Source organism: Gilliamella sp. Pas-s27, assembly GCF_009795865.1.
Classification (GTDB): Bacteria; Pseudomonadota; Gammaproteobacteria; order Enterobacterales; family Orbaceae; genus Gilliamella.
The window spans coordinates 1-57,671 of record NZ_WTEW01000003.1 but is presented as its reverse complement, the minus strand read 5'-3'; the positions used below and the strand labels follow the sequence as shown (position 1 = coordinate 57,671).

The window sequence follows — 57,671 nt, the reverse complement described above, 5'->3', positions numbered from 1 at the left end:
CATATTTGTTGCGCCTAGTGCTTTTAATAAACCAATTTCGGTACTACGCTCTATAACGTTCGCAGTCACTAAATTGGAAATTGCTAACGCCGAACAAATCAATGACAAAACGGTTAGTAATAACATTAGTAATTGTGTTTTTTGTAAAATAGAACCTTCAGATTCAGCCACTTGCATAATGGCTTTAACTCTAACATCAGGCATTAATTCTTCAAGTTGATAAGCGATCGAGCTAATATAAGCTGTGCAATACCATGTATCCCACTCTGTTCTAGATAAACTATTCGGATCCTGTGCTGCTTTGCGCGCTAATTCATTTTCGGGAGTGGTTAATGCGCTCACCTCAACACGTTCAACTAGTCCATTTTTATCGGCAAGATCTTGTGCAACAGGTAAGGAAACATAAATTTGAGCATCTTCAACGCCCCCACTATGAAAAATATTATTTATTGTGAGCGTGAGTTTTTTATTTGTGTGCGTTGAAATAATATCTATTTTATCACCTAGTTTTAAATTCCACTGTTTTGCAACAGTTTCACCCACCATCGCACCTTGCACATTGTCATCTGTCATGGTCTTACCGTCAATGGTCCACCATGATTTCATAGCCAACATACCCGTATCAACCTGATCGCCTGTTGGAATATTAAGATGTTTATTAAACCAAGTACCCACCACAGTAATTGGTTTATCATGAAATGTCGCTTGAGTTGTTAGGAAAGGCGCAAAATCAACAATATTATAAGCCCAAAAGATCATCTTAATTTTGACAAGTTCATCTTCTTTAATATACTGCACAGCTTGCCCACTATCATTGTTATCAAGCTGGTACATTTCATTAATGACAGCACTACCACGAGGAACGATATTAAGATTAGCACCATAGGCTTTTAGCTCTTGATTAACTTTATCACCTACGTCAAACATTACATTTAGCATAGCAGTAGCAAGCGAAACACCTAAAGCAACGGTTAAAGCAATAAGAAAGAGTTTCTTTTTTTGGCGAACTAATACACTGAGTAACATTCTGCGAAACATAATCTATTCCTTTTAATTCGCTTTTATTTAAAACGGCTTTTTTCTGCTTCAAGATTTGCAGGACGGATCACCATATTACCATCAATAATTTCATACTTAAGTGGCACAGGATTACACCCACCAGAAAACCCAATAGTTGCAATATTCATTACCACATCACACAAAATACAAACCACTTGATCACCACGTTGATAGTAACCGCTTGCACCACAAATATCACAAGCATCAAAACCAACACCATAAGCATTTTCACTTTTTTTAATAACAATAAAACGAACCAATGTACCATCCGTGGCTTGATAGCCATAGCGGTGTAAATTGCCGTCGTTTACTTTATCAAGGGGAATAACAATTAAATTATCGGCATTGGGTGTTACTGGCTCAGCAGGTGTGAGCTCTACTCCTTTTTCAAAAATATAGCGAGCGCGAGTTACGGTATAAGCGGTTATCGCTGTACCAGCCATAATCATTAAAGCACATCGTCTATCGCTGCGTAATTGTGCTTTAAGTTTGCGAATTTGAGCAGGATTACTACCGACCAACGAGATTGTTTTCGATTTGACGTATAAAACAATAGCTAAAAAAAGCACAATAGCGATAAATATAAAAGTAAAAAAGTTAACATGACCAAGGATAAAAATAACCAGTTTCATCATCCATGGTTGCGATGAAATAAAACGCCTAACAATTAAAATTTGTAAAATATTAATACTATTTTGCAGGGTAAAAATAACAATCGACAGTGAAGTAATGACAAACACAAATTGAGCTGATAATCGACCACAAGTACGATAAACAAATAACCCCGTCAACAAAACTACCAGCAGAGCAATTCCATAGCCTACCCACTTAAACAAGTAATCATGATTAAAAATGGAATCCATACCAACTGCAAATTCGAATGGATAAAGCATTAAATTAGGTAAAAACTGGGCACTTATCAAACCAATACTAAGCACAAATAGCAGTATAAAAAAGAATTTAGCTGTTCGGCTATGAGTCGATTTTTGTAAGTAAATAACAATAATAAGCGGTATAGCAATAATAACCCAAGGTATAATTACGCCTAAATCATAAAATTCACGAACAGCAAAACCTGTATTACGTTTTAAAACGGCATAGATCAATGCTGCAATAAATCCCACAATAAAACCGAATAAAATAATTTTTTTACTGTAATTAGGTATTGATTTGACAATCGTTGCACTAAGTAGTGCCATTATCATGGCTGGAACGAAAGTGTTATCGGTAATATTGATAAGGTATTGAAGCATATTTATTGCCTAGTGATTACAAATGCTATTGGTGAGCACAATGCTCACCACAATTGACTATTAATTATTGAAATATAATTATATTTAGTATAAAAAACAATTACCATGCACGTGGAATATAATCAAAGTCCCAAGAAACTTCAATCGGTTTAGTCCAGAAACGACCTTCTACACCTGTTTCTTTATCAACGTGTAATAAATAACCTTGTTTTTCAGGATTTTCAATAATAAAAGTCACTTTATATTTACCCGCCCCTTCTAACTTAATATTGTTACCATAATGAGGACCATCTGATGCACTCATTGGCATAAAGTTACCTTCAAGAACTTTATCACTACCTTCTTTTTTAATTTTGTATTTAACTGTTAAGTAAGGGATAAAATCACCCACGCCATAACCTAAGTTATTACCTTCGGCTGCCGAAATATCTGCTTCAATATGCATATCTGATTTAGATGCAGGTAAACCACCAATTCCAGCCGGTTCCATATCAACAGGTTGGAAATAAACAGCGCCAATATGTAATGGACCAACAGTAACTTCATCACCAATAGGGAACTCTTCGAAACCTTTTTGTTCACCTGGGGCTGGCGCTGCGGCATGAGCAAATGAAGATAATGCCAGTATTGAAGCAATACCTGTTGATAAGAATAATTTTTTCATTGAAAACTCCTTCACTTTGTTTTTAAAGACTTTTTTAATAATTATTTCTAATTATTTAATATTATGAATTTTTTATAATTTATAATTTTTATGACTACGTTTAAATGTGTAATACATAACCGAAAATACCACAACTAACACCATAATTATTTGTGGAATTAATGTTTCGAGCGTTGGATAAATACCTAAAATTTCAACAGAATGAACAAAATCAACTGGAGTAACTGAAATAATATCCGCCTCTTGTAACTCTTTCATTCCACCGCCTGCAAAAGCAATAGCCATAACATACATCAACACACTAGTACCGATAAAAAATGGCTTAATAGGTAATTTCATCGAACCAAAACGGATCACCATAAAAATTACCGCCAAAACAATTGTTCCAACAGCGAGACCATACCAAACCTTATCCATATGATCTTGAGCATCAGCTAACATGGCTTGATAAAACAAAATTGTTTCAGCTCCTTCTCTAAAAACAGCTAAAAAAGCGGCAAAACCTAATGCAAACCGGCTTCCTGATGAAATTGCTGTTTGCACTTTGTCTTGAACATAATTTTTCCATGTTTCGGCCTCGGCTTTAGAAAACATCCAGTTACTAATAAAAAACAACACTATTGTCGCAAGTAACATTGCCGAACCTTCGATAATTTCTTGATTAGCACCACTGATTTTAATTGCAGAACGCAAAGCTATTGCAGCAAGCACACTGGCAAAAACGGCAGCAAGCGAGCTCATGTAAACCACTTTCACCATTGCTATATTTCCAGAACGGACAAGATAAGCCGAAATTGCCGCAATCACTAAAATCGCTTCTAAGCCCTCCCGAAATATAATAATAAATGAAGCAAAGAAAACACTCCAACCACTCTCTTTTTTACCATCTAATTCATTCGCATCTTCGTGTAACATTTTTAAAATTGTATCGATTTCAACACGAACAGCTTTATTCGGAGCTCCACTGCTCATCAAACGTTTGATTTTAGCAAATTGGTATTCGGTATCGGTTCCTCGTTTTCCTGAAATATAAGACATCACCGCACGCTCTACCCCATGCTTTTCATAAAAGCCAAAATAAGCATTATTGACTCGAGCTTTAGCACGCTCAGCATCTTTCATAAAATAGATATCATAAGCATCATTTAAAATTACATCCATTTCATCAACAATGGCGTTCCAACTTTCATATTTTTTTTCCGCCGCATAAGACGATTGAGAAAAAGCCATTAAGCTTAGAACAAGGAAAAAAACAAGTGTCAAAAATCGTTTCATATTCTATTATTACCTGTTATTTTCCTAATAAGAGCATACCAAGTGGCTTACTGCCTTCGGGTAATTGTAGCTCTTGGCTTATGACTTCGGGTTTGATGGAGTGAATATAACGGGCACTTAATTTTAACGCTGCCGCTGCTAAATAAGCATTTTGGCTCATGGCACCAACAGCAGTGTAACTAAAGTTAGTAATCTGTTCTGGATTGATACCAGTAAATGCACTAGCGTCTGACACAAAAATCAACGAATAAGCGGCTCGTCTAGTAAAATTTTGTAAACCAATATCGGCACGTATATCTTTATTATTAATTTCTTTTAGATAATGACCTTCCCATTCATATAAAAAAGTTCCCTTTTCGCTAGCGACATAAATCCGCACATAAGGAGAATTTCCATTAGCCATGGGCACTGTCCAACCGCTTTTGCCTCGGTTTAAACCACTTGCCGCCCAAAGTACAGTTGACAGTTCATTATCAGAAACCTGACCAGCAGGAAAACCGCCTCCAGATGTTGAAGATCGTTTTTTTAAACTTTCAAATAAACTCATACCATCTTTAGTTTGCGGTGTTGGTAATGTGATATCGGCATAACAAAAAGAAAAGCAAAATAAAGATAAAATAATAATGACTTTCCGTACAAAACACGGCATAACAATTCCTAACATTATAAGAATGGGATAGGGATATATTATTGCGAATGACATTAATTATCAATATCAAATAATAACAGTTATCATTTTAAATGTTAGTATCACATATTTTATGTTGTAATTTGTTAAACAAATTAGCCGATATTTTTATTTTTTTATGATTAAGTATATACTTAGGCAAAATTGATTATTGAATAGATTGAGCAACATATTTTATGCCATTATCGACACTGGTTGTTTTACCACTTTTTATTATTACCATTGTTTTTGCTTCGCTTTTTAAACAAAAAAAGTGGCAGCTTTTAAGTATAACGTTATTCACGATATTTATCGTCATGGAGCTCACCTCCATCTACTTTAGTGGTGGATTTATTGATTATCAGTTTTATGTCAATTTAAATATCAATGACATTATAGAAGGCCTATTTATTTTTAAATTACAAGCGCTCTTAGTTATTGTCGTCTTTTTTACACTTATTTTTTTGCTATCAAAACTAGCAAATTGGTGCAAACGTAAATGTCATTTCATTGTTCGTTTATTATTAGCCGTTGTAGCAATCATCTCAATTAGTTATCACAATGGACCATTAAGCCGTTTATACGAAATATATCAAGTCACTAGTGCCCCACGAGAACCATTTGAGCAAGCACTAAAATCACTCAACATGACTAACTACACTAATAAAAATCAGCTTGTTAGTCATCAAGGTAAAAATATTATTGTGTTATCGTTAGAATCGTTTGAACAAGGATTTTTAGATTTTAAAGATATAACGCCCAATTTACAAACGCTTAGCCAAGACTATACTTTTTTCGCTAATATGCCAATGAGCCCTGGTAGTAGCTGGACTACCGCATCAATGTACACCTATATGACTGGCATGCCTTTTTTAATTGGAGGCTACACAACATCACCATTAATGCGTGCAAACGAAACAAACCTCGTTAGTTTGGGGGATGTACTAAAAAAAGCCGGCTACCAAACCCGTTATGTAATAGCAGGACCTGATTTTGCAGGCATTGGGCATACAGTGGATATGCTAGGTATACAAGTCATTTCAGAAAAAAACTACGTTGGGCAATATCCATCTGCACCATTTGGATTATATGACAAAGATATTTTTGACATAGCGAAAAAACAAATTACGCAAATGCGTCAAAACAACCAACCTTTTGCCTTATTTGTGTCAACAATTTCAACCCATGCACCAAATGGATTTGATGATGAAAGAATGAAAACAATTATTTCGCCTAAATCTGATAATATGTCGTTTGTTGCTGCGTCTTTGGATCATAATTTAGGAATTTTTATCAAAAGTTTAAAAGATGAAGGATTATTGGAAAACACCGTATTTTATATTTTTCCAGATCATTTAATGATGGGGTCAGGCACACCGACGATCAATCGCCTGTCACAAAAAGAGCGCAAACTCTACTTATTAACGAATGCTAATACTCAAGATCTACAAAAAACACCTGATCAAACTATTTACCAAATTGATTTGCCTCGTTTGATTTTAAATGGTGCAAAAGTGCAAAGTAATGCCAAGTTTTTGACAGACTATTTAACCGAGCCTAATTTTGATAAAAAACACTTTATTGAGCAAAACAAAGCCAATATTGCAACAATCAATAATTCAGCACAAATATACAAATAGGTCAACAAAATGACGTTTGATACATTAATTTTAATCACTACAATTAACTTTTTGGGTATGATTTCGCCTGGGCCTGATTTCTTTTTAGTATTAAAAAATAGTTTGAGTTATAACCGAAAAGTAGCTTTATTCACTGGTTTAGGTGTAATCACCGCCATCTTAGTTCATATGAGCTATTGTGTTGCGGGTGTTGCTGTGCTTATTACCACAACACCAATACTTTATAACGCTTTACGTTATGCTGGTGCTGCTTACTTAATATGGCTTGGTATAAAAGCATTACTGGCTAAAAAAGCAAATATTACCTATATTGGTAACCAACAGATTTTACAGTCAATTCCTAGTAAATCAGCCTTTATGCAAGGCTTTTTATGTAATTTACTTAACCCAAAAGCAACATTATTCTTTTTAGCTACCTTTACTCAAGTACTCAATACAGAATCATCAATATTTGATAAGCTCATTGTCGCATCTATCATTTTGATTGAAGCTATTTTTTGGTGGCCTTTTGTGGTATTTATTTTTCAAACGCAAAGCGTACAACGCCGTTACTTTAAACTTCAATTTATCATTGATAAATTACTGGGTATCATTTTAATTACACTAGGAATCAAAGTTGCTTTAGGTTTTTAGATTATTAAAAGTTAACAAATAGATATTGATATGATACTTTTTTGAATATTCAACCGTTAATTGTTAAACTAACACCAATTTAGCTTTTATAATCGTTTTGCCTCTATTCACCGATTATATTCTCCATTCATTTATTTTTATTCGATAGGCTAATTAAAATGGATAAAATATTACAATATGGTCGAGAGCTTCTAGAACTAGAGTTACAAGAAGCCCAAAAATTACCCAATCGACTTGGCAAAGATTTTATTAATGCTTGTCAGCTTATTTTAAGTACCAAAGGTAAAGTTGTTGTTTCAGGTATTGGAAAATCTGGGCACATAGGAAAAAAAATAGCCGCTTCACTAGCAAGTACAGGCAGCCCAGCTTTTTTTATGCATCCATCGGAAGCCTTGCATGGTGATTTAGGGATGGTTACTCCAAACGACGTAGCCATTTTAATTTCTTATTCTGGTCGAGCGAAAGAATTTAATTTTATTTTACCTATTCTTGCTGAAATGAATGTACCCGTTATTGCCATTACCGGAGGATTAGATTCACCACTAGCTAAATCAGCTCAAGCAATTCTTGATATTTCAATTGAAAAAGAAGCCTGCCCAATGGGACTTGCACCAACATCAAGTTCAACCAACACGTTATTAATGGGTGATGCGCTAGCAATTGCAGTAATGCGCACACGGGGCTTTAAGGAAGAAGACTTTGCACGATCTCACCCTGCTGGTAGTTTAGGCGCCAAATTACTCAACCATGTACGAGACGTAATGCGAACAGGAGATCGAATACCTAAAGTACCACAAACAGCAACAGTTCTTGATACAATGTTAGAATTAAGCCGAACAGGTGTAGGATTAGTTGCAATCTGTCAAGATAATAATAAAATAGTTGGTGTATTTACCGATGGTGATTTGCGTCGATTATTATTAAAAAAGGGAACATTACAAGATAATATTATAGACGTTATGACCTGCCCTGGGCATCGGATTCCAGAAAATTGGAAAGCAGTTGAAGCACTAAAATCATTTAATGATCATAACATTACTGCTGCACCAGTTGTTAATAGCAAAGACGAATTAGTGGGCGTATTAAACATCCATGATTTGCATCAAGCCGGTATTAGCTAAAACTATTGGTAAATACCTATTGCCAAAAGGTACTATCTATTGAGATAATTACCGACCTAAATTTTTGTCGTTAGACGGAGATCCAAGAAAGTTACACAGTAATAATGCAAATGACGCTATAAAGTCATAGCAGATTGATATTGTGTTGTATATTTTAACCAAAATTAATAGATGATGAAACTACAATGGCAGAAAAGCGAAATATCTTTCTAATTGGCCCTATGGGGGCAGGAAAAAGCACAATAGGCCGACAAATTGCACAACAGTTAGGCATGGATTTTTTTGACTCAGATCAAGAGATTGAAAAACGTACTGGTGCAGATATCGCATGGATTTTTGACCTAGAAGGGGAAGAAGGATTCCGTGCCAGAGAAGAAAAAGTCATTAACGAATTGACTGAAAAACAAGGCGTCGTACTTGCAACAGGTGGTGGTTCGGTCTTATCTAAAGAGACACGCAATCGATTATCTGCTCGGGGAATCGTAGTCTACCTTGAAACAACTATTGAAAAACAAATGGCAAGAACGCAAAAAGATAAGCGTCGTCCACTATTACAAGGCGGTAACACACCCCGTGAAATTTACGAAGAACTAGCCGATAAACGCGAACCACTTTACGAAGAGATTGCCGATATTACAATAAAAACAGATGAACAAAGTGCCAAAGGCGTTGCTAGTTATATTATTGATAAAATAGAGCAAATTTAAACCATCATTTTTACTGATGATGACAAGTTATAGCAAGGCAATAAACCTATTAGTAGGTTAAGGAGTAAAAATGCGTGTAGATAAAGAGGATCGTTATACAACTGAACAACCTAATAAAGGCGCTATACTCTCATCAAAATTACCAAAATTGCTACAAGACTGTTCTAAGAAAAAGCAGATTATTCTTGTTCTGGCAGTTGCCGCTATTTTGCTATTACTTGGCTTGGCTTTGTTTCATTCTTCAAATAAAAACAAACCAACACCATTAACACCACCTGAAATTAATGGTGTTGATGGTTCACAATTGCCTACGAATGATTCAACTATACATGGACAAAACGATATATCCATCAATACAAACCAAACTGGTTCAGAGCAAAATACAGTGTCCAATACGCAAGGTAACCAACCTAATAATCAACAACAACCAGACGTAACCTCTAATCAGGTTACACCATTAACGCCACCCAATATAAATAGCGTTACAGATTCAGTTAAAACTAGCACAAATAAAGACAACCTTGATAAAAATAGTATCAATAAAAAAACACCTTCTCATAAACCTAATGAAAATGTATCTTCAAGCAATAATTTAAAGCTAAGTAATAACAGCTATACTATACAACTTACTGCATCTAAATCATCTGATGGCCTAAAAAAATATGTTAACCAACATAAAATAACTAATTACCAAATTTATGAAACTAAACGTAATAATGAAAAATGGTACATTTTAATTAAAGGTAACTACTCATCATCTGAAGAAGCACATAAAGCAATCAAGTCTTTACCAAGTGCACTACAAAAAGACAAACCATGGGTTAAATCTGGTGCAACGATTAATAAAGAAAAAGCAGCAAAATAATCAAGGATATCGTTTATTTATCCGATCGACGACAAATAGGAGTTTCCGTTGAAGAAGCAACGAGCCTTTTTAAAATGGGCTGGAGGAAAATATGAGCTTGTGGACACAATTAAACGGTATCTACCAGAAGGCGAACAACTAATTGAACCTTTTGTCGGGGCTGGCTCCGTATTTTTAAATACTAACTACAAAAGTTATATTTTAGCGGATATTAATCACGATTTAATTTCGTTATTTAAATTGCTGCAATCAAGCCCTGATCAATTTATTGGTGATCTTCGATTGCTATTTGCTACTCAAAATAATAATCCCGATGCATTTTATCAGCTACGTGATTTATTTAACGGCAGTAAAGACCAATATTTTAGGTCACTTCTATTTGTCTATTTAAATCGTCACTGTTATAACGGTTTATGCCGTTATAACAATAGTGGGCTATTTAATGTCCCATTTGGGCGTTATAAGACAATTTATTTTCCTGAAAAGGAACTCTATTTTTTTGCAGAAAAAGCACAAAAAGCGCAGTTTATTTGTGCGCCTTATCATGAAGTCATGAAACAAGCAAAAAAAAATTCAGTAATTTATTGTGATCCACCCTATATATCACCGAATGAATCAGCGGGGTTTACGGCTTATTATTCAAATATATTTGGATTTGAAGAACACAAAAAATTATCAAAATTAGCTGAAACCATGGCATATAAAAAAAATATACCCGTACTAGTTTCTAATCATTATACTGATTACACAATGACCCTTTACAGCAAAGCAAGTGAGCTTTATCGGGCAGAAATGCGACGCTCAATCAGCTGTGCTGGTGAAGGCCGTAAAAAAATTGACGAGATTTTAGCGTTATATAAAAAGTCATAAGCAGGCTTTACAGTAAAAGTTATTAGAGGTAGGTTATGAAAAAATACATTATTGCGCCATCAATATTATCAGCCGATTTTGCTCGTCTTGGTAAAGATACTCAAAAAGTGCTTGATGCGGGGGCTGATGTTATCCATTTTGACGTAATGGACAATCACTTTGTTCCCAATCTAACCATGGGTTCAATGTTTTGTAAAGCTTTACGCGACTATGGCGTTAGCGCACCTATTGATGTGCATTTAATGGTATCACCAGTTGAAGAGCTAATAACTACTTTTGCCAACGCTGGTGCAACCAACATATCAATCCACCCAGAAGCCACTATTCATTTAGATCGTTCATTACAATTAATAAAAGATCATGGTTGTACGGCAGGAATTGTATTTAATCCTGCAACCCCGTTAAGCTATTTAAATTATATCATGGATAAAGTTGATATTATTTTATTAATGGGCGTTAATCCCGGCTTTGGTGGACAATCATTTATTCCATCAACCTTAAAAAAATTACAACAAGTAAAAAAACGTATTATTGAATCTGGACGTGATATTCGATTAGAAATTGATGGTGGCGTAAAAGTAGAAAATATTGCTGAAATAGCAAAAGCTGGTGCAGATATGTTTGTGGCTGGCTCAGCCATATTTAGCCAACCCGATTATAAAACTGTTATTGATGCAATGCGAAAAGAGTTAGCAGGAGTTAAACATGAGTAAATTAAATGACATTCAGGCTGTAGCTTTTGATTTAGATGGTACGCTTGTCGATAGTGTCCCAGGGCTTGCGCTGGCCTCACAAAAAATGCTAGCAGATTTAAACCTACCAACAATCAACAATGAACAAATCAAAAACTTTGTAGGTAATGGTATTGATATTATGCTAGAAAGAGTGTTTAAAGCAATTGAAGTTGATCCATCAACAGAACGCTTTACCAAAGCTAAAGATCTATTTAATCAGCACTATGATAAAGTCATTGATGCAGAAACTAAACTATTTCCCAACGTTAAAGAGACCTTAAAAGCACTTTATGATAATAATTATCCACTCGCATTAGTAACCAATAAACCTGCACAATTTTTACCAGCTTTACTGACTTCTTTAGGTATAAAAGAGTACTTTTCATTAGTGCTTGGTGGTGGAGATGTGATTAAATTAAAACCACACCCAGCACCTTTATATCAAGTTATGGCAACATTTGGATTGTTTAGTGATCAGCTCCTATTTGTTGGTGATTCTAAAAACGATATTACAGCAGCACAAAATGCCAACTGCCCGACAGTGGCATTAAGCTATGGTTATAACTATGGCATCTCGATCGCCACGAGCAATCCTGATTTTTTATTGGATGATTTTAAAGACATATTAACATTATTGCCTCAGCCCAAAGCTGATGCAAAGAAATAATTAGCATAGATTAGGAATAAATTATGAGTAAACCGATTGTATTTAGTGGCGCTCAGCCATCAGGAGAACTAACACTTGGCAACTACTTAGGTGCATTAAAAAATTGGGTGGCTCTGCAAGGTGAATATGATTGCGTTTATTGTATCGTCAATCAACATGCGATCACAGTACGTCAAGATCCCAACAAATTACGCAAAGCCACATTAGATACACTTGCCCTTTATTTAGCTTGTGGAATTGACCCCAAACAGAGCACCATTTTTGTACAATCACACGTCCCTGCACATGCTGAACTTGGTTGGGCATTAAATTGTTATACCTATTTTGGCGAACTCAGCCGTATGACACAATTTAAAGACAAATCATCACGACACGCCGAAAATATTAACGCAGGTCTATTTGACTATCCTGTACTTATGGCTGCAGACATTTTGCTTTATCAAGCAAACTTAGTACCTGTGGGCGATGATCAAAAGCAACATCTTGAATTATCACGTGATATTGCTATGCGCTTTAATGCACTTTATGGGGATGTTTTTACCGTTCCAGAACCCTTTATTGCTAAAGTTGGGGCACGCGTTATGTCATTACAAGAACCAACTAAAAAAATGTCAAAATCAGACGAAAACCGCAATAACGTAATAGGATTACTCGAAACCCCAAAAGATATCGAAAAGAAAATAAAACGAGCAATGACTGATTCTGATGAACCACCAGTCGTTCGTTACGACATAAAAAATAAAGCTGGCGTATCAAACCTGCTTGATATTTTAACGGGTATCACAGGGAAACCAATTGCTGAACTTGAAAAAGAATTTGAAGGCAAAATGTATGGTCACTTAAAAACCGAAGTGGCAACCCAAGTTATTGACATGTTAAACATATTGCAAGCCAAATATCATGAGTATCGTGATGATGAAAGCTACCTATTTTCAATTATGCAAGAAGGTGCTGAAAAAGCACGCTCAAAAGCCGAACCAACATTGAAAAAGGTCTATGATGCGATCGGTTTTGTTTAATTCTTAAAACAATACCTCATTGTTACAAAATAAAATAGTATGTAATGGCTTTAATAAACTAGATAAACGAACAACCATTAAAGCCATTTAACGATACAGGTTAGTTATGAAGATTATTATTCTTGGTGCAGGACAGACAGGTAGTGCGCTTGCTGAATATCTCGTTACCGAAAAACAAAACGATGTTACAGTAGTTGATGAAGATCACGACAAATTGCAATCTTTGCAAGAACGCTTTGATTTACAAATAATTTATGGCAAACCATCTTATCCGCAAGTATTAAAAGACGCGGGTGCAGAATCAGCAGACATGCTTGTTGCCGTTACTAACTCAGACGAAATCAACATGATAGCTTGCCAAATTGGGCATGTAATGTTTCACATTCCCCAAAAAGTCGCGCGTATCAGAGAGCCTGAATACAATGACGAAGGTTACCCCTGCTTCAACAAAGACTGTATTAACATTGATCATATTATTGCTCCAGAAAACCTTATCACCAACTATATTAGCCAACTAGTACAATACCCAGGCTCACTGCAATTTGCCTCTTTTTGTGATAATCGTGTCTGCTTAGTAGCTGTAACTGCCTATTACGGTGGCGCTTTAGTGGGCAACGAACTATCCGAGCTCAAAGAGCATTTACCGCATGTTGAAGCTCGTGTCGTTGCTATTTATCGTAAAAATCGCTTTATTCGCCCACTCGCCTCAACCTTAATAGAAGCCGGTGATATGGTCTACTTCATCACACCGCCAGTCAATATCAAAGCTGTTACTAGCGAATTACAACGATTAGAAAAACCCTATAAACGAATTATTATCAGCGGTGGTGGCGGAGTGGCCGTTGCTTTAGCAAAACGTCTAGAAAATGACTATCAAGTCAAACTAATTGAGCGAAATGCAGAGCGTGCAGAATTAATTGCCGAGCAACTTGTTAACACCACTATATTGCATGGAGAATCATCTGACCAAGAATTATTATCTCAAGAGCAAATCGAGCTTACCGATCTATTTATTGCGGTAACTAGCGATGATGAATCCAATATTATGTCATCCATGCTTGCCAAAAGAATGGGCACTAAAAAAGTCATTGTATTAATTCAACGCCAAGCCTATCTTGAACTGATTAATGACAGTGTGATTGACATTGCCATTTCCCCACAACATGCCACCATTTCAGAACTATTAAGTCATGTAAGGCAAACAAGCGTAGTTAAAGTTGTCTCGTTAAGGCAGGGCGAGTCTGAAATTATCGAAGTCGTTGCTAATGGCGATAATGACACCTCAAAACTTGTTGGCAAAAATATTAATAGCCTAAAACTCCCTTCAGGGGCAACTATTGGCGCAGTAGTTCGTGGTGAAGATATCATTATTGTCAATACTGATCTAACCATTGAAGACAACGATCACCTGATTATCTTCTTACCGGATAGAAAGACAATTACTGATATAGAAAAATTACTACAATAGCTTGTTAAAAACAAATAGTCAGTTCATAATAACCAATAAATTTTGACTCGGGGTGTTTTTTGTTCTAACAAAAAACTGAGATCTTACCCGTTGCACCTGATCTGGATAATACCAGCGTAGGGAAGTCTCAGCCATACCCCCCCAACTTTAGTTTGGCACATTCTTCCCAGCATTTATTGATTAATAAATAAAAAGGAAGGAAAAATATGCCAATAGCCCAACCATTCCAAACTGCGCAAGCAATCACATTTATCAATCATATAAAGCAACAATGTCCACTAGTACATTGTATTACTAACGACGTAGTCCAAAACTTTACCGCTAATGTACTCCTTGCTATTGGTGCATCGCCAGCAATGATTATTGCCGAACAAGAAGTCGAATCATTTGTCACCATTGCCGATAGTTTACTGATTAATATTGGCACCATCCACAACAGCACAGCTAACAGTATGCGACTTGCAGCCAAAAAAGCCCAACAAACACAAACCCCATGGGTACTTGACCCTGTCGCAGTTGGACCAGCGCTTAGTTATCGAACCAATATTGCGCATCAATTATTATCATTTAATCCAACGGTAATACGCGGTAATGCTTCAGAAATACTTGCGTTAAATGGACAAAACGCCTCATCGAAAGGACCAGATAGCCAAGACTCAACCCAATCGGCTTTAAATACAGCCAAAGCACTTGCACAACAATACCAAACTATTGTTGCTATGACGGGTGATGTCGATTACATCACCGATGGCAACACCACCTATAGCATAACAGGTGGTGATATAGCGTTAACAAAAGTGACGGGAACGGGATGTTCATTATCTGCCATGGTAGCGGCTTTTATTGCAAACTCACCCGATCCATTACAAGCCACCGCATCAGCATGTTTAATGATGAAAAAGGCAGGCGAGCTTGCCAATAAACAGCAAGGACTAGGCACCTTTGCTGTTTCAATATTAGATCAGCTCTCTACATTTAACCCAACGCACGAATAAGGAAACAAATGAAAAAGCAACTCGATCTTACTCTTTATTTAGTTCTTGATCCCTTATTATGCGAAGGAATTAATGGCATGGTAAACACCACCAAAATTGCCATTGCCAACGGTGTAACTGCAATTCAATTAAGATCAGAACAAACATTTTCAGGTAAAGATTGGTATTACGCCGCATTAGCATTAAAAGAAACACTAGAAGGCACGCCTGTACCACTATTTATAAACGATCATGTTGATATCGCACTTGCTGTTGATGCTGATGGTGTACACATAGGGCAAAGCGATCTTCCTGTCGATGTTACACGACAACTTATTGGCAATAAAAAATGGTTAGGATTTTCAATCTCAAACCACCAACAGCTTAATGCTGTGCCTTGGCAAAAAGTGGATTATTTAGGAATTGGTCCAATCTATCCAACTGCAACCAAAAAAGATGCCGCCAAAGCGCTTGGTACTGAGCAATTAGCCGAATTAGTAAAACTAAAACAGTGCCCAGCAGTTGCCATAGGAGGCATTGATGACAGCAATATCACTAACGTCATTCACACGGGTATTGACGGAGTTGCCGTCGTTTCGGCAATTTGTGGGAAGAAAGATATTCAACAAGCAACGTTATCACTTATTAACAAAATCAAACAAGCTAAATAGGAAAGACTATCATGACAACAATTGCACTCACCATTGCAGGATCAGACCCTAGCGGTGGTGCAGGTATTCAAGCCGATTTAAAAACCTTCTCGGCACTTGGTGCTTATGGCATGTCAGTTATCACGGCACTAACGGCACAAAGCACACAAGGCGTTGATGCAGTACTTGCGATATCGCCCGAATTTATCGAAGCCCAGTTTAATACGCTTTATCAAGATATCAAAATTGATAGCCTAAAAATAGGCATGCTGATGAATAAAGAAATAGTCACAACAGTTCACTACCTTCTTAAAACAAACCCGATTCCAACTATCGTACTAGATACTGTAATGGTCGCCAAAGGTGGACACCCCCTTTTAAAATCCGATGCCGTAACAGCCATTCGTGAGCTCTTATTACCCCAAGCAACCATCATCACTCCCAATCTACCCGAAGCTGCGGCATTACTTGATTGTGATGAGGCAAAAAACGAAGATGAAATGCAAAACCAAGGGCAAAAATTACTCAAACTAGGTTGCAAAGCAGTATTAATGAAAGGCGGACACTTACCAAGCAAGGAAAGCCCCGATTATTTGATAACACACAATAATATAATAAGAATGACCTTTCCACGCATTCAAACTAAAAATACTCACGGAACGGGGTGCACATTATCAGCAGCGATTGCAGCATTATTACCCAAAAATAACCTAAAAGACGCAATCGCCCAAGCAAAAAATTACCTACAAGGCGCAATTAGCCATGCCGATGATTTAAATATAGGGAAAGGAATTGGACCAACGCACCATTTTTACCGCTGGTGGTAATTGTTCAAAACGTTAATGGGATTTATGTTATCAACGATTACATATAACAACAAATCCCATACCACAACTAATGCAGATCTTTTGCTTCACTTGTACTACAGCTGAGTGATCCACTTTTTCCTTGATCGTCTTCAAAATAATCAGCCCAACAACTTTTCATTGATAAATCAATTTGTTTTATCAGCTCAACCCTGCTTCCACTGTAAGAACAACTAACATAATAAGGTTCAACATCTGTATTATAATTAACTTCCCATATTAACTCATGTTTCTTACCATCAACCGTCCCTTTTGCCGGTACTAAAGCTGCCATTTTAGAAGGCTTATCATGATAAACCATCATACTACTAAACGATACATTCAAATTATTTATATCATTAGAAACCTGCCACCCATCAGGCATATTTTCAACTTCTTCTTTAACATTGAACTGCTTAGGGCAATCAATCTGATAAGTATGAGCCCCAAATACCCCACCAAACCAAGCGACAACAGCCACTGTCATGTTCAACATTTTTCCTTTCATATTCGATATCCTACTAATAACTACATATAAACAAACAGATATACCTTGCTAAGATGTCACAACCTTAACAGACGTATAGCCAGCTCTGCTAACCGCATCAATAACGGCAGCTTGCGATATAGTGCTATTTGTAATATCAACCTCGTGCTTAGTTAAATCAACAGACACCTTTACCGCTGGATCAATCTCATTGATCGCTTTTGTTATTGCTTTCACACAATGCTGACAACTCATCTCATCAATGATTAATTTCATAAAACCTCGCTATTTTTGCTAATGAATAACTAGAATAATAAAGCGTTACATAAAAAAGCTAAAATTGCTACTTTTTCGCCCAAAATATGATAATATCATACTTCTTTTAACATTAATAAAAACGCTTATGATGAAAAAAATAAAATACAGTTTACTATTAACCTTTAGCCTAACACTTATTGGCTGTTCTAAGCCTAGCTCTATTGAACGTTGGATTGACAACCCCACCAATAATGAAATCAAAGTCACTATTGACGGAAACGAACTAACCATCCCAGCAAAATCAGGGGTTAATTATACCTTTGAATATGGCAAGCACACCTTATCGTATAATAATGACGATTTCACTTTTGTTGTAAAACCAGCTCAATTCAGTGAATCAGGTTTTATTAACCCAACACAAAGCAACTATTTTATACACACCATCATTTATTCAACATCTGATATGAATGATGAACAATATGATAAAATCCTAAAAGAAGATAGAGAACTTCATAACATTCCCATCACTGTTAACGGTGAAGAAACTGAAATTGAGCTTCCTACAAAATTAGTCAACGATGTATTGATTGAAAAGAGTGATAATCGTTGGACTTATTTTTATGATCAACCTTTTCCTGAAGAAATAACCCAAGATCTAAAATTAGGAAAAAATCAAACTTATCATGAAACATTTAAAAAATTATATCGTGAAAGCGATTTTATTGAATACTTAAAAAAAGATTTTGATCAGGTAGAAATTAGCTTTGCTCATCATCCTAAAAAATTCAGCGAAATAAATCAATATGTTATTCCTAATGTTGATTTAAATAGCATAAAGTGTAAAGAAGGTCGCCAATATATGGAAGGTCTTTTAAATGATTGGAATCATCTTATTACCTTAAAAGGTAGTGATTTTACAAAATCATACGATAATTTAGCATCAAGTGATGCAATTCATAAAAACTACGAAACAAAAAGTTTATGTACAAAAGAAAACGATCCAGAGCAAACTTATAGTGAAGCATTAAGACAATTTGTTGATGCTATCCGAAATACTCGTGATATTAACTTTTATGTAATTAAATAGTATTGGGTATTATTTCGATAAATAGAGGCTGCTAAGCAGCCTTTTTTGTTTTTGGTTAAGGATTTATAAATAAAAAATTAAATAAAATCAATACTTTTTCTGACGGATTTTTTGCAGTTAAGTGCTGTTATCCAAAGCGTACTTTTATTGGTTTGTAAGGTTGCTAGTTGTTGGTGTTCAACGCTAATTATGCAAGTGGTTGATTTTGTTTGAAAAGAGTTAAATAAAAAATCCAATAAAATCAATACCTTTCCTGACTGATTTTTTAGGTTAAAAACTGTTATTTAGACGTGCTATTTTTGGTTTTGCTGATTTGTTAGCTGTCGGTATTTTGCTTGGGTGTGTAATTTTTTTTAGGCTATTAAATATTCTTAATTAGTGATGTGTAGTTTATATTTAATGAGTAACAAAAAGCGGACTAACAATTAGCCATCTGCTATAATCGCCTTTTATTTTTATCGTTATATCTATCTCGGTTTTAATTAAACAATTTGTTTATTAAAGGATATTTTTCTTTATGCTACTTAATAACAATCAAAAATTAGGTCTATTTTGTTTGGCGCTGTTTTCCGTTAGTTTCATTATTTTAATGCAAGTACATTTAATGCCAGCAGTGATAGCGGCGTTGTTGACCTATACGTTAACACAAAAATTAGATGATTTTTTGTCACGAAAAATGGTACGGTTTAGTCATCAGTCAAAATTAATTTCGGTATTAGTACTGACGACAGTGATTATTGGTATTTTTATTGGTGGTTTTTGGTATTTGTTTGCTTGGTTTGTTGATATGGTCAAGCATCCAACCGAAACGTTAACCAATATAAGATTAATCGTAAACAATGTAATAAACAGTTTACCAACAAACGTTACCCATTATTTGCCTGATAATATTGATGAAATTGAATCAACTATTATGGTTTATCTTAAAGAGCATGTTTTTTATTTACAATCGATTATCAAAAAAGTATTCCATGATTTCGTCATATTAATTGTGGGAATGATTATTGGATTAATTTTAGGCTATAAAGAAAACCAACGTAATACAGTTCATAATTCAGTGACACAAAGGCCATTAACTAAAGCGTTAAAGGCTAGTTTAAACCGATTAGTTGTGGTATTCCAATATGTCGCTATGTCTCAAGTTGTGATTGCTTTATTTAATGCGATAATGACTGCCATTTTGCTATTTATTATTTTGCCTATGTTTGGCATTCATTTACCGTTTAGTAAAAGTTTAGTGCTAGCCACATTTGTTTTTGGGCTTATTCCTATTATTGGAAATTTGATCGTCAATGTATTAATCTTTTTTGTTGCATTTACGGTATCGTTTACCGTTGCAATGGTAATTATTGTGTATTTAATTTTAATTCATAAAATGGAATATGTGCTTAATGCAAAAATAGTTGGGACTAAAATTCATGCGGGTATCTGTGAATTGTTAATTGCGATGCTTTTTTTAGAGACGCTTTTTGGCGTGATTGGTTTAATTTTTGCACCTATTTTTTATGCATTTATAAAATTGTCATTAAAAGAACTAAGAATTCTTTAAATTTATTCAAATTAAGATTTGTATAAATTAATATTTACCTAATTTTTATAAAATAAATTATCTAATTCATTTTATGGGCATTATCTAGTTTGTTATGAAACTAGATAATGTGACCATCAAGTAGTTTATCTCTACTTTCCAATACAAAATGAACTAAATATACGACCTAACAAATCATCAGAAGTAAATTGCCCTGTAATTTCACTTAAGGCTTCTTGCGCTAGTCTTAATTCTTCGGCAAGTAATTCACCAGCATGGAATGTGATAAGTTGGTGCTTACCATTGTTTAAATGCCCTGCTGCCTTTTCAAGTGCTTGCAGGTGGCGGCGTCGGGCTAAGAATCCACCTTCAGTACTACTAGTAAAGCCCATGGCCTGTTTTAGGTGTTCACGTAATAAGGTAATCCCTTCGCCTGTTCGTGCCGAAAGTTGAATGAGTGAGTAGCCGTTTACTTTGCTATATCCTAGTGCTTCACCCGTTAAATCGGCTTTATTACGAATTACAGTTACTGGCATATTTTTAGGTAAACGTTCAATAAATTCTGGCCATAGCTTTTCGGGGTTGGTTTCTGTTGTGGTTGTGCTGTCTACCATGAACAGTACCCTATCGGCTTGTTCAATTTCTTGCCAAGCACGTTCAATACCAATTCGTTCCACTTCATCACTTGCCTCGCGTAGTCCTGCGGTGTCAATAATATGCAGTGGCATGCCATCGATGTGGATATGTTCACGCAGTACATCGCGCGTGGTGCCGGCGATGTCGGTAACAATGGCTGCGTCACGCCCAGCTAGCGCATTAAGTAAGCTTGATTTACCTGCATTTGGTCGACCTGCGATGACAACTTTCATACCTTCACGAAGTAGCGATCCTTGTTTAGCTTCTTGTCTAACTTCGTTTAAGTGTGTAATCACTTCATTAAGCTGAGCTTCAATTTTACCATCAGATAAGAAATCGATTTCTTCTTCAGGAAAGTCAATCGCCGCTTCGGTAAAAATTCTTAGATGAATCAACGATTCAACAAGTGCATCTATTTTCTTTGAAAAGACGCCTTGTAGTGACGAAATAGCCGATTTTGCTGCTTGCTCAGAACTGGCATCAATTAAATCAGCAATTGCTTCGGCTTGAGCAAGATCTAATTTATCATTTAAAAATGCACGCTCTGAAAACTCCCCCGGCCGAGCAATGCGGACACTTGGGATTTCAAGAATGCGTTTTAAAAGTAAATCTAAAATAATCGGCCCACCATGACCTTGTAATTCAAGCACGTCTTCGCCCGTAAATGAGTGGGGATTAGGAAAAAATAAGGCAATGCCTTCATCTAACGTGCTGCCATCTGATGCTAAAAAAGGTAAATAATTGGCATAACGAGGTTTAGGCAATTTGCCCAATACGGCTTGAGCGACAGTTTGAGCCTGAGGCCCTGAAACACGCAAAATACCAACCCCGCCACGCCCTGGCGGGGTTGCTTGTGCAACAATCGTATCTAAGTTCATTCTTTTCATTTTTAAATTAAACAGCAATGTTGCCATAATATCATGGACAACAAGTAAAAACAGCTGTTGCTTATGGTGATGCTACGATTAGCTGATTGAATTAAAAAAATCGTAAAAAATTTGATTTAATCACAAGCATTAGCTTTTTTTAGCTTTAGGATGATCAAATACCCAAGAATTTGCTAATGCAAGTGGTTCTCTTATCATTGCAATATATTTATCAAAATTAGTCCAACTTAACGGTGCCGATAATCCTGATACTTCATTAAAACCCGAGCGTTTAGCTAACATAATTGAGCGCAATAGATGAAAATCATTCGTTACAATAACCGTGTTTCCTAATGATAATACGTCATTTGCATATATAAATTGTTGAGCAGTTCGGGTTGATTTATCTTCAATATGAACTCTTGAAGATTCAATGCCTTTGTTGATTAAGTAATCAGCCATTACACTAGCTTCGCTTGCTGACTCATCTTTACCTTGCCCGCCACAAACAATAACTTTTGTATTGGGATTATTTTGCAAATAGCTAATTGCAACATCTAAACGAGCTTGTAATGTCAAAGGCGCCTGCGCAGGTGTTCCCACTACTTGTGATCCTAAAATCACCATGGTGTCGGCATTGTCTTGTGGTTTTTGCTCGGCATAAATAAAAATAACCACATTACAGACAATAAAATAACTTAATATGGCAATAATGGCATATTTTACTAGTTGTATCATTTTCATTAACTTAAATTCCTTTTTTAAAGCAATCTTCAAAATGGTCATTGACTAATCCCATAGATTGCATAAATGCATAACAAATGGTAGAGCCAACAAAACTAAAGCCCTTCTTTTTAAGTGCTTTTGACATTTTGTCAGATGTTTCAGTGCTAACTGGTAATTCGCTTTTGTCTTTGTAATGATGAGTGATCGGTTTACCATCAACAAAAGACCAAATAAATTGAGAAAAATCTTCATTATTTTTTTGCATCAATAAATAAGCTTGGGCATTTTTGATTATGCTATTGAGCTTTAAGCGATTGCGTATTAACCCTTTGTTCTCCATAAATAATTCAATATCTTGTGCAGTTAGTTGAACAATTTTTTCAGGATTAAAATCAAAAAAACAACGGCGATACTCGTCTCGTTTTTTCAGTACTGTGATCCAAGATAACCCCGCTTGTTGCCCTTCCAAGCAGATTTTTTCAAATAACTTAAGGCTATCATATTGGGGAATGCCCCATTCGTTGTCATGATAAGCAATATAGAGCGGATCGTTTGTAACCCAACTGCAACGTTTTACTTTTTGATTTGTCATTAAATGATCCTTTTAGATTAACCACATGATAAATAATGAGATCGGTTATCCAATAAAATATAAATAATTTAAGATTATAAACCAAATATGCAGTTTAATGTCATTCATTAAATTTTTTTATGATGGAAAAAAAGACTTTTTTTTGTGGCAAAATGAGGACTCTTTATAAGATTCAGTCAAAAAAAATACATTTTCTTGATTTTCTATCTCAATTTAACAATAAGAATAAGGTTAGTTCATGAATCAGTCTGAAATCAATGCACAATGGCAACCCAATGCGCGGCCATTAAATAGTAAGGATTTAAAAACATTATTTTTATCGTCTTTAGGCGGTACACTCGAGTTTTATGATTTTGTTATTTACGCACTTTATATTGATACCATCGTTAAACCACTATTTTTACCTCATACATTATCGCCTTTAACGTTAGATTTGTTTGCTTGGGGTATTTTTGCTGCTGGTTATTTAGTTCGTCCTGTTGGTGGTATTATTATGGCGCATTTTGGCGATAAGGTGGGACGTAAAAAGATGTTCACCCTTAGTGTCGCAATGATGGCGCTACCGACGTTTATCATCGGGGTTTTACCGACTTATGAAATGATCGGTATTTTTGCACCACTATTGCTTTTGATCATGAGAATGTTGCAAGGTGCCGCCATCGGTGGCGAAATGCCCGGAGCTTGGGTATTCATTGCCGAGCATGTACCAAAGCAACGTTATGGACTGGGTGTAGGTACATTAACATCAGGAATTACTGGCGGTATTTTACTTGGTTTTATTGTCACAATTATTATTGATTTGTGTTTTACTAAACAAAATATTTTAGATTATGCATGGCGTATTCCGTTTATTATTGGTGGTGTTTTTGGTGTGATTTCAGTGTATTTGCGCCGCTTTTTGTCTGAAACCCCCATTTTCAAGGAATTAACCGCACGCAAGGCGATTGAAAAAAACATTCCTGTTGTTACTGTACTACAAAAACACAAAACGGCTTGCCTGATTGTTGCATTGTTAACATGGTCATTGTCCACAGCAATTATGGTGGGGATTTTAATTACGCCGGGACGTATAGTTGGCAATATGTATCATTTTGCTAACCTTGATTGGCGGATCGGTGGCTGTATTGCCGCTTTAACCTTGACATTAGGTTGTATCGTTTTTGGTTGGTTAGATGATAAGCTCGGTTCAACAAAAACTGTAATCATTTGTTGGGGTGGACTTGCTATTTCTAGTTTGTGTTTTTATAGTTCTTTATCGCCTGATATGTCAATCGCCAAACTTTATGTAATTTGGGCAGTGTTTGGGCTTTTTATCGGATCTGTCGCTATGACACCAATTATTGGAACAAGAACGTTTCCCCCTGCAATCCGTTATTCTGGTTTGTCGTTTTCTTATAATTTAGCTTATGCGTTATTTAGTGCTATTACACCAACATTAACACTTTATCTATTAAGTCCTGAACATTTATTAGGAGAGTATAGTTATTTGGGAGCAGGCATTTATATTTCTTTTGTGGCATTAATTGCAGTAGCTGTCGGTTTTTATCCATTAGCCAAAAATGGTTGGCGTGATCAATCGACCAATTAGTTAATAAAAAATAAAAAAAGCAGGACAATTGCCTGCTTTTTTATTTTTACAATCATAATTAAATTAGCGCATAGTCACAAATTCTTCAGCTGCAGTTGGATGAATAGCAACGGTATTATCAAAGTCTTTTTTCGTTGCACCCATTTTTAGTGCTACCGCAAAGCCTTGTAACATTTCGTCCATGCCATAACCAATACCATGAATGCCAACAATTTTTTCATTATCCCCGACACAGACTAATTTCATTCTACATGGTTGACGGTGCGTTGTTACTGCGGTGTACATAGCAGTAAAAGTGGAGGTATAAACTTTGACATTTTGTTTACCAAATTGCTGTACAGCTTCTGGTTCAGTTAAGCCCACAGTTCCAATAGCTGGGTGAGTAAATACCACTGTTGGAATATTATTATAGTCTAAATGTTCATCAGGTTTATTGTTAAAAAGTCTTTCTGATAAGCGGCGACCAGCTGCAACAGCAACAGGTGTTAGTGCTAGAGCCCCTGTGTCATCACCAACAGAATAAATACCTGACACATTGGTGTTTTGGTATTTATCTACGATAACAAAGCCTTTATTATCAACATGAATACCTGCTGCATTTAAGTTCATATCCTCTGTTGCTGGCTGACGACCTATCGCCCAAATAAGGCAATCTACAGTGTAAGTTTCACCATTTTCTAGCGTTAGAGTTAATGATTCATCACTATTTTTAGTAACAGATTTTGGAATGGCAAAAGTGTGAAGTTGTTGCCCTTCTGTTTTAATGACTTCCATTAAGGTTTCAATAATTAATGGATCAAAAGTGCGCAATGGTGTGGCATGGCGAATAAATTGGTGCGTTTGCGCGCCAAGTGCATGCAGTACGCTGGCAATTTCACAAGCAATATAGCCAGCCCCAACAACAGCAACCCGTTTAGGTAATGCGTTTAGCGCAAAAAAACCATCCGATGTAATACCATATTCCGCGCCAGGAATATTAGGAATGGTTGGTTTTCCACCAACAGCGATCAATATGTGATCGGCACTATACTGCTGACCATTGACTTCAACAGTATGAGCATCAACAAATTTAGCATAGCCTCGAATCACATCAACGTTATTATTCGTCAGCACACGCTCATAAGATTGGTGAATTCGATCAATATAAGCGCTTCGACTGGCAATTAATTTATCCCAGCTAAATTGATTAATAGTCGTATCAAAACCATAATCAGGTCCATAATGATTAATAGCTTCAGCTATTTGCGCCCCATACCACATCACTTTTTTTGGAACACAGCCAACGTTAACACATGTGCCACCTAATAATTTTGCTTCAATAATCGCACACTTTTTGCCATAAGACGCAGCTCGGTTAACTGATGCTATCCCCCCACTACCACCACCAATGGCGATATAATCATAATGTTTGGTCATTAAATATCCTCTGTACTGATTTTTCTATATTGTGTAATAGCTTTGCATAAAGTGAATAATAAAAAAAGTGTTAATTTTTAAATTTAATGATAGTTATTAACGATTGATTATACAATAACTGATATCGCTTCTTTTATTAAAGATGTGATTAACGTTGTGCGTGTTTTTTGATGACTTTCTAATTTGCTTTAAAGTGCTATTAAAATAAGAAGATAAACAACTGAGTTTTGCGGTTTTAAAACAGATCGGTTACTTGTTATCGGTTACTTATTGAAGTAACCGATTTGCTTGATAGTCGTATTTAGCGATTTTTGATTGCATTAATAATATTGGTCGTTGAGCAACCATCTTCAAAATTAAGCACTTTAACGCTTCCGCCAGCCGCAATAACTTCTTTACCCCCAGCAATATCTTCGGGTTTATAGTCGCCACCTTTGACTAAGACATCAGGTAAGATATTAGCAATGAGTCGTTGTGGGGTTTCTTCTTCAAATGGAACAACCCAATCAACCGAATCAAGTGCACCTAGTACAATCATTCGTTGCATGAGTGGGTTAATTGGTCTTGATTCGCCTTTTAGTTTTTTAACCGAGGCATCGCTATTTACTGCAACAATTAGTCGATCACCAAGTTTTCGAGCATTTGCTAAATAAGAGACATGTCCGGCATGTAAAATATCAAAACAACCATTAGTCATGACAATTTTTTCGCCACGCATTCGTGCTTTTTTGACTTCTTCTTTTAGCTCGTCTTCGCTCATAACGCCAAAACCATCATCAGCTCGAGCGCGGATGGCATTTTCTAGTTCGACTTGTGAAACGGTCGATGTACCAAGTTTGCCCACAACCACACCCGCTGCGGCATTGGCTAAAAAGCAGCTTTCTTCTAAAGACTGCCCAGCAGCTAAGGCTGCGGCTAATGTCGCAATGACGGTATCGCCTGCACCAGTGACATCAAAGACTTCTTTGGCTTGAGTTGGCAGGTGGTAAATCGGTTTGTTTAATTGGAGTAGTGTCATGCCCTTTTCACTACGCGTGACAAGCAAGGCTTTGAGATCATACTTTTTGATAAGTTGATAACCTTTTTCGATAATCTCTTCTTCATCTTGGCAATGCCCAACTACCGCTTCAAATTCAGTCATGTTTGGTGTTAATAATGTTGCACCACGGTAACGCTCAAAATCGGTACCTTTTGGGTCAACTAAAATTGGCACATTGGCTTGATTTGCCAGCTTAATCATTGCTTGAACTGCTGATAATGCACCTTTGGCATAATCCGACAGAACTAATACTTTATTGGTCTTCAAGGCTGTTTGAATACGTTCAAGAATAGGCGCAGGCTCGACATTGCCAAAACCTTCTTCAAAATCAATTCGGATCAGTTGTTGATTGCGTGATAAGACCCGCAGTTTGGTAATGGTTGGGTGCGTTGAAACAGAAACAAAATCACATTGTACTTTGTGTTTACTTAACTGTTCATCAAGAATTTTAGCTGGTTCATCAATCCCAGTTAATCCAATCAATCGTGCGTTACCACAAAGTGAAGTAATATTCATTGCAACATTGGCTGCACCACCGGGTCTTTCTTCTAGAGAGTCTATTTTAACTACAGGTACTGGGGCTTCGGGTGATATGCGGTTAGTTCCCCCATACCAATAGCGATCTAACATAATATCGCCGACAACTAATACATTGGCACAATTAAAATCTGGTAATGATGTTTTCATTATCAATACTTATCCTTTACTTATCATTTTAATCACTATTCCCTTATTTATTGTTCATTGTTTGAGTCATGATAATACTCATCTTCATTGTCCTTTTTGCGTGGTTGATAGAACCTTGCAAAAAAAGTACCAATTTCAAACAGTAAACAGATAGGTACAGCTAATAATATTTGTGAAAATACATCGGGTGGTGTAACAAACATGGCAATAGCAAATACACCAACAATAATATATGGGCGTTTTTTACGTAAACTTTTAGGTGTAGTGATACCTGTCCAGCAGATTAAAATAATCGCAACAGGTACTTCAAAAGCAAAACCAAATACCACAAAAAGAGTCATAACAAAATCAAGGTATTTGGTAATGTCGGTGTTGATTGCTACGTCAATCGGTGCGGTATGAATAAAAAAGTAAAATGCTAGTGGAAACACCACAAAGTAAGCAAACGCTATACCCATATAAAAAAGGATCGTGCTTGATACAATTAAAGGCATAACCAAGCGTCTTTCGTGTTGGTAAAGTGCTGGTGCAATAAAGCCCCAAATTTGGTATAACACATACGGTATAGAGATGAATATTGCCACCACTGCAGTCAGTTTAATCGGTGTAAAAAATGGCGCAGCAATATCGGTTGCGATCATACTACTACCTTGAGGTAACTGGCTAATGAGCGGATTTGCCACAATATGATAAATATCATTAGAAAAATAGAGCAAACAGGCTAAGACCAGCAAAATACAGATGATTGAGCGTAGAAGCCGTGTTCTAAGTTCAACAAGATGCCCAATTAATGGTTGAGTAGCGTCGTCTGTCATGATTTTTTATCTGAATGTGTTTGTGAATCAACTTGTGTTTGTGGTTCGATTTGCGTTGCCGAGCTGATTTCATTTTTTAATGATTCTGTTACACGTTTCAAGTCATCAATAGATTCTTGAATTTCTGGCGTAAGCGTAGTTAACCCACTTTGTTCAGCTTTTTTTAGGCTATCTTGTAATTCTTGTAATTTTAGTTCTTTATTTAATTCTAACTGTACCGTGGCTGACATTCGGCGTAATACTTTTATCCACCCTGCCACTGTTTTTATTGCAATAGGCAATCGTTCTGGCCCTAATACCACCAGACCAATAATTAATACTAATAATAATTGCCCAAAGCTGATATCAAACACGGGTTACTCTTCTTTGTTATTATTGGTATTAGTATCAGATGATTCGGTATTTTCGATTTTTTGTGAATTACCACTATTTTTTTTACCGTCATCATCACTCATCGCTTTTTTAAAACCTTTAATTGACTCACCAAGATCTGAGCCTAATGAACGTAATTTTTTTGTTCCGAATAATAATACGACTACAGCTATTAATATGAGTAGTTGCGGTAAGCTTGGCATCATGATGATTGTCTCCAATGGTGGTATTAAACCAAATTATACACGTAAATTATAATATTCCAAATATGTCCAACTTAATGTGTATTGTTAGTGTCCCGTTTTAATTGGCTATCAGTATAGTAATACATAAAACACAAACTAATCCAAGTATTCCATATAAGTTTCGTTCACGTTTTTTGCTTCGCTGTAATTGTTGTTCAATTTGCTTTAGCTGTACATTCATCTGTTTGGTGATGCGTTCGTAATTGTTTAATTTATCTGGTAATTGAGGCAATATATTGCGCCATTTAGGTAGTGATCCCCAAGCTTGTTGTAGTATCTTTTTTGCGCTGTATTTATCTTGATACCACTCTTCTAAAAATGGTTTTGCCGTTTGCCATAAATCAAGTTCAGGATAAAGCTGACGACCAAGTCCTTCAATATAAAAGAGCGTTTTTTCAAGAAGGGTAAGTTGGGGTTGAATATCCATTTCAAATTGCCCTGCTACTTGAAATAATTGCAGTAAAATTTGTGAAAATGAGATTTCAGCCAGTGGTTTGGCAAATATAGGTTCACAAACATTGCGCATTGCTATTTCGAGAGCAATGACATCAGTATTTGCAGGAACCCAACCTGATGCAATATAAGTTTCAGCTATTTTTTGATAATCTCGATTAAAAAATGCTAAGAAATTTTCAGCAAGGTAGTGCTGGTCGTCATTGCTCAATATACCAACAATGGCACAATCAATGCCAATATAGCGTGGATTTTGTGGATCGGTAATATCAACAAAAATATTACCAGGATGCATATCAGCGTGGAAAAAGTTATCACGAAAAACTTGAGTAAAAAAGGCTTGAACACCTCGTTCAGCAAGTAATTTCATATTAACATTATGTTGTTTAAGTAAGTCAATATCGGCAATTGGTACACCTTTAATACGTTCTTCAACTATAATAGTTTTTCGACATAAATCTTGGTATACATAAGGAATATATAAAACATCGCTATTGATAAAATTGTTACGCAATCTAGCTGTGTTATAAGCTTCTTTGCGTAGATCTAACTCTTTTAATAGCGTTATTTCATAATCATGCACGATTTCAACCGCGCGTAATCTTTCGCCTGATTTTATTCGTTTTGTAAATTGGTTGGCAACCCAATACATTAAACCAATATCGGCTTGGATAACAGATAAAATATTAGGCCGCAAAACTTTGATAACAACCTCGGCCTGACTAGACTTTAATATCGCAGTGTGAACTTGTGCAATTGATGCTGATGCGAGTGGTTTCTCGTCAAAATCACTGAAATAATAATCAATTGGTTTTTCTAATGCTTGTTCAATCAGGTGTTTGGCAATTTTTCCATCAAAAGGATCAACTTGATCTTGTAATTTAGCTAAAGCATTTGCTATGTCTTTCGGTAAAACATCGCGCCGAGTTGAGATCATTTGCCCAAATTTGATCCAAACTGGTCCTAACTCTTGCAATGCTTGCCGTAAACGCTCACCAATTTCTTGATGTTTTGCTTTAGGTCTAATCCAAAAAAGACAGAATAACAAAGTGCGGAGCCATTTTGATGAACGGTGTTTAGGTAACAGTTCATTTAATTGATAAGCTCGAAATACGGTTAATATTTTAAAAATTCGAAAGAATGTCATTATGTTTCATCGCATCAAAATTTAAAGCCAGTATGTAATGCTACAATGCCACCAGTCATATTGTGATATTTCACATCAACAAATCCAGCATCTTCCATCATTTTTTTCAATGTATTTTGATCTGGATGCATACGAATCGATTCGGCTAAATAGCGATAACTTTCAGAATCATTTGCTACAATTTTACCCATTAGCGGTAACATGGTAAATGAATAAAGATCATAGGCTTTATTTAAAATTTGATATTGTGGTTTAGAAAATTCAAGAATTAATAAACGCCCACCCGGCTTCAATACACGCCACATAGAGCGTAAGGCTTTTTCTTTATCGGTCACATTGCGTAAACCAAATGAAATAGTAATACAATCAAAATAGTTATCAGCAAAAGGAAGTTCTTCAGCATTTGCTTGTACATATTCAATATTTTTAATTAAGCCTTTGTCGCGTAATTTATCTCGCCCAACTTTTAACATTGATTCGTTAATATCGGCTAAAATAACTAATCCATCATCGCCAACAAGTTGTGAAAATTTTGCAGTTAAATCACCTGTGCCACCAGCAAGGTCTAAAACTTTTTGACCTTTGCGCACACTACTATATTCAATGGTGATTTTTTTCCAAATTCGATGGATACCAAATGACATGAGATCATTCATGACATCATATTTATCAGCAACTGAGTGAAATACTTCAGCCACACGTTTTACTTTTTCTTGTTTGGGTACTTGTGTGTAACCAAAATCAATGTTTTCTTGGTCTGTGTTGTCTGGTTTATCAGAAGATTGAGACATAAAATTTACCTAGCACAAATATTTAGCTTATTTTAACACAAGCCATCATAAATGTGATGAACTAAATCAATAATGCTTCAACCTTCTTGGAAATTGTTTCAAAATATTCCAGTTGGGAGCATTGCTGTTTTAAGTCTTTTTCGTGAATAACCAAATCAAAATGATAACTGTCTTTAAGAGCTTTTAAAACTTCATTTTCTTTTTCAAAGATTTGGTTGTAATACTGCGCTAATGTTTCAAAATCAATTGAGGTAAAAACAAGTTTATTCGCAGTTTCAACTGCTTTTGATAGTCGTTCAACATGTAGCATTGCAATTTTAATATAATCGGATTCACTCAAATAACGCTTGTTATGAAAAATTGAGATTTCTCGCTCAATATAATTAATATAACCATTTGACACATAATTAGTATTATAAATATTAGCAAGTTGAATAGGTAAGTCACAAAATCTATTTTGACCAATAATAGCCACTTTTTTAACAAAAAAAGGCTTTGCCGATTGCGCAATAAATAACCAGTTTTTATAGGGGTTTTCACGGATTTGTGTGGCACTGATATTCATAAAGTGCCGATCAGCATCAACAATAGAAACTGAACAACCAAAATAGTGTTCATGGTTTTTGACATCTTGAGGTTCACTAGTAAAAATAACATCGGGAGTTATTTTATGCTCAGCAAGGATGTGCTTAACACGATCACTCCAATCTTGCCATCCATTAGGGTAAAACTCAATGCCAGCTTCATCAAGAACATGAATATGAATATTGTGGCGATCTTTAAATGTTTCTTTTAACCACGAAAAGCGATCACTAACTTGAGGTTGTTTAGAAAGTCGGCTTTTATTAAATAGTTGTTTATCTCGTGATGCTTCACAACCAAGTAAAATATGCAACTCATCAACTTGGCTTGCAGCTTTTTCAATTAAATAAATATGACCACAATGTAAAGGATAAAACTTACCAAAAATTAAACCAACTTTATATTTAGACAACATAACTGCTACCGACATATTTAAATACTTGCTTACACACTCTACAGAAAAAAAATCCTATTTCTAATCAAATGATGCTATTGATATTCATCATCGATGAAAAATAACGTTATTATCTTTCTCATTAGTTAATCTAATGAGAAAGATAAAATGTACGAATATTTACTTTTGCAAATTTGATAATAAAATACCCGTTGCTACTGAAATATTAAGTGCCGGCATATTTTCATTACCTTGTAAATGCAAGATGACATCAGCATGATTAACCAACTTCATATTGATTTGCTGAAAAATAACCAAAGCTACTTTTTGGTTAAATCGGGTTTTATGCAATTCGGTAGATGCAATGGATTTTATCTGACAAGGCAATAGCACAACAACTTGGTAACCATGTTGTTTAAGCATATCAATTGAGGCAATAAAATCGTCACTTTTAATTGCTGCAACGGCTTCTATTCCACCTTCGGCTACTCGCATAGCTGAGCCACTATCAAGTAAATTGGTTTGGCGTAACATAACACCATTAACACCATAAAAAGCTGCACTTCGCATTAATCCACCTAGATTATGAGGATTGTTAACATCGTCAATCGCTAAAATACAATCATGATCTTTATCACGATTGCTTTCTAAATAATCCAATAATATAAGTGGCGCGCGCTTTTTAACAATTAAACAGACACCACCATGGTGCGGCGTTTCGGTTATTTTATTCAATTGTTCATTTGTAACAACGTCATAGCCTAAACGTTGCTGAACTAACCAGTTGATTAATTCCTTAAACTGATAAGTCATTTCTTGAACAATAAATAATTTAATAATGGCTGTGCGTCGATGTTTGAAAACCGCTTTACAGCTATTTTCACTATAGACTAATGTCTCTTCTTTGCGTTGACGATAGCCATCATAACCAAATGTGGGGGTTTGGTCATTTGCACGCACTTTTTTCTGCCATGGTGAACCATTGTCAATAGCTGGTTGAGATTGATTAAGTTCAACTGTAAAACGTTTTTTGACAAACTTTGTTTCGTCATTCTTAGGTTTAAACGTTTCAATACGGTCATTACGATCACGTTTAGACTTAAACTGAGATGAATTATCCTTACGCTTACCTTTCCACGCTATGGGCTTTTCTTGAGCTGAGTGAGAATGCTTTTTAGGTTCACTATTTTTAGCATAAAAAATAGTTGGTTTGCTTTTTTCGGTATTGTCGTTCATATCAATCTCACTATTAATCGATTATCGCGTACGAATAGTTGGGGCGATTTTATCTAATACACCATTAACAAATTTATGGCTGTCAGCTGCACCAAACGTTTTTGTGAGATCGATAGCTTCGTTAATCACAACTTTATAAGGTACATCTTGACGTTTCATTAATTCGTACAGCGCAATTCTAAGTATCGCTAATTCAATTTGACCTAATTCGTCAACAGTACGTTCTGTAAGGTATGGTGTCATTTTGACATCTAATTCGGCGGTATTTTTTGCCACACCGTTTAATAATTCACGAAAGTACTTGGCATCAACGCCTTTCATATCTTGTTCTGCAATAAAGCTGGACTCAACATCAGCAAGATCGTTTTTAGAAACTTGCCAAGAGTAAATTGCTTGTACCGCGCACTCTCTTGCTCGACGACGAGGATTAATTAATGCCACTAAATTACTCCTTAATTGCTTTAATAATATTTAGCATTTCCAGTGCAGTTAATGCCGCTTCCGCACCTTTATTACCCGCTTTAGTGCCTGCACGTTCAATGGCCTGTTCGATACTTTCAGTAGTTAAAATACCAAATCCAACAGGAATTGTGTTATCTAAGCTTGCACTTAATAAACCTGAACTTGATTCACCAGCAACAAAATCAAAATGTGCAGTGCTTCCACGGATAACCGTACCTAATGCCACAATTGCATCATATTTTTTTGACTGTGCAGCTACTTTTGCGGCAAGTGGAATTTCATAAGCACCAGGAACCCAGATAACCGTAATATTTTTATCATCGACCTGCCCAATACGTGTTAATGCATCAATTGCACCACTGACTAGGCTATCATTAATAAAATGATTAAAACGTGCCACCACAATTGCAATTTTAGCTTTCGGCGCAGCTACTTTACCTTCAATTGTTTGCATATCAATTCCTTATTGATTCTATTTTAAATGCTATTTCACTTTTTTTATAAGTGAAAAATACTCATTAAATTGTATCACGAATTAAAGACTTATCCTATTGGCAAATAGCGTTACGACCAAGTTATATACAAGATATTATTTAAAAAAAATGCAAAGAATTTCACTATTGTAAAAACAACGCTTGTTAACATTAAAATTAATTTAAATTTTGTTGTCATTTTGTTTTTTATTAATAGTAACAATTTTAGTTTATTTTTATTTCGATATTCTTTTTTATACTTAAACACATGCTTTTTTGAAAATATTGTTCAAAATTGGGAATTTTATTTTATTACTTGCAAGCTATTTGGAACGAATTAAAATGGTATATAAATTTATTGAGGAGAATAGTAGTGTACATTAACAATATTCGTAATGAGTTAAACCAAGCTATTGATGTGTTAACTCAATTTGTTTCGGATGATAAAAACCTTGAACAGATTCAACAAGCAGCAATTTTAATTGCAGATTCATTTAAACAAGGCGGCAAAGTTCTTTCATGTGGCAATGGTGGTTCTCATTGTGATGCAATGCATTTTGCTGAAGAATTAACAGGACGTTATCGTGATAACCGTCCAGCTTACCCAGCGATAGCAATATCTGATGTAAGTCATATTACTTGTGTTGGTAATGATTATGGGTTTGATAGTATTTTTTCTCGTTATGTTGAAGGAGTTGGGCAAAAAGGCGATGTGCTTTTGGGTATTTCAACTTCTGGTAATTCAACCAATGTCCTTAAAGCAATTGAAATAGCAAAACAAAAAGGAATGAAAATAATTACATTAACAGGTAAAGATGGTGGTAAGATGAATGGGCTTGCCGATGTTGATATTCGTGTTCCACACTTTGGTTATGCTGATCGTGTACAAGAGATTCACATCAAAGTTATTCATATTCTTATTATGCTTATTGAAAAAGAGATGGCTAAATAATATGTGCGAATTATTGGGTATGAGCGCCAATGTGCCAACCGATATTTGTTTTAGTTTTACAAGCCTAATAAAACGTGGTGGGGACAAAGGTCCTCACAAAGATGGCTGGGGAATTACTTTTTATGAAGGTAAAGGCTGCCGAACATTTAAAGATCCAGAGCCTTGTTGCCATTCGACAATTGCGAAAATGGTTAAAGATTACCCAATAAAGTCTAAAGCGGTGATTGCTCATATTCGACAAGCAAACCGTGGCGGTGTTGCACTTGAAAATACCCATCCATTCACCCGCGAGCTTTGGGGAAGAAACTGGACTTTTGCGCACAATGGACAACTAACCAATTACCAAGATTTAGATACAGGTCTATTTCAACCAGTTGGAGAAACCGATAGCGAATATGCTTTTTGTTATTTAATTAATCAATTACAACAAAAATATTCGCAAAAACCTAGCGATGATCTTGAATTGTTTAATTTTATCAAACAATGCGCTAATCAACTAGGTCAACTAGGTATTTTTAATATGCTACTGTCCGATGGGCAATATGTTTTTGCCTACTGCACAACAAATTTACACTGGATCACCCGTAAAGCACCATTTGGTAAAGCAAAATTACTGGATGAAGATGTTGAAATTGATTTTCAACAACATACTACTCCTAATGATATCGTGACTATTATTTCTACGCTACCATTAACATCCAATGAAACATGGCATAAACTCAATACTAGTGAAGCGATTCTATTTAAAGATGGTGAAATTAGCCAATCTTTTTCATTTTAGAGTATCGTATTGGAGGCTCATTTTTAAATTGATATTGCAAATAACTTAATGTTAATAATCCAATTATAGTCAGTACTATCCAAGGAATATGTGGAAACCCTATTTTTATTGCTACATCATATAACCAGCCCGCACCTGTATAACCAATAAATCCACCTAAGGCGAGCCCTAAACGGCTAAACCCCATATAGCTACCTTTTGCTTTTGGGTTACTGAGCATTGTTGATAAGGTTTCTCGTGCTGGTTCAGCTATAATAGCGCCAAAATAAAAGAGCGCAATAAGCGATAATAATATTGATAATTGTGTGGTAAAACCAATAATAATAAAGGCCATTGACATCAAAAATAGACCAAATTTGAGACGCTGATCTAACCTGAAACGTTTTTCACTCCAACGAGCAAGAGGATAAAGAAGTAAAAGTGAAATCCCAGCTTGAATTGCATACATCCATTTTACATAACTAGGACTACCTGATACGCTTGTAATTGTTAAAGGCAACATTAACATAATTTGTACCCACAACACATAATACCCCGTTAACGTAAGAACATAACGTGTAAACTTCTTATCTTTTATAACCATTTTCATACCGCTAATAATAGGCGTTTTGCCAATAGCAATATGATAAGCAGGCAGAAAAAAGATATTAAAAATACCACATAAGAAAAAAATAAAAGCGCCACACCAACAGACTAAATGGAAGTCATAATCAATTAAAATACCACCAATAAGGGCACCAATAACAGCACCAGCGTTATCTTGTATCATCAATAACGATATAAATTTACCACGCTCGTGAGGGCGCGTAAATTTAATCGTCAACCCCATTCTAGGCGGATCAAACAGTAATCCTCCTAACGCTGAAAATAAACAAGAAAGTAATAATAACCAAGGATTGCTAGCAATTGCCATAAAAATAAAACCAACACAACGTAAAAACAGGCCAGCAACAATCATAGGTTTTGCACCAAAACGATCAGCAATAGCGCCACCAATAATACCAAAACCTTGTTGTACAAATTGCCTAAATCCTAAGGCAAAACCAACAAATAAAGCACTCCAACCCACTTGGCTAACAAAATGAGTGGATACAAGTGGGAAAACAACATAAAAACCTAAAATAATAAACAGATTATCAAGCAGCAATATTTGTCTGCCTGCTTTACGTATTTGGGATGGTATTGGCATTTATTTGACTCTTTCAGCTAAATATCTTTGATAATCAGGTATCTCAATGTCAACTTCCTGCGTAAAAATAGAAGATTGAATTAATGCGTTAGCTGTAGCTTGATTAGTAGCAACAGGAATATTCCAAACCGTTGATAACCGTAAAAGTGCTTTGACATCGGGATCATGAGGCACCGCATTAAGTGGATCCCAAAAGAAGATTAAAATATCAATTTTACCTTCAGCAATTAAAGCACCTATTTGCTGATCGCCTCCCATAGGACCACTAAGCATTGGCGTGATATTTAGCCCTATTTCTTGCTTTATTAATGTTCCGGTGGTACCCGTGCCACATAAATTATGACGAGAAAGTTCCTCACGATTTTTTCTGCACCAATTAAGTAAAGAGTCTTTCAAATGATCGTGAGCAACTAAAGCAATATTCTTTTTAGCTGGCAATTTGCGTGTGGTATAAAGCATTATTATTATCCTGATTTATTATTATTTTCATAATTTTTTAACAGAGTATTAGTTAAAGTGCAAGAAATATTTAATTTGTAAAAGATAATAAAAAAGGCACCGAAGTGCCTTTGTAATATACCAAAATTTAATCAATTAAAATTGATAAATTAAACCAAGTGCCACTGTATCTTTGGTTGTGCCGTTGATTTGTGATTTTGTAAATGAACCGTCTTCATATAAAGCACGACGTGCACCAATGTCATTTTTATCTAACAAGTTGATTTTATAATCGATAATAGCTTGTAGATTTTTGTTAAAGTTGTAGGTTAAACCAACATCAACATATTTAGCTAAATCATTACCTTTAAGTCCTGCATCACTTGAATAACTAGATGCATCCTTAACTTTATGTTGGATATAAGCAACTGATGGCGTTAAACGTCCTACTTCAAAGTCAATGCCATATTGTGCAACAAGTTCATAACCTTTGGTTTTTAAGTCATTAGCACGGTGAATAGATGATGCATTATCCCAACCATATTTTTGCTTGCCTTGAATATATAATGCCGCTAAATAAAGGTTGGCGTTATTATATTTTGCACCAGCAGACCATGCTTTAGCATCTTTATGACCACCAGTTTGTGCATAACCCGCACCAACTGATAACCCCGTATCAAGCACATCCCAATCAACAACTGAACCCCATGCTTCAGCACTATCATTTTTATCATCATCACGCGTATGGTTATTTAAATGACTAGTTGAGCTATTATCGCCATTATCCGCATATTGAACAGCAAAACGTAAGCCATTTGCTAAACCAAAGAAATCTGAATTACGATAAGTAGCAACGGCTTTTGTTCGAGCGGTTAACGCATAAAGATCATTATTTGAAGCATCACCACCAAATTCTGGTAAAACATCAGTATAAGACGTTAATGTTTTTAACACACCATCATTGCGGCCATAGTCGAATAAACCAAAATCACCAAGGTTCAAACCCGCAAATGCATAACGCACTTCATTATCGGAATTAGTACCTGTTTTAGCTTCGTATTCCCAACGACCGTAACCCGTTATGCCGTCAGTTACTTGAGTTTGACCTGACATACCTAAACGTGCTGTAGTGTTATCACCTTCACCAGTTTGATTATTACGATCAGTGATATAATTTAATGCATAAACTCGACCATAAAAGTCGACTTTATTACCATCTTTATTCCACACTTCGATAGAAGCGTTTGCAGCACCTGCAACTAAAAGCGCAGGAATAGCGATTGCTAATAGATTACGTTTCATTTTTACCCTCATAGGTGTTTTATTTTATTAGAGATGCAAATTACTTTGCTTTGGTTTAATAAATAATTGTTAATAAATAACAATTATATTATTACTGTGACATCTATTTTTATTAGATTAAATAGATCTTATTGTACATATTGCCTATTTAACAATAATAATTAGATTAATTCTGCGAATTTACGATTATTTTAATACTTAATGTAATTTTATTTAAGAACAAAATGTGCTTTTAGATTGGAAGGAGTTTAAGAAATAAAAAAGGCACTTAGGTGCCTTTTTTATCAGTATAAAACAATATTAGAATTGGTAAATTAAACCAACACCTAACACGTCTTTAGTACCTGGTTTAGTATCGTGACCACGTGAATTTTCAGTATTTGAAGCTGCACCAAAATCTTTACGATCAAGAAGATTGAATTTATATTCAACAATCGTACTAAAGTTTTTGTTTAAATCGTAAGTTGCACCTACAGATACATACTTAGCTTCTGGTGAATTGAAACCTCTATACTTCCAACGGTAACCATATTTTGAAAAATTATCATAATCAGAAGATTTAACTTTGTGTTGAACATAAGCTAGAGAAGGAGTTAAACGACCAACCTCAAGATCGATACCATATTGAGCAACTAATTCAAATCCTCTGACTTTTAAATCTGTATCTCTTAAACGATAGTAGCTACCATCAGCTATTCCATAAGTACCAACCGCATTCTTATGTTTGCTTTGGAAATAGTTAGCGCCTAAATATAAATTATAGTTATTATATTTAAGACCTGTTGCCCAAGTACTTTGACGGCTATCACTTTTTGAAGTTTGAGCATAACCTGCACCAGCGGTTAAACCAGTGTCAAAAATATTCCATTGAATATTCGCACCCCAAGCTTCTTTCGATCTACCGTTAATACTATCTTTAGTAGTACCAAATACAGGGTCTAACCATTTTTTATTCTTAATATCTTTAACTGCATCACCATTATCGGCATATTGTAATGCAAAGCTGATATCATTAGTTAAACCAAAGAAGTTATTGTTACGGTAAGTTGCAACAGCTTTAGTACGTTCTGAAAGAACATGCCATTCATTGTTTGCAGCATCTCCACCAAATTCTGGCAATACGTCAGTATAAGCAGTAATTGCTTTTAACACACCGTCATTACGACCATAATCGAATGAACCAACATCACCAAAATTTAAACCAGCAAATGCATAACGCACTTCATTATCATCAGAATTTTTACCAGCTTTCGCTTCGTATTCCCAACGACCATAGCCACTTACGCTATCAGTGATTTGAGTTTCACCTGACATACCTAAACGAGCTGAAGTATCATCACCTTCGCCTTTTTGACCACGATCAGTGATATGGTTAGCTGCTTTTACTCGACCGTAAAAATCAACTTTATTACCGTCTTTGTTCCAAACTTCGATAGATGCATTTGCACCAGCTGCAACTAAAAGTGCAGGGATAGCGATTGCTAATAGATTACGTTTCATTTTTTACCCTCATGGTTATTTTTTTAAAAAGACACATCCCATAAGTTTAGTGTCATTTTTGTTTAAAAATTCTTCATCCGAAAGATAATTATATTTAGATTATCTTTATTCACTTTTTACAGTATAGTAAATTATGTATAAATTTTTTTTAAAATCAAGCGAACTTTTAATTAAATGTGATGTCTAACCCCAAACTCAATCCTGTTAGATTATTTTTTAAGCAATTAAAGATTAAAATTTGTTAATTTTTAATTCTAATCAAACTTGGGAGGACTTTCGATTAAATTAAAAATTGGCATTACGTGGCGTTCTTGGGAACGGGATTACGTCGCGTACATTTTGCACACCAGTCACATAAACAATTAAACGTTCAAACCCAAGACCAAAGCCTGAATGTGGCACAGTGCCATAACGACGTAAATCACGATACCACCAGTAATCTTCTTTTTTGAGCCCTAATTCATCCATGCGTTTATCTAACATATCTAGACGCTCTTCACGTTGTGAGCCACCAATGATTTCACCAATTCCTGGGGCTAATACATCCATTGCTGCTACCGTTTTACCGTCATCATTCATTCGCATATAAAACGCTTTAATGTCTTTAGGGTAGTTTTTAACAACTACTGGTGCTTTAAAATGTTGTTCAGCTAAATAACGTTCGTGTTCTGATGCTAAATCAATTCCCCAACTGACTGGATTTTCAAACTTAGCATCACAGTTTTGTAATATTGTGATAGCGTCAGTGTAATCCACTTGCGCAAAATCAGCTTTAATAAAGTTTTCAAGCCGATTAATGGCTTCTTTATCGACATGCTGAGCAAAAAATTGCATATCATCAGCTCGTTTTTCAAGTACCGCTTTAAACACATATTTAAGCATGTCTTCAGCCAGCTTTGCATTATCATTTAGATCAGCAAAAGCGACTTCAGGTTCCATCATCCAAAACTCGGCTAAATGGCGCGTAGTATTTGAGTTCTCTGCCCTAAATGTTGGACCAAAAGTATACACTTTAGAAAGCGCACAAGCATAAGTTTCAGCATTTAATTGCCCAGAAACAGTTAAAAACGCTTCTTTACCAAAAAAATCTTTATCAAAATCGACTTTACCATTATCTGATTTAGGAAGATTTAATAGATCAAGCGTTGAAACGCGAAACATTTCACCCGCGCCTTCAGTATCAGACGCGGTAATAATTGGGGTAGATAGCCAAAAAAATCCACGTTCATCAAAAAACTGATGAATTGCTTGCGCAAGCGTATGGCGCACACGCGTTATGGCACCAACAATATTGGTTCTTGCACGTAAGTGTGCTACTTCTCGAAGATATTCAATAGAGTGACGTTTTGCTGCCATTGGGTAGGTTTCTGGGTCATCAACAAATCCATATACTTCTACTTGCGTTGCTTGCAGCTCATATTGTTGACCTTGACCTGGTGATTCAACCACTTTACCGGTGACTTTAACCGAACAACCTGCCGTTAAACGTAAAACATCTTGCTCATAATTAGGAAGATCTTTTTCAATAACGGCTTGGATAGGATCAAAGCAAGAACCGTCATAAATAGCCAAAAATGAAATACCGGCTTTAGAATCACGTCGAGTTCTTACCCAACCTTGAACAGAAATTGTGCTACCAACAGCAATTTTGCCTTGTAACACATCAACAATAGATGCAACTGAGTTCATTTTAATTATCCATCTCTACATTAATTAATTTGTTTAAGTCATATTTAAGTAATATAAATATATTCTAAGGTTTATTCCGTAACTAAATGGAATTAGTCAATAAGAAAATCTTTATCACTGATTTTTTATTTTAATATTAATAATAGGCTAATGATTATCAATACTTAACACTAAAAGTTCGTTTTAATTCATCAATAAAAGCTAAATCTTGAGATATGGTTTTACCAGGACTGTCTGATAATTTAGCAACGGATTGATTATTACACTCTGTTAATTTGATGACAATATTCAATGCTTTCGTATTGGCCTCTTTAGAGGGAATATCGCAAGCTAAAAAACCACCTACACCAAAAGATAATTTTACCCGATGATTAAAATGCCGATAAATATTAAGTGCCTTATCAAAATTTAAACTGTCTGAAAATACTAATAATTTTGTTTTAGGATCGATACCTAACTGCTGATAATGGGCTATTGCCTTTTCACCCCATTGAATTGAATCACCTGAATCATGACGCAATCCTTGATAATGCGAAGCAAAATGAAGATCAAAATCCCGTAAAAATGCATCCATCGTAATACAATCAGTTAAAGCAACGCCCAAATCATCGTGATATTCATCTAACCAAACCTGCAATGCATTTTTTTGGCAATCCTCTAAATTCGGACTTAAACGCTGATGTGCTTGAAACCATTCATGCGCTTGAGTTCCAACCGGCGTAAGTCCTAAACGATAAGCAAGCAAATAATTACTCGTACTATGAAAATTAGTAAAATGATTTTTCAAATAACCAACAACTGCCTCTTGTACCGCAAACGAATAACGCCTACGCGTACCAAAGTCCATTAAATTAAAGTTCGACATATCCATATCGGCTGTCTTTTCATTAAATAACGTTAATTTATCTTTTAGTCGAGCAAGTGCCTCGGGAACGCCAATATTTGGCGATCGATCTTTATGCACAATTTCGCTAATTACGGCAAGTAATGGCACTTCCCATAAAATAACATCTAACCACTTACCTTCAATACGAATAACCAACAAGCCTTCTTGATTTTTGATTGTCAGTAGCTCACTATTAAAACGCCAATTTTTGAGCCAATTCAAATAATCAGGTTTAAAAAAAGGCATACGAGATAAATACTCAAACTCATCATCTAAAAGTGATAACGATTCCATTAATTTAACTTGATGAGTTATCTCATCAGCATATTTCCCCAATAAATCATCGCTACGACAACGGAACTCTGCTGTTACTGTTGCATTTGGATAGTGATGAAAAACAGCTTGTTGCATATGCAGTTTATAAGCATCTGTGTCTAATAGTGATGTAATTATCGCTGGTAACATGTGGCTTTATTGTTAATACTCTAATTAAAATGTCAAAGATTATAGCAGAATAATAATGAAGATATAGATTAATTATATAATAAGATTATTTTTAATCGGTTATACTATTAACCAGATAAAACTTGAACAAAGTATAAATAAAAGGCTCTATAATAATGAACGCAACTACAACTCAATCTCAACCAAAGGCAAAATATCGTCTAGATTATCAAGCCCCCGATTTTACTATTACTGACATTGATCTTGATTTTGATTTAGCCCCTGAAATAACAACCGTTACAGCACGTAGTCATGTAATTCGAAAAAATAATAACGTTAATGATCTTATTTTAGATGGTGAAGATCTGAAATTGATTTCTGTTAATATCGATGAGCAACCGTGGCATGATTATCAAATCACAAAAACAGGATTGCTGATTCAAGGTGTGCCTGCAGAATTTACTTTAACAATTGTTAATGAAATCAAGCCCATTGATAATACCGCACTTGAAGGATTATATGTATCAGGCGAAGCGCTTTGTACACAATGTGAAGCCGAAGGATTTCGACATATCACTTATTACCTTGATAGACCCGATGTATTAGCTCGGTTTTCAACACGCATCACCGCCAATAAACAACACTACCCTTACCTACTTTCAAATGGAAATCGTGTAGCACAAGGCGATCTATCTGATGGACGACACTGGGTACAATGGCAAGATCCGTTTCCAAAACCCGCTTATTTGTTTGCACTAGTTGCTGGTGATTTTGATATTTTAAAAGATCAGTTTATTACACAATCAAAACGTAAAGTTGATTTAGAAATTTATGTTGATAAAGGTAATTTAGAACGCTCACATTGGGCAATGACCAGTTTAAAAAATGCCATGCGTTGGGACGAAACGCGTTTTGGACTTGAATACGACTTAGATATCTTTATGATTGTTGCGGTTGATTTTTTCAATATGGGCGCGATGGAAAACAAAGGTTTGAATATCTTTAATTCAAAATATGTACTTGCCAAACCACAAACCGCAACAGATGATGATTATCTTGGTATTGAAGGCGTGATTGGTCATGAATATTTCCATAACTGGACAGGCAATCGAGTCACTTGCCGAGACTGGTTTCAACTCAGTTTAAAAGAAGGCTTAACTGTATTCCGTGATCAAGAGTTTAGTGCCGACCTAGGTTCAAAGGCCGTTAAACGAATTGATGACGTAAAACTGATGCGAACCGTGCAATTTGCCGAAGATGCTAGCCCGATGTCTCACCCTATTCGCCCCGATCAAGTTATCGAAATGAACAATTTTTACACAGTCACAGTGTATGAAAAAGGTGCTGAAGTTATTCGCATGATGCATACATTATTAGGTGAAGACAAATTCCAAGCAGGCATGAAACTTTATTTTAAGCGCCATGATGGTAGCGCCGCAACTTGTGATGATTTTGTTTCTGCCATGCAAGATGCTTCTGGTATCGATTTAAGTCAATTTAAATTGTGGTATAGCCAATCAGGTACTCCTGAATTAACGGTAACTGATAGTTATGATGAAAAAACCCAACAATACACCTTAACAGTTGAGCAATGTACAAAGCCAACACAAGATCAGCAGCAAAAACAAGCCTTACATATTCCTCTTGATATTGAATTATACAAAAAAAATGGCGATATTATTGCATTGCAACATCAAGGTAAGCCTGTTCACCATGTATTAAATGTAACCAAGGAAAAACAGCAGCTTGTATTTGACAATGTCAGTGAAAAACCAATTATTTCATTATTACGTGATTTTTCCGCTCCTGTAAAATTACACTATGATTACCAAGATAATGACCTAATTTTTTTAATGCAACATGCCACTAATGCATTTAGTCGTTATGATGCAGCACAAATGTTACTGGCCAAATATGTCAGAATAAATGTCCACAATTACCAACAAAATAAAAAGCAAATATTGCCAGAAGTTGTCATTGACGCTTTTAGAGCTGTGTTACTTTCTGATTCAATCGATCCTGCATTAATTGCTCAAATATTAACGCTCCCATCTGAAAACGAATTAGCGAATTTATTTACTGTGGTTGATCCGATTGCTATTCATCAAGTACGTTTGTTTTTCTTAACACAATTTGCCAATGAACTTTATGATGAGTTATTAGCAGTTTACCGCCACAATAAAACAACACAATATCATATTGAACATATTGAAATTGCCAAACGCTCACTTAAAAATTGTTGTTTATCTTTACTTGGATATGCTGATAATAAAACGCAAATTAATTCACTTGTTACTCAACAATATCACCAATCCAATAATATGACCGATTGTTTAACTGCCTTGAGTATAGCTGTAAAAGCTGAACTTGATTGTCGAACTGAGTTATTGGCTAACTTTGATGACAAATGGCATCAAGATGGACTTGTTATGGACAAATGGTTAACACTAAACGCAACAAGCCCAGAAAAGAATGTTCTTGCTACCGTGAAAAAATTATTAACTCACCGCTCATTTACACTCAGTAACCCAAATCGGATTCGTGCATTAATTGGAGCTTTTGTAAATAATAATCCTGTGGCATTTCACGCTGAAGATGGCAGTGGTTATCAATTTTTAGTTGAGATTCTCATTGAGTTAAACCAAAAAAACCCTCAAGTTGCCGCAAGACTTATCGATCCATTGATTCGATTAAAACGTTATGACGAAAATCGCCAAAAACAAATGCGACAATCACTCGAAGCATTACTAAAAATCGAAAATCTTTCTAAAGATTTATATGAAAAAATCAATAAAGCGTTAGAGGCATAATCTAAAACCGAGCATCCTGTTAATTACTAACAGGGTGATCTTTATCATAGAAAACAGTTGCCAAATTCAACCGGTATTTTTTTAAGCGCAGATACTACCAAACACTTTTTGACAACTATTTTGAAGGCTGATCATTATGGCAACAATAAAAGAAATAACCCCAACCAAACTAGCACAAAAATTAAACCAGTCTAATGATATTTTTTTACTTGATGTACGCGAAGCTAACGAAGTTGCAATTTGCAACATTCATGGTTCAACACATATTCCAATGAACCTAATTCCCCTTTATTTAGACAAAATTCCGGATGAAGTCGATATTGTTATTTATTGCCATCATGGTATAAGAAGCCTTAATGTCGCCAATTATTTAGTTGAAAATGGCTTTGATAGCGATTATCTTTACAATCTTACAGGTGGTATTGATGCTTGGGCTTTAATGGTTGAAAAACAGATGGCAAGGTATTAAATCGCCCGTAATGAAACGGGTGATTTATCTAAAATTATTCTTGTGGCATCACCCAATAGCCATTTTGATTATGCGTTTTCATATAATCTTTAAATGATTGGGATTGATAAATACGTTTAATATCTTGTGCCCATTGGCTATTTTCATTCCCCTCATTAACAACAACCATAATTTCTAAGTCTGGGATGATGGTTTCTGAAAGAAGAGCTCTATTTGAATCAATATTGGCAGAATAAACAATACTGCCAGGAATTACCGCAAAATCTAGCTCATCTAATACACGAGGAATATTAGCAGAATCCATTTCAATAATATCAATCCCTGCGATATTTTCAGCTATATCATTTTTGCTAGCGATAATAGGATTTGTACTCGTTTTTAACTTTATCCACCCCGCTTTTTCTAATAAATTATATGAACGAGCAGCATTAGAGGCATCTTGTGGAATTGCAACTTTAGCGCCAGAAAAAACTTGCTTTAATGAGGTATATTTATTCGAAAATACTGCAGCAGGCACCGATGGTACATGTACAACTGATTTTAAATGTGCTTTGCGTTGTGCATTAAATACATCCATATAAGCGGTATGTTGTGCAACGGTCAAATCAATACTGCCCTCGGTTAAAGCAATATCTGATTCAAGCAAGTGTGGGAAACTAACTAGTTTAACTTTATAACCCTCTGATTCAAGTATTGGTTTAACCGCATCATTAAATAAATCATTATAAGGTCCAGGTGATACGCCCATGTTAATTTCTTTTTTAGTTTGATTATTCGCTTGGGTTGTTGAGCTATCACAAGCCGTAATTAAGCTTGTCGAGCTAACTGCGAAGATAAGAACTATATATCTAAAAAATTTCTGTTCAGTAAAAAATGCTTTCATAAAAAATACCTCTATAAATTGTAAACACTAATCACTGTAGCACAAAAAAAGCAGTTCATTTATTCCAAGTTATTCTATCTTATAACTTTTAGGAATAAGATATAAAAAACGATTATTAGAGCCAAAAACTAACCTATGCTACTGTTAAAAAAACTACATCGTTAGTTGATTATCTAAATAGTCAACTCAAATTAAACAAATAGGTTACAAATAATGATTAGGTTTGAAAATGTCTTTAAACAATATAAGCGAAATGGCGTCACTACCCAAGCATTAAATAATATTAATTTAACCATTGGTAAAGGTGATATTTTCGGTATCATCGGTTATAGCGGTGCAGGTAAAAGCACATTAGTTCGATTAATTAACTTTATTGAAAAACCAACCCAAGGTAATGTCATTATTCAAAATCAAGTTCTTAACCAATTATCAAATAGTGAATTACGTAAAATAAGACAAAAAATTGGCATGATTTTTCAGCATTTTAATTTATTAGAAACAAAAACTGTATTTGAAAATATTGCAATGCCACTAATTTTACTTCGAGAAAATAGACAAACCATCAAAAAAAGAGTCAACGAGCTTTTAGCGTTTGTTGGATTAAGTGAAAAAGCAAATAACTACCCTAAAGAGCTATCAGGCGGACAAAAACAACGAATAGGTATTGCTCGGGCTTTAGCAAATAACCCCGATATCTTATTATGTGATGAAGCAACTTCAGCACTTGATCCTCAAACCACGCAAGATATTTTAGATTTAATAAAAAAAATTAATGAAGAATACCAAATAACAGTGGTATTAATCACCCATGAAATGCATGTCATTGAACAAATTTGTCATAAAGTCGCTGTCATGGAAAACGGCAAAATGATTGAACATGGTAATGTGCTCGAAGTATTTGGTCACCCAAAACATCAAACTACACAAAATTTTGTCAGTACCATTATCAACGATCAGATTCCTGCTGGTGTAGTCAAAAATTTGCTAGCACTAGAAAAAACAAAAAACAATATTCGCTTATTCAAACTTGAATTTTTAGGAAGCTCGGCATCTGAACCAGTGGTTAATTCATTAATACTTCAACAAAAAGTTGTGGTTAATATTTTATTTGCACATATGTCTGAGATTCAAAACACGGTATTAGGTAGCATGTTTGTGCAACTAAAAGGAAGCGATGATAGTATCAACGATTCAGTACACTACCTACATCATCATGGGGTACAAGTCACCGAAATTAATCATTGGGAGATCAACTAAAATGAAACAATTCAATACCATTATTGACTACTTAAGTTCTTGCTTTTCAACATCAGTTACAACAACACAATTTATTCAGGCTTGTTATGACACCTTTATTATGGTTCTTTTCTCTCTAAGTATGGGGGGGATATTTGGTATTTTGCTGGGCATCTGTTTAGTCACAACAAGACCAACAGGGCTATTAGAAAACTCACTAATTTATCGAATATTAAATCCAATCATAAACACACTCCGATCGCTTCCTTTTATTATATTACTTGTTGCCATTGTTCCATTAACAAAACTGATTGTTGGTAGTTCTTTTGGTACATTAGCGGCTATTGTACCTTTAACCATTTATGTAGCCCCTTATATTGCCCGATTAGTTGAAAACTCGTTACTTGAAGTTGATAATGGCATTATTGAAGCAGCCAAATCTATGGGAGCAACACCATTACAAATTATTTGGTATTTTATGTTACCCGAAGCCTTTAGTTCGTTAATCTTAACCATAACAACAGCCACCATAGGTTTAATTGGTGCAACAGCAATGGCTGGTGCAATTGGCGCTGGCGGAATTGGTGATTTAGCTATTTCGTATGGTTATCAACGTTTTGATACAACCGTTACCGTTATTTGCGTGATCATTTTGGTTATTGTTATACAATTTATTCAAAGTTTGGGGAACTACTTGGCACGAAAAGCAAGACATCAATAATACACAATATAAAAAAACTTAAGGTGATGATACTAAAAAAGACAAAAAAGATTTTGCTTTTCTTTACTATTATTTATCCTGAGTAAGATGGGTACGTTATATCGATAATTAGCATCATTATGATAAACAATAACTTTAATACATTTCCTTTATTCTCAATTATCAAGTAAAATAGCGACAACTTTAGATCAGTAGTGTAGGGAATCACTTTGACAAACGCATTACAGCAAAATTTGGTTGAAATTCACGACATGTCTTTTTATCGTGGAACGCGGCCTATTTATAAAAATATGAGTTTGAACGTTCCTAAAGGCAAAGTCACCGCTATAATGGGGCCATCAGGAATTGGTAAAACAACGCTACTACGACTCATTGGTGGTCAATTAAAACCACAATCAGGGAAAATTCTATTTGATGGCGAAGATGTGCCAAGCATGTCGCGCTCAAGGTTATATGAAGTCCGCAAACGCATGAGTATGCTATTTCAATCAGGGGCTTTATTTACCGATCTAAATGTATTTGATAATGTTGCTTATCCGTTACGTGAACACTTCAAATTACCTGACCCTGTATTACATAATTTGGTCTTAATGAAATTACAAGCTGTTGGCCTACGAGGTGCAGCTAAAATGATGCCATCAGAGCTTTCAGGAGGTATGGCAAGGCGTGCTGCTTTAGCTCGAGCTATTGCGCTTGATCCTGATCTAATTATGTTTGACGAACCTTTTGCGGGGCAAGATCCTATCTCAATGGGAGTTATTGTTAAGCTGATATCTGAAATAAACCAATCATTAGGGTTAACCTGCATTGTTGTCAGCCATGATGTAAACGAAGTGTTAAGTATTGCAGATTATGCTTATATTGTAGCTGAACAACGTATTATTGCAGGCGGTACATCACAACAATTACGTGATAATGATGACTTACGAGTAAAACAGTTTCTTGACGGATTGGCAGATGGTCCAGTGCCTTTTCATTATCCTGCTGATGATTACAAACTAGACCTAAGCAGAGGTATAAAATAATGTTGAATTTATTGGCAAAATTAGGACAATGGATTATTAATATCATTGCGATGATTGGCCGTTCTGGTGTTATGCTTTTTGGAGCATTAATTGGTAAACCACAATTTAAAAAACAGTTCCCTTTACTGATTAAACAATTTTACTTTGTTGGCGTTCAATCCTTAACCATTATTATGGTATCAGGTCTTTTTATTGGCATGGTTTTAGCCCTGCAAGGTTACTTTATTCTAACCACCTTTGGTGCCGAAGCAAGTTTAGGGATGATGGTTGCCCTTGCGCTACTTCGTGAATTAGGCCCTGTTGTTGCTGGCCTACTATTTGCTGGTCGTGCTGGTTCAGCCTTAACCGCTGAAATTGGTTTAATGAAAGCTACTGAACAACTATCAAGTTTAGAAATGATGGCAGTTGATCCGTTAAGACGCATCATTGCGCCACGCTTTTGGGCTGGATTTTTTTGCATGCCATTTCTAACAGCTATTTTTGTTGCGGTTGGCATTTTAGGCGGTATGTTGGTTGGGGTTGATTGGAAAGGTATTGATTCAGGATTCTTTTGGTCATCAATCCAAAGCAATGTCGATTGGTGGCATGACTTAGGAAACTGTTTCGTTAAAAGCTTTGCATTTGCCATTGCTAGCACTTGGATTGCACTGTTTAACGGTTATGATTGCGTACCAACATCAGAAGGAATTAGTCGGGCAACAACAAATACCGTTGTTTATTCATCATTAGTTATTTTGGGGTTAGATTTTATTTTAACCGCATTAATGTTTAGTCATTGAGGTCATAGACATGAATCGTAAAGTTGAAATTACCGTTGGATTATTTATGGTACTGGTTATTTGCTCAGTGCTATTTTTGTGTTTTAGAGTCGCCGATCCAACATCATTTGCTAGCCATAGCACTTATCGTGTCTATGCTGTGTTTGATAATATTGGGGGATTAAAAGCACGTTCTCCTATCAAAATTGGGGGGGTAGTCATTGGTCGTGTCAGTAATATTTCGCTAAATTCCTCGAATGGCAATCAATACAAACCTTATGTAGCAATAGATATTGATGCACAATATAACAAAATTCCAAGTTCAAGTTCACTTTCAATTAAAACATCTGGAATACTTGGAGAACAATTTATTGATATCAATATGGGCGTTGATAGAGAAACAGAATTTAATATTGACGCATTAGGCGTTGACCCTGCTGTTGTAGCCAAAGCAGAAAAAAATAAAACTCCGCCATACTTACTCGAAGGTTTTGTTGTGCAAAACACCACACCAGCCATCATTTTAGAAGATCTTATTGGTAAATTCCTTTACAGCATAGGTGGCTCATCAGATAAAGACAAAACCAACAAAGATAAAAAAGAAGATACAACTGAAAACTAAGGAGTTAACATGTTAAACAAATTTAAAACAACCATTCTTTTAGTATTAGCTTTATTATTTAGTTCTACAGCCTTTGCTGAAAACGATCCCTATAAAGAAATGCAAGTTTCTGCTGATAAACTTTTTAGCACTATGAATTCACAATCTGCTGCACTAAAATCAAACCCTAACAAACTTAAAGAGATTGTAAGAAAAGATTTATTACCTTATGTGCAAGTAAAGTATGCTGGCGCATTAATTTTAGGTAATTACTATAAAAGCGCTACAGAAGCACAACGTACAGCTTACTTTACTTCTTTTGAAAACTACCTAGTACAAGCATTTGCTCAAGCGTTATCTATGTATAATGGTCAAACTTATCAAGTTGAATCTCCTAAAGATTTAACTGGAAAAACACTTATTTCTATTCGTGTTTTATTAAATCAACCAGATAAAAATCAACAACCATTGCGTATTGATTTCCAGTGGCGTAAAAATTCAGTGACTGGCGAATGGAAAGCGTATGATTTAATTGCCGAAGGCGTTAGCATGATAACAACCAAACAAAATGAATGGTCAACAATTTTACGTCAAGATGGTATTGATGCATTAACCAAACAATTAAATGAACTTTCAAATCGCAATATAGACCCAAACGCTAAACCTAAAGGCTAGTGATAATGTCGCGAATAAAAACAGAAAAACAACAAGAAGTATTGTCTTTACAGGGTGAACTTGATGTTCACTCTTTAAATGATTTATGGTCAACACAAAGCACCATTCTAAATGGTGTAAAATACATTGATGTAGCGCAACTGACTCGGGTTGATTCTTCAGGGCTCGCGACTTTAATTTATTTTTGCAATAAATATCATGTCAAGCTCAAAGGTATCAATCCTCAGTTACAAACATTAATTACCTTGTATGATCTACAACCCGTAATCAACATTTAAAATATGTCAGGTTTCGTATGAAATATCATGCAAAAAACGCACCACAATACAGCGTTACCTAGAACCTTTTAACAAAAATAGCCCTACATTTATATTAATGATGAGTATTACTAATGAATAAACAAGAAATTATAGACAAATTAAACAGCTCACTCGAACTTGATGATATTCATGTTTTAACTGACGATGGCAGTCACTTTCAAGTTATTGCAGTGGGAGAATTATTTGCTGATTTAACTCGAGTAAAAAAACAACAAGCAATCTATGCTCCTTTGGCTGAATTTATTAGCGATAACCGTATCCACGCACTTTCTATAAAAACATATACACCTACTGAATGGCAACGCGAACGTAAATTGATGGGATTATAAATATTCCCTAAAACAACATCCCTTGAATTAACAGCATTTGCCACCATATTATGTTTAATCAACAAACTCCATTTGTATAAAGGTATTGCAACATGACCAATCCATTATTAACAAAAGCCCCATTACCCCTTTTTTCACAAATTAAGCCCGAGCATGTTTTGCCTGCTATACAAGAAACCTTAAAAAACTGCAAAAATACCATTGAAACAGTATTAAAGCAAAACAGCCAATATACTTGGGATAATTTAATTCAACCTATTGACGAAATGGACGAAAAGTTCAGTCGCGCTTGGTCACCTATTAGCCATCTTAATTCGGTTAAAAACAGCCCTGAATTACGAGAGGCTTATGAAGCTTGCTTACCACTACTATCTGAGTACAGCACATGGGTTGGACAGCATAAACCTTTATATCAAGCTTACAAACAAATCAAAGAAGGCCAACACTATGCTACTTTAAGCAAAGCGCAAAAAAAAGTTATTGACAATGCATTGCGTGATTTTGAATTATCGGGAATTGGATTGCCTGATGATAAACAAAAACGCTACGGTGAGATAGTTGCAAAACTATCAGAATTATCATCACAATATAGCAACAACGTATTAGATGCGACCATGGGATGGTCAAAATTAATTACCGACATTAAAGCACTTTCTGGTATGCCTGAAAGTGCGCTTGCAGCAGCAAAAGAACAAGCAAAAATGAAAGACAAAGAGGGATGGTTGCTTACCTTAGATATACCAAGTTACCTACCGGTCATGACCTATTGTGATAACCGTGATTTACGTTTTGAACTTTATCAAGCTTATAACACTCGAGCATCGGATCAAGGTCCTAATGCGGGTAAATGGAACAACACCGAAATCATCAAACAAATATTAACATTACGTGATGAACTAGCCCAATTACTTGGATTCAATACCTATGCGGATAAATCCCTAGCCACAAAAATGGCAAAATCAACTACTCAAGTTATCGAATTTTTAACGGATTTAGCAAACAAAGCCAAACCACAAGGTGAAAAAGAGTTAGCGGAACTTAAACGTTATGCCTATGAATTTTTTGGTGCAAGCGACATCAAACCATGGGATGTTGCTTATTATAGTGAAAAACAAAAACAGTACTTATACACCATCAACGATGAAGAATTACGTCCTTACTTCCCTCAGCAACGAGTGATAAATGGTCTATTTGAAGTAGTACACCGCATTTTTGGCATTACAGCCAAAGAACGACAAGGTGTTGAAGTTTGGGATCCTGAAGTCAAATTCTATGATCTATATACAGCTAATGGTGAATTAAAAGGTAGCTTTTATCTTGACTTATATGCACGAGAACATAAACGCGGTGGCGCATGGATGGATGACTGCATTGGTCGTATGCGCTTTACTGACGGTCATGTACAAACTCCCGTTGCTTATTTAACCTGTAACTTCAATCGCCCTGTTGGCGACAAGCCTGCCTTATTTACTCATGACGAAGTAACAACCCTATTTCATGAATTTGGTCATGGCTTGCACCATATGCTAACCGAAATTGATGTATCCTCTGTAGCAGGAATTAATGGCGTTCCTTGGGATGCTGTTGAGTTACCAAGTCAATTTTTAGAAAACTGGTGTTGGCAACCTGAAGCCCTTGCTTTTATTTCAGGACATTATCAAACCGGCGAACCACTCCCTACTGAAATGTTAGAAAAAATGCTAGATGCTAAAAACTATCAAGCAGCGCTATTTATTCTACGTCAATTAGAATTTGGGCTTTTTGACTTTAAATTACATACCCAACAAAACCCCGATATTTTAAACACATTAGCTGAAGTCAGAAAACAAGTTGCCGTTGTGCCAACTGTTGAATGGGGACGATTCCCTCATGCCTTTAGCCATATTTTTGCAGGTGGTTATGCGGCAGGTTATTACAGTTATTTATGGGCCGAGGTACTCTCTGCTGATGCATTTTCCCGCTTTGAAGAAGAAGGCATTTTTAATGCCAAAACAGGTAATGCGTTTCTTGATAACATCTTGTCACAAGGTGGTAGCGATGAACCAATGACATTATTTAAAAACTTCCGAGGTCGTGAACCACAACTAGAGGCATTACTTCATCATTATGGCATCCGCTAGTTCTAACTTAGTTCAGCTAACACAGTTAGCTGAACTGTGGTTATCCACAAATAAAGATCTTCCCTTTACATTAACACAACAAGAAAATCATCTTGCCTTACAAAAAACCGATGAACCTAAATTAGGAGCAATAACGGTGGATTTCTTATCGGGTGTAATGGCGCATCGTCGCCAATTTGGCGGTGGGCGTGGGGAAGCTATTGCAAAAGCAGTTGGAATAAAAGGTGAGTATTTACCCACTATTGTTGATGCAACAGCAGGACTTGGACGAGACGCCTTTGTACTTGCCTCACTTGGGTGTTATGTAACAATGTTTGAAAGACACCCAGTGGTTGCGGCGTTATTAGCCGATGGCTTACAACGTGGCTATCAAGACCCTAAAATCGGAGACTGGCTACAACAACGCTTACAATTGAATTATAGTTCAAGCCAAACAGGCTTAAATTCGCAACTTGAAAAACCAGACGTAGTTTACCTTGACCCAATGTTTCCACATCGTCAAAAAAGTGCGCTTGTCAAAAAAGAAATGCGTATTTTTCAACTATTAGTTGGTAGCGACAACGATGCTGACAGCTTATTAGAACCCGCAAGGCAACTCGCAAAAAAACGCGTGGTAGTAAAAAGGCCAGATTACGCACCCTTTTTAGCCAACCAAAAACCAACGGCAGAAATTAAAACTAAAAATCACCGTTTTGACATTTACACTCCCCTTTAATTCATAAGGATAAATGATTTAGATTATGCGATTAGATAAATTTCTTGCTCATCATTTAGGCATAAGTAGAACAATTGTTAACAAAGAACTGAAAGCTAAAAAAGTCACCGTCGATGGTGAAATAGTAAAATCAGGTGCTTACCAGCTATTACCGGAACACATGGTTGAGTATGATGGCTATGAAATCATCCCCGTAACCAATAATCGTTACTTTATGCTCAATAAACCTCAAGGTTATGTCTGCTCGACTGATGATCCAGATCACCCAACTATACTCTATTTTATTGATGAACCCATGCCTGAAAAATTGCATGCAGTAGGTAGGCTTGATCTTGATACGACTGGGCTTGTTTTACTAACTGATGACGGTCAATGGTCACACCGAATCACATCACCCAAACATCATTGCGAAAAAGTCTATATCGTCACAGTTGAACAACCATTACAAACTGAACTCATTGATATATTTAAAAACGGCATTCAATTAAAAAGTGAAAAATCACTGACTAAACCCGCTAAATTAAATATTATCGATCAATACCATGCCAAACTAACCATTAGTGAAGGGCGTTATCACCAAGTTAAACGCATGTTTGCAGCAGTCAATAACCATGTTGTTGCGTTGCATCGCAAACAAATAGGTAAAATAATTGTTGATATTCCAGAAGGCGAATACCGCCCTCTTACACAAGATGAAATTGACGTATTTAAATAGTTGTAACGGTATACTTTTCTTGTAGACATTCTTAGCGGGTATGATAAATCCTCAACAAAGGAGATTATCTGATGACAAGACAACTAAGTAGTGAATTTAAACGAGAGTGTGCAGAATTAGTT

At 35.6% G+C, this 57,671-nt stretch carries 58 protein-coding genes, 1 pseudogene and 1 riboswitch (1 of these 60 running past the window's edge); of the genes and pseudogenes, 31 read left to right on the top strand and 28 right to left on the bottom strand.

What is annotated here, in order from left to right:
- The 5 genes from GQ589_RS02080 to GQ589_RS02060 form a co-directional block, all read right to left on the bottom strand.
- On the bottom strand, positions 1–1,038 hold the 5' portion of the coding sequence (locus tag GQ589_RS02080) for an ABC transporter permease (RefSeq protein WP_160424269.1). Its footprint begins 249 nt before the window's first position; the window shows 1,038 of its 1,287 coding nt (coding positions 1–1,038); it begins with the start codon at positions 1,036–1,038; the stop codon falls past the left edge of the window.
- A gap of 23 nt (positions 1,039–1,061) precedes the next feature.
- Positions 1,062–2,312: a Fe-S-containing protein gene (locus tag GQ589_RS02075; protein ID WP_160424267.1), complete on the bottom strand. Its 1,251-nt coding sequence runs from the start codon at positions 2,310–2,312 to the stop codon at positions 1,062–1,064.
- A gap of 100 nt (positions 2,313–2,412) precedes the next feature.
- Positions 2,413–2,976: an iron transporter gene (locus tag GQ589_RS02070; RefSeq protein WP_160424265.1), complete on the bottom strand. Its 564-nt coding sequence runs from the start codon at positions 2,974–2,976 to the stop codon at positions 2,413–2,415.
- A 72-nt stretch (positions 2,977–3,048) separates the two neighbouring features.
- Positions 3,049–4,251, bottom strand: coding sequence for an FTR1 family protein (locus GQ589_RS02065; RefSeq protein WP_160424263.1), 1,203 nt, complete (start codon positions 4,249–4,251; stop codon positions 3,049–3,051).
- A 16-nt stretch (positions 4,252–4,267) separates the two neighbouring features.
- Positions 4,268–4,900: a nitroreductase family protein gene (locus GQ589_RS02060; RefSeq protein ID WP_160400197.1), complete on the bottom strand. Its 633-nt coding sequence runs from the start codon at positions 4,898–4,900 to the stop codon at positions 4,268–4,270.
- A 215-nt stretch (positions 4,901–5,115) separates the two neighbouring features.
- On the opposite strand from GQ589_RS02060, the gene GQ589_RS02055 reads away from it, so the two are divergent.
- The 13 genes from GQ589_RS02055 to thiD all read left to right on the top strand — a co-directional run bounded on the left by GQ589_RS02055 (position 5,116) and on the right by thiD (position 17,093).
- Positions 5,116–6,558, top strand: coding sequence for an LTA synthase family protein (locus GQ589_RS02055; RefSeq protein WP_160411401.1), 1,443 nt, complete (start codon positions 5,116–5,118; stop codon positions 6,556–6,558).
- 9 nt (positions 6,559–6,567) lie between these two features.
- A complete protein-coding gene (locus GQ589_RS02050; RefSeq protein ID WP_160424261.1) occupies positions 6,568–7,191 on the top strand; it encodes a LysE family transporter in 624 nt (207 codons plus the stop codon).
- Between the two features lie 158 nt (positions 7,192–7,349).
- A complete protein-coding gene (gutQ, locus tag GQ589_RS02045) occupies positions 7,350–8,312 on the top strand; it encodes an arabinose-5-phosphate isomerase GutQ (protein ID WP_160400200.1) in 963 nt (320 codons plus the stop codon).
- Between the two features lie 185 nt (positions 8,313–8,497).
- Positions 8,498–9,019: a shikimate kinase AroK gene (gene aroK, locus GQ589_RS02040; protein ID WP_160400201.1), complete on the top strand. Its 522-nt coding sequence runs from the start codon at positions 8,498–8,500 to the stop codon at positions 9,017–9,019.
- Positions 9,020–9,089: 70 nt separating this feature from the next.
- Complete coding sequence (locus tag GQ589_RS02035; protein ID WP_160424259.1) at positions 9,090–9,884, top strand: SPOR domain-containing protein; 795 nt, start codon at positions 9,090–9,092, stop codon at positions 9,882–9,884.
- A 48-nt stretch (positions 9,885–9,932) separates the two neighbouring features.
- Positions 9,933–10,754, top strand: coding sequence for a Dam family site-specific DNA-(adenine-N6)-methyltransferase (locus GQ589_RS02030; protein ID WP_160400203.1), 822 nt, complete (start codon positions 9,933–9,935; stop codon positions 10,752–10,754).
- A gap of 35 nt (positions 10,755–10,789) precedes the next feature.
- A complete protein-coding gene (gene rpe, locus GQ589_RS02025) occupies positions 10,790–11,467 on the top strand; it encodes a ribulose-phosphate 3-epimerase (RefSeq protein ID WP_160424257.1) in 678 nt (225 codons plus the stop codon).
- Entirely contained in the window at positions 11,460–12,155 is a 696-nt protein-coding gene (locus GQ589_RS02020; protein ID WP_160424255.1) for a phosphoglycolate phosphatase, read from the top strand. The genes rpe and GQ589_RS02020 overlap by 8 nt, the downstream gene beginning before the upstream one ends.
- A 23-nt stretch (positions 12,156–12,178) precedes the next feature.
- The gene (gene trpS / locus GQ589_RS02015) at positions 12,179–13,174 is read left to right on the top strand and encodes a tryptophan--tRNA ligase (protein WP_160400206.1); all 996 of its coding nucleotides are present in this window, start codon (positions 12,179–12,181) and stop codon (positions 13,172–13,174) included.
- A gap of 106 nt (positions 13,175–13,280) precedes the next feature.
- Positions 13,281–14,642: a Trk system potassium transporter TrkA gene (trkA, locus tag GQ589_RS02010; RefSeq protein WP_160424252.1), complete on the top strand. Its 1,362-nt coding sequence runs from the start codon at positions 13,281–13,283 to the stop codon at positions 14,640–14,642.
- A 38-nt stretch (positions 14,643–14,680) separates the two neighbouring features.
- Positions 14,681–14,782: riboswitch (TPP riboswitch) on the top strand.
- A 66-nt stretch (positions 14,783–14,848) separates the two neighbouring features.
- Entirely contained in the window at positions 14,849–15,637 is a 789-nt protein-coding gene (gene thiM / locus GQ589_RS02005; RefSeq protein WP_160424250.1) for a hydroxyethylthiazole kinase, read from the top strand.
- Positions 15,638–15,645: 8 nt separating this feature from the next.
- Complete coding sequence (gene thiE, locus GQ589_RS02000; protein ID WP_160424248.1) at positions 15,646–16,287, top strand: thiamine phosphate synthase; 642 nt, start codon at positions 15,646–15,648, stop codon at positions 16,285–16,287.
- A gap of 11 nt (positions 16,288–16,298) precedes the next feature.
- Complete coding sequence (gene thiD / locus GQ589_RS01995) at positions 16,299–17,093, top strand: bifunctional hydroxymethylpyrimidine kinase/phosphomethylpyrimidine kinase (protein WP_160424246.1); 795 nt, start codon at positions 16,299–16,301, stop codon at positions 17,091–17,093.
- A gap of 67 nt (positions 17,094–17,160) precedes the next feature.
- Here thiD and GQ589_RS01990 read toward each other — a convergent pair whose 3' ends face one another.
- Together GQ589_RS01990 and GQ589_RS01985 are read right to left on the bottom strand one after the other, a co-directional pair.
- Positions 17,161–17,619 (bottom strand): STY0301 family protein, encoded by a 459-nt coding sequence (locus GQ589_RS01990; RefSeq protein WP_160424244.1) that lies wholly within the window; start codon positions 17,617–17,619, stop codon positions 17,161–17,163.
- A 48-nt stretch (positions 17,620–17,667) separates the two neighbouring features.
- The gene (locus GQ589_RS01985; protein ID WP_160411405.1) at positions 17,668–17,874 is read right to left on the bottom strand and encodes a heavy-metal-associated domain-containing protein; all 207 of its coding nucleotides are present in this window, start codon (positions 17,872–17,874) and stop codon (positions 17,668–17,670) included.
- Positions 17,875–18,001: 127 nt separating this feature from the next.
- Between GQ589_RS01985 and GQ589_RS01980 the strand changes: the two genes are divergently transcribed.
- Entirely contained in the window at positions 18,002–18,943 is a 942-nt protein-coding gene (locus GQ589_RS01980) for a hypothetical protein (protein ID WP_160411406.1), read from the top strand.
- 517 nt (positions 18,944–19,460) lie between these two features.
- Positions 19,461–20,492: an AI-2E family transporter gene (locus GQ589_RS01975; protein ID WP_160411407.1), complete on the top strand. Its 1,032-nt coding sequence runs from the start codon at positions 19,461–19,463 to the stop codon at positions 20,490–20,492.
- A gap of 131 nt (positions 20,493–20,623) precedes the next feature.
- Here GQ589_RS01975 and mnmE read toward each other — a convergent pair whose 3' ends face one another.
- From mnmE to GQ589_RS01960, 3 genes are all read right to left on the bottom strand, one after another.
- Positions 20,624–21,985, bottom strand: coding sequence for a tRNA uridine-5-carboxymethylaminomethyl(34) synthesis GTPase MnmE (gene mnmE, locus GQ589_RS01970; protein ID WP_160424242.1), 1,362 nt, complete (start codon positions 21,983–21,985; stop codon positions 20,624–20,626).
- Positions 21,986–22,123: 138 nt separating this feature from the next.
- Positions 22,124–22,717, bottom strand: coding sequence for a YdcF family protein (locus tag GQ589_RS01965; protein ID WP_160424240.1), 594 nt, complete (start codon positions 22,715–22,717; stop codon positions 22,124–22,126).
- Positions 22,718–22,721: 4 nt separating this feature from the next.
- On the bottom strand, positions 22,722–23,291 hold the full coding sequence (locus tag GQ589_RS01960) for a DNA-3-methyladenine glycosylase I (RefSeq protein WP_160401330.1): 570 nt from the start codon (positions 23,289–23,291) through the stop codon (positions 22,722–22,724).
- Between the two features lie 238 nt (positions 23,292–23,529).
- On the opposite strand from GQ589_RS01960, the gene GQ589_RS01955 reads away from it, so the two are divergent.
- The gene (locus GQ589_RS01955; protein ID WP_160424239.1) at positions 23,530–24,879 is read left to right on the top strand and encodes an MFS transporter; all 1,350 of its coding nucleotides are present in this window, start codon (positions 23,530–23,532) and stop codon (positions 24,877–24,879) included.
- 63 nt (positions 24,880–24,942) lie between these two features.
- On the opposite strand, the gene gorA is transcribed toward GQ589_RS01955, so the two are convergent.
- The 11 genes and pseudogenes from gorA to ribE form a co-directional block, all read right to left on the bottom strand.
- Complete coding sequence (gene gorA, locus GQ589_RS01950; RefSeq protein ID WP_160424236.1) at positions 24,943–26,295, bottom strand: glutathione-disulfide reductase; 1,353 nt, start codon at positions 26,293–26,295, stop codon at positions 24,943–24,945.
- A 301-nt stretch (positions 26,296–26,596) separates the two neighbouring features.
- A complete protein-coding gene (gene hldE, locus GQ589_RS01945) occupies positions 26,597–28,021 on the bottom strand; it encodes a bifunctional D-glycero-beta-D-manno-heptose-7-phosphate kinase/D-glycero-beta-D-manno-heptose 1-phosphate adenylyltransferase HldE (RefSeq protein WP_160424234.1) in 1,425 nt (474 codons plus the stop codon).
- A 47-nt stretch (positions 28,022–28,068) separates the two neighbouring features.
- The gene (tatC, locus tag GQ589_RS01940; RefSeq protein ID WP_160424232.1) at positions 28,069–28,836 is read right to left on the bottom strand and encodes a twin-arginine translocase subunit TatC; all 768 of its coding nucleotides are present in this window, start codon (positions 28,834–28,836) and stop codon (positions 28,069–28,071) included.
- A complete protein-coding gene (tatB, locus tag GQ589_RS01935; protein WP_160401335.1) occupies positions 28,833–29,189 on the bottom strand; it encodes a Sec-independent protein translocase protein TatB in 357 nt (118 codons plus the stop codon). The genes tatC and tatB overlap by 4 nt, the downstream gene beginning before the upstream one ends.
- 3 nt (positions 29,190–29,192) lie before the next feature.
- The gene (gene tatA, locus GQ589_RS12495; RefSeq protein ID WP_202114996.1) at positions 29,193–29,414 is read right to left on the bottom strand and encodes a twin-arginine translocase TatA/TatE family subunit; all 222 of its coding nucleotides are present in this window, start codon (positions 29,412–29,414) and stop codon (positions 29,193–29,195) included.
- 97 nt (positions 29,415–29,511) lie between these two features.
- Complete coding sequence (gene ubiB / locus GQ589_RS01925; protein WP_160424230.1) at positions 29,512–31,053, bottom strand: ubiquinone biosynthesis regulatory protein kinase UbiB; 1,542 nt, start codon at positions 31,051–31,053, stop codon at positions 29,512–29,514.
- A 14-nt stretch (positions 31,054–31,067) separates the two neighbouring features.
- Positions 31,068–31,844, bottom strand: a complete 777-nt coding sequence (gene ubiE / locus GQ589_RS01920) for a bifunctional demethylmenaquinone methyltransferase/2-methoxy-6-polyprenyl-1,4-benzoquinol methylase UbiE (RefSeq protein WP_160401337.1) — start codon at positions 31,842–31,844, stop codon at positions 31,068–31,070.
- 61 nt (positions 31,845–31,905) lie between these two features.
- Positions 31,906–32,865, bottom strand: a pseudogene (nadR, locus tag GQ589_RS01915) (multifunctional transcriptional regulator/nicotinamide-nucleotide adenylyltransferase/ribosylnicotinamide kinase NadR); the annotation flags it as partial.
- Between the two features lie 135 nt (positions 32,866–33,000).
- Positions 33,001–34,056, bottom strand: coding sequence for a TrmH family RNA methyltransferase (locus GQ589_RS01910; protein WP_160424228.1), 1,056 nt, complete (start codon positions 34,054–34,056; stop codon positions 33,001–33,003).
- A 21-nt stretch (positions 34,057–34,077) separates the two neighbouring features.
- Complete coding sequence (gene nusB, locus GQ589_RS01905; RefSeq protein WP_160401365.1) at positions 34,078–34,488, bottom strand: transcription antitermination factor NusB; 411 nt, start codon at positions 34,486–34,488, stop codon at positions 34,078–34,080.
- 13 nt (positions 34,489–34,501) lie between these two features.
- The gene (gene ribE / locus GQ589_RS01900; protein WP_160411415.1) at positions 34,502–34,972 is read right to left on the bottom strand and encodes a 6,7-dimethyl-8-ribityllumazine synthase; all 471 of its coding nucleotides are present in this window, start codon (positions 34,970–34,972) and stop codon (positions 34,502–34,504) included.
- Positions 34,973–35,364: 392 nt separating this feature from the next.
- On the opposite strand from ribE, the gene lpcA reads away from it, so the two are divergent.
- A complete protein-coding gene (gene lpcA / locus GQ589_RS01895; protein ID WP_160424226.1) occupies positions 35,365–35,943 on the top strand; it encodes a D-sedoheptulose 7-phosphate isomerase in 579 nt (192 codons plus the stop codon).
- Between the two features lies 1 nt (position 35,944).
- Positions 35,945–36,724 carry a class II glutamine amidotransferase gene (locus GQ589_RS01890; RefSeq protein ID WP_160424224.1) on the top strand — a complete coding sequence of 260 codons (780 nt, stop codon included), beginning with the start codon at positions 35,945–35,947 and terminating at the stop codon, positions 36,722–36,724.
- Here the strand turns inward: GQ589_RS01890 and mdtH are convergent.
- The 6 genes from mdtH to pncB all read right to left on the bottom strand — a co-directional run bounded on the left by mdtH (position 36,702) and on the right by pncB (position 44,193).
- Positions 36,702–37,913, bottom strand: a complete 1,212-nt coding sequence (gene mdtH / locus GQ589_RS01885) for a multidrug efflux MFS transporter MdtH (protein WP_160424222.1) — start codon at positions 37,911–37,913, stop codon at positions 36,702–36,704. The genes GQ589_RS01890 and mdtH overlap by 23 nt on opposite strands.
- Positions 37,914–38,372, bottom strand: coding sequence for a methylglyoxal synthase (locus tag GQ589_RS01880; protein ID WP_160401344.1), 459 nt, complete (start codon positions 38,370–38,372; stop codon positions 37,914–37,916). It abuts the gene before it with no gap.
- A gap of 135 nt (positions 38,373–38,507) precedes the next feature.
- Positions 38,508–39,653, bottom strand: a complete 1,146-nt coding sequence (locus GQ589_RS01875; protein WP_160424219.1) for a porin — start codon at positions 39,651–39,653, stop codon at positions 38,508–38,510.
- Between the two features lie 300 nt (positions 39,654–39,953).
- On the bottom strand, positions 39,954–41,153 hold the full coding sequence (locus tag GQ589_RS01870; RefSeq protein ID WP_160424218.1) for a porin: 1,200 nt from the start codon (positions 41,151–41,153) through the stop codon (positions 39,954–39,956).
- A gap of 285 nt (positions 41,154–41,438) precedes the next feature.
- Positions 41,439–42,842 carry an asparagine--tRNA ligase gene (gene asnS, locus GQ589_RS01865; RefSeq protein WP_160424216.1) on the bottom strand — a complete coding sequence of 468 codons (1,404 nt, stop codon included), beginning with the start codon at positions 42,840–42,842 and terminating at the stop codon, positions 41,439–41,441.
- A gap of 157 nt (positions 42,843–42,999) precedes the next feature.
- Entirely contained in the window at positions 43,000–44,193 is a 1,194-nt protein-coding gene (gene pncB, locus GQ589_RS01860) for a nicotinate phosphoribosyltransferase (protein WP_160424213.1), read from the bottom strand.
- Between the two features lie 155 nt (positions 44,194–44,348).
- Here pncB and pepN point away from each other — a divergent pair, with 155 nt between their 5' ends.
- Together pepN and GQ589_RS01850 are read left to right on the top strand one after the other, a co-directional pair.
- Entirely contained in the window at positions 44,349–46,982 is a 2,634-nt protein-coding gene (pepN, locus tag GQ589_RS01855; RefSeq protein ID WP_160424211.1) for an aminopeptidase N, read from the top strand.
- A 136-nt stretch (positions 46,983–47,118) separates the two neighbouring features.
- Entirely contained in the window at positions 47,119–47,451 is a 333-nt protein-coding gene (locus GQ589_RS01850; RefSeq protein ID WP_160424209.1) for a rhodanese-like domain-containing protein, read from the top strand.
- 34 nt (positions 47,452–47,485) lie between these two features.
- On the opposite strand, the gene GQ589_RS01845 is transcribed toward GQ589_RS01850, so the two are convergent.
- The gene (locus GQ589_RS01845; protein ID WP_160424207.1) at positions 47,486–48,334 is read right to left on the bottom strand and encodes a MetQ/NlpA family ABC transporter substrate-binding protein; all 849 of its coding nucleotides are present in this window, start codon (positions 48,332–48,334) and stop codon (positions 47,486–47,488) included.
- Positions 48,335–48,547: 213 nt separating this feature from the next.
- Here GQ589_RS01845 and GQ589_RS01840 point away from each other — a divergent pair, with 213 nt between their 5' ends.
- The 11 genes from GQ589_RS01840 to rsuA all read left to right on the top strand — a co-directional run bounded on the left by GQ589_RS01840 (position 48,548) and on the right by rsuA (position 57,549).
- Positions 48,548–49,591 (top strand): methionine ABC transporter ATP-binding protein, encoded by a 1,044-nt coding sequence (locus GQ589_RS01840; RefSeq protein ID WP_160424205.1) that lies wholly within the window; start codon positions 48,548–48,550, stop codon positions 49,589–49,591.
- A gap of 100 nt (positions 49,592–49,691) precedes the next feature.
- Positions 49,692–50,291, top strand: a complete 600-nt coding sequence (locus tag GQ589_RS01835) for a methionine ABC transporter permease (protein ID WP_370519408.1) — start codon at positions 49,692–49,694, stop codon at positions 50,289–50,291.
- A gap of 209 nt (positions 50,292–50,500) precedes the next feature.
- Positions 50,501–51,316 (top strand): phospholipid ABC transporter ATP-binding protein MlaF, encoded by an 816-nt coding sequence (mlaF, locus tag GQ589_RS01830; protein ID WP_237399167.1) that lies wholly within the window; start codon positions 50,501–50,503, stop codon positions 51,314–51,316.
- Positions 51,316–52,095 carry a lipid asymmetry maintenance ABC transporter permease subunit MlaE gene (mlaE, locus tag GQ589_RS01825; RefSeq protein ID WP_202112446.1) on the top strand — a complete coding sequence of 260 codons (780 nt, stop codon included), beginning with the start codon at positions 51,316–51,318 and terminating at the stop codon, positions 52,093–52,095. Before mlaF ends, mlaE begins: the two co-directional genes overlap by 1 nt.
- A 10-nt stretch (positions 52,096–52,105) precedes the next feature.
- Positions 52,106–52,696 (top strand): outer membrane lipid asymmetry maintenance protein MlaD, encoded by a 591-nt coding sequence (mlaD, locus tag GQ589_RS01820; RefSeq protein WP_160424201.1) that lies wholly within the window; start codon positions 52,106–52,108, stop codon positions 52,694–52,696.
- Between the two features lie 9 nt (positions 52,697–52,705).
- Positions 52,706–53,350 (top strand): phospholipid-binding protein MlaC, encoded by a 645-nt coding sequence (mlaC, locus tag GQ589_RS01815; RefSeq protein WP_160424199.1) that lies wholly within the window; start codon positions 52,706–52,708, stop codon positions 53,348–53,350.
- A 5-nt stretch (positions 53,351–53,355) separates the two neighbouring features.
- The gene (locus GQ589_RS01810) at positions 53,356–53,628 is read left to right on the top strand and encodes an STAS domain-containing protein (protein WP_160401353.1); all 273 of its coding nucleotides are present in this window, start codon (positions 53,356–53,358) and stop codon (positions 53,626–53,628) included.
- Between the two features lie 113 nt (positions 53,629–53,741).
- Positions 53,742–53,999: a BolA family protein gene (locus GQ589_RS01805; RefSeq protein WP_160401354.1), complete on the top strand. Its 258-nt coding sequence runs from the start codon at positions 53,742–53,744 to the stop codon at positions 53,997–53,999.
- A 92-nt stretch (positions 54,000–54,091) separates the two neighbouring features.
- Positions 54,092–56,119: an oligopeptidase A gene (prlC, locus tag GQ589_RS01800; RefSeq protein WP_160424197.1), complete on the top strand. Its 2,028-nt coding sequence runs from the start codon at positions 54,092–54,094 to the stop codon at positions 56,117–56,119.
- The gene (locus GQ589_RS01795; RefSeq protein WP_160411429.1) at positions 56,106–56,834 is read left to right on the top strand and encodes a class I SAM-dependent methyltransferase; all 729 of its coding nucleotides are present in this window, start codon (positions 56,106–56,108) and stop codon (positions 56,832–56,834) included. The genes prlC and GQ589_RS01795 overlap by 14 nt, the downstream gene beginning before the upstream one ends.
- A gap of 25 nt (positions 56,835–56,859) precedes the next feature.
- Entirely contained in the window at positions 56,860–57,549 is a 690-nt protein-coding gene (gene rsuA, locus GQ589_RS01790; RefSeq protein WP_160424195.1) for a 16S rRNA pseudouridine(516) synthase RsuA, read from the top strand.
- The last annotated feature ends 122 nt before the right edge of the window (positions 57,550–57,671 follow it).

Coding starts and splice junctions, on each gene's coding strand:
- GQ589_RS02075 (WP_160424267.1), bottom strand. CDS start 2,312: ATGCTTCAATACCTTATCAATATTACCGATAACACTTTCGTTCCAGCC.
- GQ589_RS02070 (WP_160424265.1), bottom strand. CDS start 2,976: ATGAAAAAATTATTCTTATCAACAGGTATTGCTTCAATACTGGCATTA.
- GQ589_RS02065 (WP_160424263.1), bottom strand. CDS start 4,251: ATGAAACGATTTTTGACACTTGTTTTTTTCCTTGTTCTAAGCTTAATG.
- GQ589_RS02060 (WP_160400197.1), bottom strand. CDS start 4,900: ATGCCGTGTTTTGTACGGAAAGTCATTATTATTTTATCTTTATTTTGC.
- GQ589_RS02055 (WP_160411401.1), top strand. CDS start 5,116: ATGCCATTATCGACACTGGTTGTTTTACCACTTTTTATTATTACCATT.
- GQ589_RS02050 (WP_160424261.1), top strand. CDS start 6,568: ATGACGTTTGATACATTAATTTTAATCACTACAATTAACTTTTTGGGT.
- gutQ (WP_160400200.1), top strand. CDS start 7,350: ATGGATAAAATATTACAATATGGTCGAGAGCTTCTAGAACTAGAGTTA.
- aroK (WP_160400201.1), top strand. CDS start 8,498: ATGGCAGAAAAGCGAAATATCTTTCTAATTGGCCCTATGGGGGCAGGA.
- GQ589_RS02035 (WP_160424259.1), top strand. CDS start 9,090: ATGCGTGTAGATAAAGAGGATCGTTATACAACTGAACAACCTAATAAA.
- rpe (WP_160424257.1), top strand. CDS start 10,790: ATGAAAAAATACATTATTGCGCCATCAATATTATCAGCCGATTTTGCT.
- GQ589_RS02020 (WP_160424255.1), top strand. CDS start 11,460: ATGAGTAAATTAAATGACATTCAGGCTGTAGCTTTTGATTTAGATGGT.
- trpS (WP_160400206.1), top strand. CDS start 12,179: ATGAGTAAACCGATTGTATTTAGTGGCGCTCAGCCATCAGGAGAACTA.
- trkA (WP_160424252.1), top strand. CDS start 13,281: ATGAAGATTATTATTCTTGGTGCAGGACAGACAGGTAGTGCGCTTGCT.
- thiM (WP_160424250.1), top strand. CDS start 14,849: ATGCCAATAGCCCAACCATTCCAAACTGCGCAAGCAATCACATTTATC.
- thiE (WP_160424248.1), top strand. CDS start 15,646: ATGAAAAAGCAACTCGATCTTACTCTTTATTTAGTTCTTGATCCCTTA.
- thiD (WP_160424246.1), top strand. CDS start 16,299: ATGACAACAATTGCACTCACCATTGCAGGATCAGACCCTAGCGGTGGT.
- GQ589_RS01990 (WP_160424244.1), bottom strand. CDS start 17,619: ATGAAAGGAAAAATGTTGAACATGACAGTGGCTGTTGTCGCTTGGTTT.
- GQ589_RS01985 (WP_160411405.1), bottom strand. CDS start 17,874: ATGAAATTAATCATTGATGAGATGAGTTGTCAGCATTGTGTGAAAGCA.
- GQ589_RS01980 (WP_160411406.1), top strand. CDS start 18,002: ATGATGAAAAAAATAAAATACAGTTTACTATTAACCTTTAGCCTAACA.
- GQ589_RS01975 (WP_160411407.1), top strand. CDS start 19,461: ATGCTACTTAATAACAATCAAAAATTAGGTCTATTTTGTTTGGCGCTG.
- mnmE (WP_160424242.1), bottom strand. CDS start 21,985: ATGAACTTAGATACGATTGTTGCACAAGCAACCCCGCCAGGGCGTGGC.
- GQ589_RS01965 (WP_160424240.1), bottom strand. CDS start 22,717: ATGAAAATGATACAACTAGTAAAATATGCCATTATTGCCATATTAAGT.
- GQ589_RS01960 (WP_160401330.1), bottom strand. CDS start 23,291: ATGACAAATCAAAAAGTAAAACGTTGCAGTTGGGTTACAAACGATCCG.
- GQ589_RS01955 (WP_160424239.1), top strand. CDS start 23,530: ATGAATCAGTCTGAAATCAATGCACAATGGCAACCCAATGCGCGGCCA.
- gorA (WP_160424236.1), bottom strand. CDS start 26,295: ATGACCAAACATTATGATTATATCGCCATTGGTGGTGGTAGTGGGGGG.
- hldE (WP_160424234.1), bottom strand. CDS start 28,021: ATGAAAACATCATTACCAGATTTTAATTGTGCCAATGTATTAGTTGTC.
- tatC (WP_160424232.1), bottom strand. CDS start 28,836: ATGACAGACGACGCTACTCAACCATTAATTGGGCATCTTGTTGAACTT.
- tatA (WP_202114996.1), bottom strand. CDS start 29,414: ATGATGCCAAGCTTACCGCAACTACTCATATTAATAGCTGTAGTCGTA.
- ubiB (WP_160424230.1), bottom strand. CDS start 31,053: ATGACATTCTTTCGAATTTTTAAAATATTAACCGTATTTCGAGCTTAT.
- ubiE (WP_160401337.1), bottom strand. CDS start 31,844: ATGTCTCAATCTTCTGATAAACCAGACAACACAGACCAAGAAAACATT.
- GQ589_RS01910 (WP_160424228.1), bottom strand. CDS start 34,056: ATGAACGACAATACCGAAAAAAGCAAACCAACTATTTTTTATGCTAAA.
- ribE (WP_160411415.1), bottom strand. CDS start 34,972: ATGCAAACAATTGAAGGTAAAGTAGCTGCGCCGAAAGCTAAAATTGCA.
- GQ589_RS01890 (WP_160424224.1), top strand. CDS start 35,945: ATGTGCGAATTATTGGGTATGAGCGCCAATGTGCCAACCGATATTTGT.
- mdtH (WP_160424222.1), bottom strand. CDS start 37,913: ATGCCAATACCATCCCAAATACGTAAAGCAGGCAGACAAATATTGCTG.
- GQ589_RS01880 (WP_160401344.1), bottom strand. CDS start 38,372: ATGCTTTATACCACACGCAAATTGCCAGCTAAAAAGAATATTGCTTTA.
- GQ589_RS01875 (WP_160424219.1), bottom strand. CDS start 39,653: ATGAAACGTAATCTATTAGCAATCGCTATTCCTGCGCTTTTAGTTGCA.
- GQ589_RS01870 (WP_160424218.1), bottom strand. CDS start 41,153: ATGAAACGTAATCTATTAGCAATCGCTATCCCTGCACTTTTAGTTGCA.
- asnS (WP_160424216.1), bottom strand. CDS start 42,842: ATGAACTCAGTTGCATCTATTGTTGATGTGTTACAAGGCAAAATTGCT.
- pncB (WP_160424213.1), bottom strand. CDS start 44,193: ATGTTACCAGCGATAATTACATCACTATTAGACACAGATGCTTATAAA.
- pepN (WP_160424211.1), top strand. CDS start 44,349: ATGAACGCAACTACAACTCAATCTCAACCAAAGGCAAAATATCGTCTA.
- GQ589_RS01850 (WP_160424209.1), top strand. CDS start 47,119: ATGGCAACAATAAAAGAAATAACCCCAACCAAACTAGCACAAAAATTA.
- GQ589_RS01845 (WP_160424207.1), bottom strand. CDS start 48,334: ATGAAAGCATTTTTTACTGAACAGAAATTTTTTAGATATATAGTTCTT.
- GQ589_RS01840 (WP_160424205.1), top strand. CDS start 48,548: ATGATTAGGTTTGAAAATGTCTTTAAACAATATAAGCGAAATGGCGTC.
- GQ589_RS01835 (WP_370519408.1), top strand. CDS start 49,692: ATGGTTCTTTTCTCTCTAAGTATGGGGGGGATATTTGGTATTTTGCTG.
- mlaE (WP_202112446.1), top strand. CDS start 51,316: ATGTTGAATTTATTGGCAAAATTAGGACAATGGATTATTAATATCATT.
- mlaD (WP_160424201.1), top strand. CDS start 52,106: ATGAATCGTAAAGTTGAAATTACCGTTGGATTATTTATGGTACTGGTT.
- mlaC (WP_160424199.1), top strand. CDS start 52,706: ATGTTAAACAAATTTAAAACAACCATTCTTTTAGTATTAGCTTTATTA.
- GQ589_RS01810 (WP_160401353.1), top strand. CDS start 53,356: ATGTCGCGAATAAAAACAGAAAAACAACAAGAAGTATTGTCTTTACAG.
- GQ589_RS01805 (WP_160401354.1), top strand. CDS start 53,742: ATGAATAAACAAGAAATTATAGACAAATTAAACAGCTCACTCGAACTT.
- prlC (WP_160424197.1), top strand. CDS start 54,092: ATGACCAATCCATTATTAACAAAAGCCCCATTACCCCTTTTTTCACAA.
- GQ589_RS01795 (WP_160411429.1), top strand. CDS start 56,106: ATGGCATCCGCTAGTTCTAACTTAGTTCAGCTAACACAGTTAGCTGAA.
- rsuA (WP_160424195.1), top strand. CDS start 56,860: ATGCGATTAGATAAATTTCTTGCTCATCATTTAGGCATAAGTAGAACA.